Source organism: Colwellia sp. MB3u-45 (assembly GCF_014077005.1).
Lineage (GTDB): Bacteria > Pseudomonadota > Gammaproteobacteria > Enterobacterales > Alteromonadaceae > Cognaticolwellia.
In genome coordinates this window covers 403701-461371 of the sequence record NZ_JACGVC010000049.1, presented here as the reverse complement: position 1 = coordinate 461371, position 57671 = coordinate 403701, and the positions used below count along the sequence as shown (strand labels likewise).

Sequence of the window (57671 nt, the reverse complement as noted above, 5' to 3'; positions counted from 1 at the left end):
GATGGCGAAGCGGGTGGTATTACCCAGCATATCGGTGCTTACCATGTAGAAACAGGGCACGGAATGATCACATTCCTTGATACTCCTGGTCACGCGGCCTTTACAGCCATGCGTTCACGTGGTGCTAAAGCAACAGATATTATTATTATTGTTGTTGCCGCAGATGATGGTGTAATGCCACAAACAATTGAAGCTATCCAGCATGCTAAAGCATCTGACGCGCCAATTATCATCGCTGTCAACAAAATGGATAAAGAAGGTGTAGATACTGACCGTGTTAAGAGTGAATTATCACAACACGGCGTACTTTCTGAAGAGTGGGGCGGTGACGTTCAGTTCTGTCATGTATCAGCTAAAACTGGTTTAGGTATTGACGAATTACTTGACGCTATATTAGTACAGTCAGAAGTTCTAGAACTTACGGCTGTTGTTGATAAAATGGCTAATGGTGTTGTTGTTGAGTCTAAACTTGATAAAGGCCGTGGCCCAGTGGCTACAGTACTTGTTCAAGAAGGTACATTGAACCAAGGTGATATCGTACTTTGTGGTTTAGAATACGGTCGTGTTCGTGCTATGCGTGATGAAAACGGCAATGCTATTCAATCTGCCGGTCCATCTATTCCAGTAGAAATTATTGGCTTAAGTGGTGTTCCAATCTCAGGTGATGAAGCAACTGTTGTTAAAGATGAGAAGAAAGCGCGTGAAGTTGCTTTATTCCGTCAAGGCAAGTTCCGCGATGTGAAACTTGCTCGTCAACAGAAAGCTAAACTTGAAAATATGTTTGCGAGCATGGCTACTGGTGAAGTTTCTGAAGTTAATGTAGTACTTAAATCTGATGTTCAAGGTTCACTTGAAGCCATTTCAGATTCATTGACTAAGCTTTCTACTGATGAAGTTAAAGTACGCATTATTGGTAGTGGCGTTGGTGCTATTACTGAAACAGACGCAACCTTAGCTTCGGCTTCTAACGCTATTGTGATTGGTTTTAATGTTCGTGCCGATGCAGCAGCGCGTAAAGTCATTGAAATTGAGAAAATTGACTTACGTTACTACAGCGTTATTTACGCCTTAATCGACGAAGTTAAAGCAGCAATGAGCGGTATGCTTGCTCCTGAGTTTAAGCAAGAGATCATTGGTTTAGCACAAGTACGTGATGTATTTAAGTCACCAAAAATTGGCGCAATTGCTGGTTGTATGGTTACTGAAGGTATTATCAAACGTTCAGCACCGATTCGTGTATTGCGTGAAAACATAGTTATTTACGAAGGTGAGTTAGAATCTTTACGTCGCTTTAAAGATGATGTAGCAGAAGTTCGTAACGCTACTGAATGTGGTATCGGTGTTAAGAACTATAATGATGTTCGTGTTGGTGACCAAATCGAAGTATTTGAAACGATTGAGATTAAACGCACACTTTAATCGCGTTTAGTTTTCATGGTTTAGTTAAAATGGGGGCTTAGCCTCCATTTTCATTTGCAAAATATACGTAATACTTAATATTGATGCAGGTATACTGTTATCAATATTAACTCATTACGTTGTAGGAATTATTTATGGCCAGAGAATTTGCTCGTACTGATCGAGTTGCACAAGAAATTCAAAAAGAAATCGCGATGATTATTCAGCGCGAAGTAAAAGATCCACGTTTAGGTATGGTGACGGTAAATGCGGTAGAAATTACCCGTGATTTAGCTTATGCAAAAATATTTGTTACCTTCTTCACTTTGGAAGGTCAAAATGTTGATGTGTCAATCGAGGTATTAAATGAAGCGGCAAGTTACATTCGCACTTTGTTAGCTAAGCGTATTAATGCCCGCATTATGCCAGAGCTACGATTTATTTATGATAGCTCTATGGTTGAAGGTGTTCGCATGGGTAACCTAGTTGATAAAGCGGTTGCTGAAGACGTGAAGAATCACGAAGGTGAAATAGACGAAGCCCCGGCCGCAGAGAGCGAATAAACATGGCGAAGAAAAGAAAAGGCCGTGCTATTAACGGCGTTTTATTACTTGATAAACCCTATGATATGTCGTCTAATAATGCGCTACAGCGAGTTAAACACATTTATTTCGCGCAAAAAGCAGGTCATACCGGCGCTTTAGATCCATTAGCCACTGGTATGTTACCGATATGTTTGGGTGAAGGAACTAAGTTCTCTCAGTTCTTACTTGATACCGATAAAACTTACCAAGTTACTGCTAAATTAGGTGTGCGTACTACCACTAGCGATGCGGATGGTGAGGTTGTTAGTGAAAAGTCTGTTGATGTCAGTGCTGAGCAATTAGCCATAGCATTAGACTCATTTCGCGGTACAACTCAACAGATCCCATCAATGTATTCAGCGTTAAAGTATCAAGGGCAACCTTTATATAAATATGCTCGTGAAGGTATTGAAGTACCTAGAGAGTCACGTGACATTACGGTATTTCGCTTGGATTTATTACGTTTTGAAGGTGATGAAGTTGATTTAGATATTCATGTTTCTAAAGGTACTTACATTCGCACCATTATTGACGATTTAGGCGAGCTTTTGGGCTGTGGTGCTCATGTTGCTCATTTACGTCGCAGTGCTGTGGGTAATTACCCGACAGAAAAAATGGTGACAATCAAAACATTAGAAACCCTGTTAGCACAAGCCGTCGCTGAAGATGTTCCGCCATCGGTGTATTTAGATGACTTATTATTACCGATGACAACCGCTTGTGATGGTATTCCTGCGGTTTTTGTTGATGATATGTCAGCAAACTTTTTACGCCACGGTAACCCTGTACAGTGCTCAAATGCGCCGGCAAATGGTCTAGTACAAGTATTCATTGGCGATGATGTTGATACGGGTGAGTTTATTGGCGTTGGGGAAATTGATGATGATGGTTTAGTTAATCCTAAACGTATCACTGTTGTTGGATAACTTTATACCTTAGGTTTAGGTTGCAATTACAGCCGTTATTGATAGACTGTGCGCTCTTAGAACGTCTTGCTGACTTAGTGTTCGGCTCGACGCGATTTTAAACACTAAAAATTAAGGTAAATATTATGTCTTTAAATGCTGCTGAAAAAGCTGCTATCGTTGCAGAATACGGACAATCTGAAGGTGATACTGGTTCTCCAGAAGTACAAGTTGCTTTGTTAGCTATACAAATCAACCACTTACAAGGTCACTTCAAAGAGCACATCCATGATCACCATTCACGTCGTGGTTTATTACGCATGGTAAGCCAACGTCGTAAATTACTTGATTACTTAAAAGGCAAAAACGTTGAACGTTATACTGTCTTAATCGGTAAATTAGGTATACGTCGTTAAGACGAGCTTTATTATAAAATAAGCAAAAATCATAAAAAGGAGCCTAATGGCTCCTTTTTTTATCCCTTGAATTTACCCACCTCAGTTTGAGAGATATGAAACTGTGTTCTACGTTGTTTTTATAGAGATCAGCATCATAATGTAGCTACTTAACTATTATTGGGCATAAAACCTAAATTTAAGCCTGATAGATAAGTGAGATTGCTCGTACTTTATCGTTATGACCGCTAAGGTTTATGCAAAAATATAATGCCTATGTCGTCTATGACGTTGCTCTAATAAACTGAAAATTATCAGGTATTCTTAGCGTTAAAATCAGAAATTAGCTGTTAAAGTCAGAAGTTAGATATAAGTGAACATACATTTTAGTCATACCCATAGTAATGATTTTTTTGAGTAACAACGAAATTAATAAAGTCAGTATTAGTTAATTTGATATAGATAGCTGCAATGATTAATATGGTAAAAAATAAAAATAAAAATAAAAATAAAAATAAGGCGTCAAAAACGTTGATAATTTTAAAGAGCAGTTTCTACCTATTGCTAATAGCAATAGTTTCCCTTGCCATTTATCTCTATGTAAATAAAGCGCCTGACAGATCTGTTGCAGAACTTAGTCAACGTTGGGCACCTGAACCCTCACAATTTTTAAATATTGCCGGTATGAATATTCATCTCAGAGATGAAGGGCCAACATCTGATCAAGAGCCTATTGTGTTAATCCACGGCACGAGTGCGTCATTGCATACGTGGGACGGTTGGGTTGAGGTCTTAAAAGAGCAACGTAGAGTTATTCGTTTTGACTTACCCGCTTTTGGTTTGACGGGCCCCGATCCACAAAACAACTATAAAATTGAACATTACGCTGAAGTAGTTATTGCCGTGTTAGATAAATTGCAAATCAATAAGAGTGTCTTAGCTGGTAACTCTTTAGGCGGTTATATTGCTTGGGCAACCGCTGTATTACACCCCGATAGAGTCTCAAAATTGATTCTAGTTGATGCCAGTGGGTATCCTTATGAGTCTACATCCATGCCACTTGCTTTTAAATTGTCAAAAAATCCGGTCACAAGTCTCTTATTAAATAATGTTTTACCAAAATGCTTGGTAGCACGCAGTGTTAAAAATGTTTATGGAAATCCTGATTTGGTCAGCGATAAATTAGTTGAGCGATACTATCAACTATCTCTTCGTGAGGGTAACCGTAGTGCTTTAAAAGCACGTTTTGAGCAAACATTACCCGGGCCGCTAGCAAAAAAAATTCAAACAATAAAACAGCCTACACTTATACTCTGGGGTAAAAAAGATCAGCTAATACCGGTTAAACTTGGCGTGCAATTTGCGCAAGAAATCGCTAATAGTCAATTGATTGTTTTTGAAAAATTAGGCCATGTACCACATGAGGAAGATCCCCAAGCAACAGTGTCGGCAGTGATAAAATTTTTACAGGTTAACTAAGGCCAACTTAGCCTCTTACTGGTAAGTTGATAAAGGGTTGTTGCCTGCATTGTGATTTTAGACACTAGTTTTACTTATAGCTAGCTTATTAGAATAACACTTGAGGCAGTTAGGTTACCGAGCACAACTATGCTCTGTTCTGCCATCCTGATGCGCTCAACTTTTACTATCTTTTAGCATTCTTAGTGTTGTCTTCAAGCCATGCCAGTAACTTTTGCTCAACTTACCCAAATCTGCATCTTGAAGTTGAGCCGATATAACATGCAATACAAATTGTCAGAATAGCGAATATAGGCGAAAATCTTCAGGTTTTACTCTTTTAAACCCATCATTTATGCTTTCAGGCTAGTAAAAACATAGGTGTTAAGTATAATGTGCGTGCAAATTTCGTATTTGTAAAAAACTAATCAATCAAACTGTATAATTTTTTGTTCAGCTTAGTGCGTAACTTATCGGTAACGCCTTAATACTTAATGATTAACTAAGTGAATAAATAATTGTACAGATTGATTAAAATCAAAAATATCTAAGGAACTAACTAAATGTTTAATCCAGTTACTAAAACATTTGAGTTCGGTCAACATACCGTAACTCTAGAAACGGGCGTTATCGCTCGTCAAGCCACTTGTGCCGTTATGGCTAGCATGGACGATACCTCAGTATTAGTCTCTGTTGTTGGTAAAAAAGAAGCAAAACCAGGACAAGACTTTTTCCCATTAACGGTTAACTATCAAGAGCGTACTTATGCTGCTGGTAAAATCCCAGGTGGTTTCTTTAAACGTGAAGGCCGTCCTTCAGAAGAAGAAACATTAATCTGTCGTTTAATCGATCGTCCAATTCGTCCACTATTCCCTGCAGGGTTTACTAACGAAGTTCAAGTCGTCATCACTGTAGTTTCTGCTAACCCAGAAATTTCTCCTGATATTATTGCTTTATTAGGTACTTCTGCTGCATTAGCCATTTCAGGTATGCCTTTTAGCGGTCCTGTTGGTGCAGCGCGCGTTGGTTATACTGACGGAAAATACATTCTTAACCCATTACAATCTGAATTAGAAGCTTCTCAGTTGAACTTAGTTGTTTCTGGTACAGACTCTGCCGTATTAATGGTTGAGTCAGAAGCTGACGTGCTTTCTGAAGAAGTTATGCTTGGCGCTGTTATGTTTGGTCATGAGCAAATGCAAACAGCTATCACGGCTATTAAAGAAATGGCTGCAGAAGTTAACAATCCTAAATGGGATTGGGTTGCACCGGTTAAGAACGCTGATGTTATTGCTAAAATTACAGAGCTTTCTGAAAGCCAAGTAAACGAAGCTTATCAAATCACTGAAAAAGCAGTTCGTTACGAAAAAATTAAAGAAATTCGCAATGGTGTTATCGAAACATTATTAGCGGCTGATCCTGCGCTTGACGTGCAAGAAGCCAAAGATTTATTTCACGACTTAGAGAAAACAGTCGTTCGTGGTCGTATTACAAAAGGCATGCCTCGTATCGATGGTCGTGATCCTGAAATGATCCGCGCACTAGACGTAATGACTGGCGTATTACCACGTACTCATGGCTCTGCTGTGTTTACTCGTGGTGAAACTCAAGCCTTAGTTGTTGCTACTTTAGGTACACAACGTGATGCACAACGTCTTGACACTATTATGGGTGAGAAAACTGATAGCTTCATGCTACATTATAACTTCCCTCCATACTGTGTTGGTGAAACGGGTTTTGTTGGTTCTCCTAAGCGTCGTGAAATCGGCCATGGTCGTCTTGCAAAACGCGGTATGTTGGCTGTTATGCCTTCTGCTGAAGAATTCCCGTATTCAGTTCGCGTAGTGTCTGAAATTACTGAGTCAAATGGTTCATCTTCAATGGCTTCTGTTTGTGGTACTTCATTAGCACTTATGGATGCTGGTGTACCAATCAAAGCTTCAGTTGCTGGTATTGCTATGGGCCTAGTTAAAGAAGGCGATGACTTTGTTGTACTTTCTGACATTTTAGGTGATGAAGATCACTTAGGCGATATGGACTTTAAAGTAGCGGGTACTACCGGTGGTATTACTGCACTTCAAATGGACATTAAAATTGAAGGTATTACGCAAGAAATCATGCAACTTGCTTTAAACCAAGCAAAAGCAGCGCGTAATCACATCTTAGCTGTTATGGATGAAGCTATTGGCGGACATCGTGATGATATCTCTCAATTTGCTCCACGTATTCATACCATGAAAGTTCCTCAAGATAAAATTCGTGACATTATCGGTAAAGGTGGCGCAACTATTCGTCAGTTAACTGAAGAAACCGGCACGACCATTGAAATTGAAGACGATGGTACAGTTAGAATTGCGGCGACTGATGGCGAGCAAGCTAAAGATGCTATTGCACGTATTACTGCATTAACTGCTGAAATTGAAGTGGGTACTATTTACACAGGTAAAGTTGTACGTATCGTTGATTTTGGTGCGTTTGTTAACGTATTGCCAGGTAAAGATGGTTTAGTACATATTTCTCAAATCTCTGAAGAACGTGTTAACGCTGTTAGCGACGTATTGACAGAAGGCCAAGACGTAACGGTTAAAGTATTAGAAGTTGACCGTCAAGGTCGCGTACGTTTAAGCATGAAAGAAGCAATGGAAAAACCTGTTGTAGCGCCTACAACTGACGCAGCAGAATAATTATTTTGTTATAAATCAAGTGTATCAGGTGCGTTTGTAAAACCTACCTGACATCTTGTACACAAAAAGGGAGCTTAATTGCTCCCTTTTTTATATACTCAATAGTATAAATACTTACTAGGATACTGCTTTTCGTGCGCTTACTTTCTAAAACTCAACTTTCTCAAGCTTTATTTTCTAAAGTGTTACTTATTTCAGGTTTATTGCTCACTCAAGGTTGCTTATCAACAACCCCTGAGCAATCAGTTATTGGCGACTTGATTATTGCTGAACCCATTGCCATTAGTTATAAAAATGAAATAGCGCTGGCACGATTAACACAAGTGTTACAACGCGCTGAAATCAGCGATGGCCAAAGAGCAGAATTGTTTTATCAGCGCGGGGTTGAATACGACAAGGTGGGTTTACGTGCTTTAGCTCGCTTTGATTTTAACCAAGCGCTTAATCTAAAACCTGATATGTCAGACGCCTACAATTTCTTAGGTATTCATTTTACTCAGTTACGAGAGTTTAATCAGGCATACGATGCCTTTGATTCCGCGATAGAATTGGCTCCCGATCATGAATATGCTTATTTAAATCGTGGCATTGCGCTATATTATGGTGGCCGGCCAAATCTAGCTGCAGATGACTTTAAGGTATTTAGACAATACCAGCAGAACGATCCTTATCGCCTGTTGTGGCAATATTTGGCGGACGTAGAATTAGATCAGCAAAAAGCCAATCAAGACTTAGTAGTGTATGCGCAACAGATAGATGAAAGGGTGTGGGCAAAAAATGTTATTAAACTTTACTTAGGCGAAATGAGCCAAGGTACTTTTATTGATCGGATGGCAGAAGATGTTACTTCAAATGAAGCACTGACAGAGCGCTTATGTGAAGCCTATTTTTATTTAGGTAAGTATAGTCAACTGCAAGGTGATGTTAATGCCGCTATTAACTTTTTTAAACTGGCGCTCAGTACCAACGTATATGAATTTGTTGAGCACAGGTATGCCAAACTTGAATTAGATTTAATGCGCGAAACAGCACTAGAAAGTAGTGAACCTTAATCTGCATTTACAGACAAAATGTGATAATAATTAAAAAAATTCTAATAAGCTTAGTTGTCTTTACATCGCTAAGTTTATTTTTTTTCATCACTGATTATCGTGAAAAAATTGCTAACGCCGAGATCACCCGTCAACAACTATCGATATTAGAAACCTTAGACCTATTTATTAATACCGATGAACGATTAGTTCAGCTGTTAGCAAAAGGTAATAATAAGGCATGGCTACACCTAGCAAAACTCCATGGCGACTCCAACGCCCTTACGGCTTATCAATTAGCTGAATATTATCGTCGCGATAAGCAAATAACATCAGCTGAACTATGGTATCGAGTAGCGATACGTCAGCAGCATGTTGAGGCGCGAATAGCCTTGGCAAATATTTATTTTAAGCAACAACAATATGCTGACATTAAACCATTATTATTACCTATTGTGGGCAATGACAATGCGCTAGCCATGTTATATAAAATAGCCTTATATCAAGGTGATCTAGCCTTTATTGCAGCGCATAAAAACAGGTTAGCGCAAGGTGGAAATATTGGCTTGTACAATGAGCTTGAACAATTTTCTGTATTTAGTGAAAGCCAAGATCAAACGAAGAGTGAAGAAAAACTCGAGTACAATACAGAACAAAATACAGAACAAAATACAGAACATAATATAAAAAAAAATATAAAACAAAATTCAGCTTGCTCGGTAGATGTACAACTGTTTGCCACAAGCTTAAAAGGTTTACGACATGGCCAACAGTTAATGTCAGCCTTTGGGCAGCACAAGTTGGCAAAATATATTTGTTTGCGAACACCTAAATATATTCCTGCCGAAGCCATTAATTGCCTGCATGGCGTTAGTGAAAATATAAGCTGTAATACCAGCGTTTGGACCACACGCAATGACATTAATACTCGTTATCTTGGTGTTATTGTTGAGCAAGGTGGTGCTAATGTCGATCATGGTATTATGTACATAGACCAGGATGACAACCTTGATGTTTTAATTCATGAGCTTAGTCATTTCATTGGCTTTGTTGATGAATATCCGCTGCCAAAACAACATCAAAAGTGTCAGCAAGTTCAGCAAAGCCCCTTTGCACATAATTTGGTTGTTTTACCTGATTTTTATCAAGGGCAGCGTGAAAAGTTGCGAGCAAGCATACTGTCTCAGGTGCCATGGCGAAATTTAATTAAACACTCAACACCAATATTGTCGAAGTATAAGCAAGGCTGGACGTTAGCCACACCAGTAACATATCAAAACGAAATAGGGCTGTTTACCACAGCTTCTTGTAATAAACAGCGTAAAACGCAAGCGTTTAAACCCTTAGCCTCGCGTACAAAGCTGGAGTATTTTGAATTGTATTTTCCAGAAATATATTTAAATATTATTGAGTTAGCACCCAAGCTTTTTTTAATGCCAAATTATCATTTTAATCTGAAGCGAGATTTAGCTCATTAAGAGAATCATGCCAAGGTGGTAGGTATAGTAAAGGCTAAGTAATTTGATTAATTAACAATTAACAATTAACAATTAACACTTAGCAACTTAACAACTTAAAATACAGCCAACTTAAACATTATCCTTATTGGCTATATGGTTATGTTTTTCGTTTCATTAGTTAACTTGATGTCAGCTAATATGTTCTTTAAGTACATTAATCTTAGATTCCTTTAGTGAATTGAACTTATTTACTTTTTTTAAATGTGCTGCCGAATTTAGGTATTCCTGCTGTAATGCAGTTTTTATTCTTACTTTAGCTATCGGCCACATGGTGTTGTTGTTAAATACTGATAGTTCTTCCTCTATTAACGCTTTACTATTTTTGGTGGAGCTAACTTTTTTCCTTCTCAGAAACCATGAAAATAATGCCATAGTATTTATCCCTCCAATTACTCACTTAAGGTATAGCGTAAATTATTTCTTTTTGCTGAACGATATTTAATATTTTATCTATATGAAGATTTTATCGCGCTTATAAAGATTTTAACCAACAAGTTAAGATATAATTGTGGCAACTTAATGAAATTACTATTACATTTTTATGGAAAAATTTTCTTTTACTTCCTTTCGTCAAAAATTTCCTATTCTTGCCGGCAAAGTTAATGGCAAACCGTTAATTTATTTTGACAATGCGGCCACAACTCAGAAACCAAACTGTGTTATTGACAGCCATAAAAATTATTATCAATCGAATAATGCCAATGTGCATCGCTCTTCTCATGCCTTAAGCGCCAGAGCCACTGTGGCTTATGAAAGCGTTAGAGAAAAAGCACAGAAATTTATTAATGCTAAAACCAGCAAAGAAATTATCTGGACCAAAGGTTGTACTGAAAGTATTAATTTAGTTGCGCAGAGTTGGGGACGAACAAGATTACAACCCAATGACGAAATTGTTTTAAGCTATAGCGAGCATCACGCTAATATTGTGCCTTGGCAAATTGTTGCAAAGCAAACGGGTGCTAAAATTAAAGTATTGCCACTAATGCAAACCGGTGAAATAGATGTTGCTCAATTAGAGGGGATTATTGGCGAACGCACCAAAATTGTTTGTTTTGGTCATATCTCTAATGTTGTTGGCCGAATTAATCCAATTGAAGAGATCATTCGTGTAGCGAATAAGTACCAAGCATTAACTTTAGTTGATGGCGCTCAGGCAATTGCTCATTTAAGTGTTGATGTCAGGGCATTAGGCTGCGACTTTTATGTTTTTTCTGCTCATAAAATGTATGGCCCAACGGGTGTTGGTGTGCTGTACGGGAAGCGGGAATTATTAGAGGAAATGCCACCATATCAAGCCGGTGGCGAAATGATCAAAGCGGTGAGCTTTGAGCAAACAACATTTAATGAATTACCGTATAAGTTTGAGGCCGGTACCCCTAATATTGCTGGTGTTGTAGCCTTAGGTGCGGCGATTAGTTTTATTGAAAAACAAGGGCATAGCGGGATATTTGCCTACGAAAGACAATTAACACAATATTGCTTTGAGCAGTTATCAAGCGTACAAGGGTTAAACTTTATTGTTGATGAAGTGCCTGATATTCCGGTATTTTCATTTACTCTTGCAGGGCAACATAATCATGATGTTGCTACTGCGCTAGACAGCGTAGGGATTGCGGTTCGCTCGGGGCATCATTGTGCTATGCCTTTAATGCAATATCTCAATATTGATGGCTGCATCCGCTTATCTTTGTCGGCATATAATAGCTTTCAAGAGATAGACTTTACGGTGCAGCAATTACGAAGCTTGAGTGAGCCAATATCGAATGTTAGTGATGATTTAAGTGCTTCAAAACCTGATGACATTATTAGCGTTGATGCGCTTGCCAACAGTAATTTAGCCGTTGATGACATATTAGCTATGTTCGCTAAAGCAAAAAGTTGGGACAGTAAACATCGTGAAATTATGATGTTGGGTAAAAAGCAATTACGCTTACCTGATGAAGATAAAACCGAGCTGTCATTAATTTCTGGCTGTGAAAGTCAGGCATGGTTGTTGTGTTATCAAGAGGCAGATAATTCGTTTCGCTTTAAAGGTGATAGTGACGCCAAAGTTATCAGGGGTCTATTTGCCATTATATTGGCCGCGGTTGATAACAAAACGGCAGCACAAATAAGCGTTTTTGATATGGACAGTTATTTCGCTAAGTTAGGCTTATTACAACACTTAAGCCCTTCACGTGGTAATGGACTTCGGGCTATTGTGCAGAAAATACAGCACTCGATAGCCCAATAACAGTAACCTGTTAGCCTTTATGTCGAATATATAAAGGCTAACTAAGCGCCTTTTTCAAATATTTATCCATTGCCTTAGCAACCGCAAAAAAAGCAAAACAAGCGGTAACGTGAGTTGCTGCGCCAAAGCCACCACTACAATCTAAACGCATTGATCCATCGCCTGACTGCTTAGCATGGCAAACATTACCTTCGGAGTCTGGGTAACGTAGTTGTTCAGTGGAAAATATCGCATCAATTGAAAACTTTCGTTTCACATTCCGTGAAAAATTGTACTCTCTGCGCAGTTGGTTACGTACTTTCGCTAGCAGCGGATCTTGAAATGTTTGGCTTAAATCGGCAATGGCAATTTTACTGGGATCAATTTGACCACCAGCACCACCAATGGTAATAATCGGTAATTTATTTCGTTTACAATGAGCAATAATCGCCGTTTTAACATTAACAGAGTCGATAGCATCGATAACGTAATCAAACGAATTTGACAGTAAATCACCGACATTTTCCAACGTTACGAAGTCTTCTATGGTGCTAACCAAGCACTCAGGATTAATTTGCTTTATTCTATCGCGCATAACGTCAACTTTACTTAAGCCTACGGTATCGGTTAAGGCATGAATTTGGCGATTAATATTGGTGACGCATAAATCATCTAGGTCAATTAATGTGATCTGCCCAATGCCATTACGGGCTAAGGCTTCTGCGACCCATGAGCCAACACCGCCGATGCCGATCACACAAAAGTGTGCCTGCTGTAGCGCTGCACTTTGACTGTTACCATATAACCTGGCAATCCCACCGAACCTTAATTGATAATCTGACATTATTTAGCTACTCGCTTGAAAATTCGCTGCGCATTATAGCAGTACCTTTCAGTAAAGCTACGAGCGCAGGTAATATAGTGCTCAGTAAAGACATCATTTTAGTTTTTTTAGCTGCAATTTTTACCCTATTGCTCTATTTAGTATTTATTAGCCTTATAATGAATATTTATGGTATTGATAGAAAAATAGCCCTATCTTGATGATAAATAATCAGAGGTGTTGGTTTTTTAACCATAAATCAAGCTTGATTTAGTCAGAGTGTAAAAAATTGTGATAAATATAGCTGTAAATGTAGTTGAATATGTCATTTTTTAGCTAATTTAGACTCATTTTTATAAAATAATTTACTTAATTAACGCTGATATTTATCGAAATATCACTCTACTACTTTTTAATCGCGATAAAATGAGGTTATTTTTGACATCTTCATGGCTAAAAACAACAAATATTCAAGCTGTATTAGTCATATGCTGATTTTTTTTAATGATGGTTTAGCCACATTATTGGCTTTTGCATAGGATAGTTAAAGCGGTTTAACTAAGTGTTCTATCAGGTGCTCATTAGCCATTTACCAAGTCTCTGAGTTAGATGCCATTAAAAATTAGGCGATTAATTAAGTTTTTTTTGGCCACTGTAATATGAATATAGCCTTAATTTTTAGCCATTTTATAAGCGCTGTTCGTGCTATAGCTAAATAATACCTATAACAATACTGTTAAGCCGCAGGCAGTTTGACGATAAACTGTGTTTGCTGTTCATTGATAATAGTAAATGATATTTCACCATGCTGTACTTCAGTCATTAGTTTAGCTGAATAGGTGCCCAATCCTGTGCCAGTACTATGGTTTGAGCTGGTGTACTTCTCAAATAACGATGAGCGTAAGTGCTTAGCAATAATCCCGTGGTTGGTGAGTTTAAAGCATATATCATTATTATCATGGGTTAATGCTATCGTTATCGCGTGATTTACAGGTGAGGCCTCTACTGCATTTTTGATCAAATTATTGAAAATTGACAAACAAAGTAATGGCTCAACCATAATGGCATATTCACTATCAAAGCCATTTAATACAAAGTGGACTTTTTTATCATGGCTAGTACTGGATATCGCATTGATGGCATCGTCAATTAACAAGTTTAAGTTGGTTGCCTGCGGCATTAGTGTATAAATACCTTGCTCAATTTTGTAGACATTGAGTGAGTTATTAACCATGTTTACAACATTATTTACTGCGCGATTAATTGATTTTGCTGCTTTTTTATCAGCTAATCGATATGTTTCAAATAAAATATTGTTCAAAGGCGCTTTTAAATCATGATGAGTTATTTTCTCAATATCTTCACGTAACTTGGCATTTTCTTTAAGAGTAGCTACTTGCGCAGACAGATCTAGCTTTTGCTGCTGTAAGCGGATATGTATAGCAACACGAGCACGCAGCAAATCACCATTTAATGGTTTGGTAATATAATCAACAGCACCTAAATCAAAACCATATTTTATATCTTCAACGAGTGCTTTAGCGCTGAGGAATATTACCGGGATACTGGCGCTTGCCTCATTGTCTTTAAGGCTTTTACAAACTTGATAGCCATCCATTTTTGGCATCATAATATCAAGTAAAATCAATCTGATATTATACTTATTATTGGCCACTATTTTCAGTGCATGTTCACCTGATTTTGCTGCCATTACGCGGTAAAGATCACGCAAGTTTCCGGCTGCTACATCAATGTTACTGCTTTCATCGTCAACGACAAGGATAGTTGGCTTTTGTGCTAGTAACACAGGTGCTGTGTTACTAGCAGGCTTTGATAACACACCACTATCATTATCATCTTCTTGATAAGTTTGAGCAGTAAATATAGCGTTTTGTGTTAAGGCAAATAATGCTTCGATCACATATTGTTTTCTAAAGGGGGGAAATAGAGAGATGCTATTTGTTAATGTGCATTTTACATTTTGGGCTTTGTTTAACTTTATTGCTGAATTTTTTTCGTCAATTTGATGCAAGAGTACCATTAAAGGCAGCTGTTTTATCTTTGATGCTTTTGCTAATTCGTCACGAAAATTTAAGCTGTTTTTATTGGTTAAATTATCTGCACAAATCAACAAACTTATAGCTGAAAATTGCGCATATTCTATTGCGTCTTCAGCATTTTCGATACAAGCAATGGCATTTTTACTAATACCACAGGAGAGTAATATTTTAGCAAGAGCTTCGCGTACTAAGCGACTTTCATCGACGATTAAAATATGGTCAAGCACAAATATGATACCGTTTAAATTATAAAAAATTGCTGTAACAATATAGTGTTTGAAACAACAATGTACAGAACTTTGTCTACCTAATATATTAGGCTATTAGTTGAGCAATAACTTATTTCAGGACTGAACAAAATTATAAATCGAAAAAGGCAACCAAGAGGTTGCCTTTTTTATCTAAGGTAAAGGGTTAGCTAATGAGATTTAGCCTTTATTATCTTTCACTTAGAGGAATAAATGTACGGTTGATTTCGCCAGTATATTTTTGACGAGGACGACCAATTTTTTGTCCAGGTTGACCTAGCATTTCATCCCAATGAGCAATCCAACCAACGTTACGTGACATGGCAAAGATTACCGTGAACATATTCGTTGGAATACCAATAGCTTTTAGAATGATGCCTGAATAAAAATCAACATTTGGGTATAATTTTTTCTCAATGAAATAAGGGTCTTCAAGCGCTACTTTTTCTAACGCCATTGCTACGTCAAGCAACGGATCTTGAATACCTAATTCTTTTAATACTTCGTGACAAGTGTCACGCATTACCGTAGCACGAGGATCGAAGTTTTTATAAACACGATGACCAAAGCCCATTAAACGGAAAGGGTCAGATTTATCTTTTGCTTTAGCAACATATTCGTCAACACGGTCTAAAGAACCAATTTCTGTAAGCATAGTCAAACATGCTTCATTTGCGCCGCCGTGTGCAGGGCCCCACAATGATGCAACACCCGCAGCAATACAGGCATATGGATTAGCACCAGAAGAACCAGCTAAGCGCACAGTAGACGTTGAGGCATTTTGCTCATGGTCAGCGTGTAACGTAAAAATTCTGTCCATCGCACGCGCAACTGTTGGGCTAACAACATAGGGTTCTGCTGGAACAGAGAACATCATATGCAAAAAGTTTTCTGCATAATTTAAATCGTTACGTGGGTAAACGAATGGTTGTCCAATACTATATTTGTATGCCATTGCCGCAATAGTGGGCATTTTGGCAATTAAGCGATGTGCGCTACGCATACGTTGATCAGGTGCGTGGATATCTAAGTCACTATGATAAAACGAAGATAGCGCGCCAACCACACCACATAGCATCGCCATAGGATGCGCATCAGGGAGAAAACCATGAAAAAAGTGTACTAATTTTTCATGTACCATGGTGTGATTATTGATAATGCTTTTAAATTCATCGTATTGCGTTCTATTTGGCGCTTCGCCGTGCAATAAAATATAACAAACTTCTAAGTAATCTGCTTGCTTAGCAAGATTATCTATCGCATAACCGCGGTGTTGTAAGATACCTTTATCACCGTCAATGAAAGTGATCGCAGACTCACAAGACGCTGTTGCCATAAAGCCTGGGTCATAGGTAAAGTAGCCTGCAGCACCTAGAGTACGGATGTCTATTACATCGTTACCCGCACTACCTTTATGAATTGGCAATTCTGCAATTACATTACCGTCGATACTAAGAGAGGCTTTTGAATCAGCCATATGTTTCGTCCCCATTATAATAAATTGCTTATCTTGAAAATTGTTAAAACGTTAAAATTAAGCGCTTAGACAATTTTTGTTAATATAAAACTAACACCATTCTACTTCAGATCACCCCCTATAAGTCAATTCGTTTGTTGAACACTTAGACTAAAGTCAGATGCGCAAATAAATATTTGTAAACTAAGGTTAGCCATTAGTCGCAAGCCTTGAAAATAGGCGCTAATTTGTCGGCAAGAGAATTGTAATTAATGGATTTCACCTATATAATCGGGCCGATCTAAATTCTTTTTTTTGCATTCAATTATTAAGTGTAGAAATATAATTTGAATCGAAAGGGGGTTATCTAACCGAGTAAATTAGTTAGGTAGCGTAAAAAACAAATAAGTTGAATGCTCCAAGAGCTCCTTAGGCGACAATCGTGAAAAAACAACGTCCTGTAAACTTAGATTTGTCAACAATTAAAATGCATGCAGCAGCTAATGCTTCTATATTACACCGAGTATCAGGTGTAATCATGGTGTTTGCTATTGGTATTTTATTGTGGACGCTTTCTTTATCCCTATCTTCTGCTGAAGGTTTCAGCCAAATAGAGGCACTACTTAGTGGTGTATTCTTCAAAATAATTATCCTTGGTACGCTTTCTGCTCTTATCTATCATCTACTTGGCGGTATTCGTCATTTAATTATGGATTTAGGTTATTTTGAAGAGTTAGCTTCGGGTAATGCTACAGCAAAATTTGTTATCGCACTTTGGTTAGTGCTTACTGTAGTGGTAGGAGTTAAATTATGGTAAACAATGCAGCAACAGTAGGCCGTAGTGGCGTACATGACTATGTACTTGTTCGTGCAAGTGCAATAATTTTAGCATTTTATACTTTATATCTTGTCGGTTTTTTCGTTATAACCCCAGATGTAACTTTTGAAATCTGGCAGTCATTTTTTAGTGGTTTTGGCACTAAAATATTTACAATCTTAGCACTTATTGCGTTACTAGTGCATGCGTGGATTGGTGTCTGGCAAGTACTTTCCGATTACATTAAACCAGCGCTTTTACGTGGTGGTTTGCAATTTTTCTTTTCTGTTCTGTTGCTAGTATATCTTGTAGCAGGCTTATTAACTGTGTGGGGTGTGTAAGTGAACGTTCCAATTCGTGAATTCGACGCCATTGTTATTGGCGCAGGTGGTGCAGGTATGCGCGCTGCCTTAGCAATATCGGAATCAGGCAAATCTTGTGCTTTGATTTCAAAAGTATTTCCTACTCGTTCTCATACGGTATCAGCGCAAGGCGGTATTACCGTAGCCTTGGGTAATGCTCATGAAGATCATTGGGAACAACATATGTACGATACGGTTAAAGGTTCTGATTATATCGGTGACCAAGACGCTATCGAATATATGTGTAAAACGGGTCCAGAATCCATTATCGAATTAGAGAAAATGGGCTTACCTTTTTCTCGTACCGAAGAAGGTAAAATTTACCAACGTCCATTCGGTGGTCAATCTAAAAACTTTGGTGGCGAACAGGCCGCACGTACAGCAGCAGCAGCTGACCGTACCGGTCATGCATTGTTACATTGCTTGTATCAACAAAATGTTAAAAACAAAACTAACGTCTACTCAGAATGGTACGCTTTAGATTTAGTTAAAAATAGTGACGGTGCCATTGTTGGTAGTACGGCTATTTGCATTGAAACAGGTGAAATAGTTTACTTTAAAGCCCGTGCAACAGTACTTGCTACTGGTGGTGCTGGTCGTATTTATGCATCAACCACTAATGCCCATATCAACACTGGTGACGGCGTTGGCATGGCGGTTCGTGCAGGCATACAAATGCAAGACATGGAAATGTGGCAGTTCCATCCAACAGGTATTGCTGGTGCAGGTACGCTAGTAACTGAAGGTTGTCGTGGCGAAGGTGGTTACCTGCTTAACAAAGACGGTGAACGTTTCATGGAACGTTACGCGCCAAATGCTAAAGATTTAGCAGGACGCGATGTTGTAGCTCGATCTATGATGACAGAAATCCGTGAAGGTCGTGGTTTTGACGGTCCTATGGGTCCACATCTTAAGCTTAAACTTGATCATTTAGGTCGTGAAACGTTAGAAAAACGTTTGCCAGGTGTTTGTGATTTATCTAAAACATTCGCTCATGTTGATCCAGCGGTAGAGCCTATTCCAGTTATACCAACATGTCATTACCAAATGGGTGGTATACCTTGTAATGTCAATGGTCAAGCAATTAACTTCAACCCAGAAACGGGTAAAGAGACGATTGTAGAAGGCTTATTTGCTGTTGGTGAAATTGCTTGTGTATCAGTTCATGGTGCAAACCGTTTAGGCGGTAACTCTTTACTTGATTTAGTAGTATTTGGTCGTTCTGCAGGTAATTTCTTAGGGACTTACCTAAATGATACCCAAGCAGGTACAGATGCATCTGAGTCTGACTTAGAGGCTTCATTAGCGCGTACAAATCGTTGGGAGTCATCTACTAAAGGTGAAAGTCCATTCCAGATCCGTAAAGATCTACAAAAGTGCATGCAATATAACTTCTCAGTGTTTCGTGAAGGCGATGCCATGGCTGAAGGTATGAAAGAATTAACAGAAATTCGTGAACGTATTCAACATGCCAGCCTTGATGACAAGTCTTCAGAATTTAACACTGCGCGTATCGAGTGTTTAGAATTAGACAACTTGATGGAAACTGCTTTTTGTACGGCAAAAGCTTCGAATTTCCGTACTGAATCACGCGGTGCGCATGCGCGTGCAGATTTTTCTGTTCGTGATGATGAAAATTGGTTATGCCATAGTATTTATACGCCAGAGACACAATCTATGTCTAAGCGTCAAGTAAATATGGCACCGGTCCACCGTGAAGCTTTCCCTCCGAAAGCAAGAACTTACTAAGGAGAACTATCGATGAAACAAATTTTTTCGATATACCGTTACAACCCTGATGTTGATAACAAGCCTTACATGAAAGACTATGAGCTGGAAATTCCAGAAGGCTCAGACATGATGGTACTTGACGCTATCACGTTATTAAAAGAAAAAGATCCATCATTATCATTTCGTCGATCATGTCGTGAAGGTGTTTGTGGCTCTGATGGTATGAATATTAATGGTAAAAATGGTTTGGCTTGTATAACACCTTTATCTGCTGTTCCAGCAAAGAAGATTGTTTTACGCCCATTACCTGGTTTACCGGTGATACGTGATTTAGTTATTGATATGACCCAGTTCTATAATCAATATGAAAAAATCAGACCTTACCTTATTAATGATGGTAAAGCGCCACCTGCACGTGAGCACTTGCAATCTATTGAAGAACGTGAAAAATTAGACGGGCTTTATGAATGTATTTTATGCGCGTGTTGCTCATCATCTTGTCCTTCTTTCTGGTGGAATCCTGATAAATTTATCGGTCCAGCGGGTTTATTACATGCTTATCGTTTTCTTATCGATAGCCGTGATACCGCGACAGAAGAACGTTTAGATGATCTACAAGATGCCTACAGTGTATTTCGCTGCCACGGTATCATGAATTGTGTTGACGTTTGTCCGAAAGGATTAAACCCAACCAAAGCTATTGGCCATATTAAGTCAATGTTGCTAACCAGAGCGGTTTAATTTAATCATCCGAGTGCTTTCTAGCGAATGTGCTCGGATATTTTATTTTAACCATATGTTTTGATTGCTTTTATCCCATAAAGGAACAGGCAATGCCCGAAGGTGCTATGAAGGCTTGGATAGAGTCTTCCCATTTAAGTGGTGCAAACGCTGCTTATATTGAAGAATTATACGAATCTTATCTTAATAACTCACAATCTGTTACTGCAGAGTGGCGAGGTATTTTCCAACAACTTCCTAAAATTGAAGGTGCTGACGTTGAATATCGGCATTCTGAAATCCGCGATGAATTTAAAGAGCTGGCCCAGCAAACACAAAAAACCGTGGTTGTTTCAGGTGGCAGTGACGCTAAGCAAGTAAAAGTTTTACAGCTGATCAATGCTTTTCGTTTTCGCGGACATCAAAATGCTAACCTTGACCCTTTAGGGTTATGGAAACGTGATAAAGTACGTGACCTGCAATTATCTCACCATGATCTATCAGAAAATGATTTTGATCGTGAGTTTAAAATTGGTTCTTTGGCGACTGGCCATGACTCAATGAAACTTGGTGACTTATATAAAACCCTTAAAACGACTTATTGTGGCTCTATTGGTGCAGAATATATGCACATTAACTCCACTGATGAGAAGCGTTGGTTACAACAACGTTTGGAATCAGTGCAGTCACAAGCTGTACTTAGCGTTGAAGAGAAAGAAGAAATATTTAAGGGATTAGTTGCGGCTGATGGACTTGAAAAGTACTTAGGGGCAAAATTCCCAGGTGCAAAACGCTTCTCTCTTGAAGGTGCTGATGCGCTAGTCCCCATGTTGAAACAACTCATCACTCGTGCCGGTACACAAGGCGCTAAAGAAGTCGTCATGGGTATGGCCCACCGTGGTCGCTTAAATGTGTTAGTTAATGTGATGGGTAAGAACCCATCTAAGCTATTTGACGAGTTTGCCGGTAAGCATGACGAAATATTATCTTCTGGTGATGTTAAATATCACCAAGGTTACTCGTCTGACTTTGTTACTCCAGGTGGCAATGTTCATTTAGCACTGGCCTTTAATCCATCGCATCTTGAAATTGTTAACCCTGTGGTTATCGGTTCTGTGCGTGCACGATTAGACCGTCGTGATTGCAATGAGGGTGATTTAGTATTACCTATCACCATTCATGGTGACTCGGCAATTGCTGGCCAAGGTGTCGTGCAAGAAACCTTTAATATGTCGCAAGCAAGGGCATTTAAAGTTGGCGGTACTATTCGTATCGTGGTGAATAACCAAGTAGGCTTTACGACATCAAGTTCAGAAGATACCCGCAGTGGTGAATACTGTACTGAAGTGGCAAAAATGGTTTCAGCACCGATTCTTCACGTTAATGGTGATGACCCTGAAGCGGTGATCTTAGCAACACAAATCGCCCTTGATTATCGTAATGAATTTAAACGTGATGTGGTAATCGATCTAGTTTGTTACCGCCGTCATGGTCATAACGAAGCTGATGAGCCTAGTGCCACTCAGCCAGTTATGTACAAAAAAATTAAAAAGCATGCGACTCCCCGTCAACTTTACGCTGATAAGCTTAATGCTGAAAACTCGCTTAACAAAGCGAGAACTGATGAGTTAACCGCTTATTATCGTAAATTGCTTGATGAAGGCCAATGTACTGTAGAACAGTGGCGTCCGATGACAGAACACTCTGTTGATTGGTCACCTTATATTGGTCATAACTGGGATGACGACTACGATAAAGAAATTTCGCTTGAGAAGTTAAAAGAGCTTGCGAATAAAATTTCGACTATTCCTGACGGTTTTCCAGTACACAACCGCGTAAATAAAATTTACGATGATCGTGTGAAAATGGCCAGTGGTGAAAAATTACTAGATTGGGGCATGGCAGAAAACTTAGCATATGCCTCAATTGTTGATTTAGGCAAGCGTGTTCGTTTGACTGGTCAAGACTCAGGTCGTGGTACGTTTTTCCATCGTCATGCCGTTTTACATAATCAAGACGATGCTAGTTGTCATCTACCATTGCAACACATTAGAGAAGGTCAAGGCCCATTTAATGTCAATGACTCAGTATTATCAGAAGTATCAGTACTAGCATTTGAATATGGTTATACTACAGCAGAGCCAAGTGGCTTAACCCTTTGGGAAGCACAATTTGGTGATTTCGCTAACTGTGCACAAGTGGTATTTGATCAATTTATCAGTTCAGGTGAACAAAAGTGGGGCCGTTTATGTGGCTTAACTATGTTGTTACCTCATGGCTATGAAGGTCAAGGCCCAGAGCATTCATCTGCACGTTTAGAACGCTTTTTACAACTGTGTGCTGATCACAACATGCAAGTGTGTGTACCTACAACACCTGCACAAGTGTTTAATATGTTACGACGCCAAGTGGTTCGCCCTATGCGTCGTCCATTGGTGGTTATGTCACCTAAATCATTATTGCGTCACCCGATGGCCGTTTCTTCATTAGAAGAGCTTTCTACCGGTGTTTTCCATAATGTTATTGGTGAAGTTGATGAGCTTGATGCTGACAGTGTTGAACGCGTAGTGTTCTGTAGTGGTAAAGTTTACTACGAACTACTGGATCAACGCCGTAAGAATGAGCAAACTAATGTTGCCATCATTCGTGTCGAACAATTATACCCGTTCCCAGAAGATGAGCTAAAAGTTGAAATTGCAAAATATCAGCACGTTAAGCAATTCGTTTGGTGTCAGGAAGAACCGCAAAATCAGGGTGCTTGGTACTGTTCACAGCATCACTTTAGAGCGGCTATCCCTGAGAAAGGCTATTTGACATATGCAGGTCGTAATGCCTCTGCAGCACCAGCTGTAGGTTATATGTCAGTACATGTAAAAGAACAACAGGCGCTAGTTTATGACGCGCTTAATGTGGAATAGACCCTCTTTTTTATAAAGAGATTAATTAAGAGTGTGTAAGGAATTATATAAATGACAACCGAAATCAAGGTTCCCGTTTTACCTGAATCAGTTGCAGATGCAACAATAGCGACTTGGCATGTACAAGTAGGCGATAAAGTAACTCGCGATCAAGTATTAGTAGATATCGAAACTGACAAGGTGGTACTTGAAGTACCAGCAACATCAGATGGCGTTATTACTGAAATATCTCAAGCTGAAGGTGCTACGGTTTTAGGCGAGCAAGTTATTGCTATTTTGTCTGAAGGTAAAGCATCTGAAAGTAAGAGCGAAGAAGCCACAGCCACCGCAAGTGCTCCTAAAGCATCAGACAGTGCAGTTAAAGTGATTGATATCGTTGTGCCGGTATTGCCAGAATCAGTTGCTGATGCAACTGTAGCTTCTTGGCATGTTGCTGAAGGCGATACAGTTACTGTTGACCAAAATTTAGTTGATATTGAAACTGATAAAGTCGTTTTAGAAGTTGTTGCACAAGAAAATGGTGTTATTGGTAAAATAATCCATGTTGAAGGTGATACCGTCTTAGGCAGTCAAAAACTTGGTGAGCTTAATGCCGGTGCAACAGCAAGTTCAGCGCCAGTTGCTTCAGCTGAAGAAGCTATTGGTTCTGACGAACTCGCTAGCCCATCAGTACGTCGTTTAATGACCGAGAAAGGTCTAACGGCTAGTAATGTTACTGGCACAGGTAAAGGCGGTCGTATTTCTAAAGAAGACGTAGAATCAGCTGCCCTTGCAGCTAAAAGTGCGCCAAAAGCAGCACCAGCTAAAGCAGCGGCGCCAGCGCCAACTGCACCAGCTTCTGCCGCATTAGGTGAGCGCACACAAAAACGTGTACCTATGACACGTTTGCGTAAAACAATCGCGACACGTTTACTCGAAGCGAAAAATTCTACGGCTATGTTAACCACGTTTAACGAAGTTAACATGAAGCCAATTATGGATCTTCGTACGCAATATAAAGACGTGTTCGAGAAAACGCATGATACCCGTTTAGGTTTTATGTCGTTCTACGTTAAAGCGGTCACTGAAGCACTTAAGCGCTACCCAGCAATTAATGCCTCAATTGATGGTGATGATATTGTTTATCATAACTTTTTTGATATATCGATTGCCGTATCTACGCCACGTGGCTTAGTTACACCGGTATTACGTGATGCAGATCAACTCAGCATGGCGGGCATCGAGAACGGTATTCGCGCCTTAGCAATTAAAGGCCGTGACGGAAAATTAACCATGGACGAAATGCAAGGTGGTAATTTTACTATCACTAATGGCGGCGTTTTTGGTTCATTAATTTCAACACCTATACTTAACTTGCCACAAGCGGCAATTTTAGGTATGCACAAAATCCAAGACCGCCCAATGGCTGTTGACGGAAAAGTTGAAATTTTACCTATGATGTACCTAGCACTTTCTTATGACCATCGTTTAGTCGATGGTAAAGAATCAGTAGGTTTCTTAGTAACAATTAAAGAGCTGTTGGAAGACCCAACACGCTTGTTGCTAAACATATAGTAAGTAGTAATAATAAAATCTATTGTTCGATCTAGACTATAGTATTAGGCTCTAAGGACTATGTTCTTTAGAGCTTTTGTACTATACTCTTTCGACTTTTTTCGATGGTAGTAATTTAATGATTATTGCCATTTTCATCTACAGATAAATGGATAAAACACCATGAATTTGCATGAATATCAAGCGAAACAATTATTCGCTGAATATGGTTTACCAGTTTCTGAAGGGTTCGCTTGCGATACTCCTCAGGAAGCGGCAGAAGCGGCTGATAAAATCGGCGGCACAATGTGGGTTGTTAAAACTCAAGTACACGCCGGTGGCCGTGGTAAAGCTGGCGGTGTTAAGCTAGTTAAAACAAAACAAGAAATCAAAGATTTCGCCCAAAACTGGTTAGGTAAGAACTTAGTTACTTACCAAACTGACGCAAACGGTCAGCCAGTAGCTAAAATTTTAGTAGAAAGCTGTACAGATATTGCTAACGAATTATACCTTGGTGCTGTTGTTGACCGCGCAAGTCGTAGAGTAGTATTCATGGCCTCTACTGAAGGCGGTGTTGATATCGAGAAGATTGCTGAAGAGACTCCTGAGTTAATTCATCAAGCTGAAATCGATCCACTTGTTGGCGCTCAACCGTACCAAGCACGTGAATTAGGCTTCAAGTTAGGTTTAAACCCAACGCAAATGAAGCAATTTGTTAAGATCTTTTTAGGTCTTGCAAAAATGTTTGAAGATTTCGATTTTGCCTTATTAGAAATCAACCCGTTAGTTATTACTGACGAAGGTAATCTTCACTGTTTAGATGGTAAAATTGGTATCGATGGTAATGCTTTATACCGTCAACCTAAAATGCGCGCGTTCCACGATCCATCTCAAGAAGATGAACGTGAAGCTCATGCAGCACGCTTTGAATTAAACTACGTAGCCTTAGACGGTAACGTTGGTTGTATGGTTAACGGTGCAGGCCTAGCAATGGGTACTATGGATATCGTTAACTTACACGGCGGCAAGCCAGCTAACTTCCTAGATGTTGGCGGCGGGGCGACTAAAGAACGTGTTTCTGAAGCATTCAAAATCATTCTTTCTGACGACAACGTTAAAGCTGTTTTAGTTAACATCTTTGGTGGCATCGTTCGTTGTGACATGATCGCTGAAGGTATTATTGGCGCGGTTAAAGAAGTAGGCGTTAAAGTACCTGTTGTAGTACGTTTAGAAGGTACTAATGCTGAACTAGGTCGTGAAGTTCTTAAAAACTCTGGCTTAGATATCATTGCTGCTGAGTCATTAACTGATGCAGCGACTAAAGTTGTAGCAGCTGCGGAGGGCAAATAATGTCTGTCTTAATTAACAAAGATACTAAAGTAATCTGTCAAGGTTTCACTGGTGGTCAAGGTACATTCCATTCAGAACAAGCACTTGAGTACGGTACACAAATGGTTGGTGGCGTAAGCCCAGGTAAAGGCGGTCAAACGCATTTAGGCCTACCAGTATTCAATACAGTACGTGAAGCAGTAGAAGCAACTGGCGCAACAGCAACAGTTATCTACGTTCCAGCTCCGTTTTGTAAAGATGCAATTTTAGAAGCTATTGATGCAGGCATCGAGCTTATCGTTACTATCACTGAAGGTATTCCAACTTTAGATATGGTTGACGTTAAAGCTAAGCTTGATCAATCTGGCGTTCGTATGATCGGTCCTAACTGTCCAGGTGTTATCACTCCAGGCGAAACTAAGATTGGTATCATGCCAGGTCACATCCATTTACCAGGTAAAGTTGGTATTGTTTCACGTTCTGGTACATTAACGTACGAAGCCGTTAAACAAACAACTGATGCTGGTTTTGGCCAATCTACTTGTGTAGGTATTGGTGGCGACCCTATCCCAGGCACTAACTTCATCGACGTATTGGAAATGTTCCAAAACGATCCACAAACTGAAGCAATCGTAATGATTGGTGAAATTGGCGGAACTGCTGAAGAAGAAGCTGCGGAATATATCAAAGCTCATGTTACTAAACCTGTAGTATCTTACATTGCTGGTGTTACTGCACCAGAAGGTAAGCGTATGGGTCACGCTGGCGCGATTATCGCTGGTGGTAAAGGTACAGCTGATGAGAAATTTGCAGCACTAGAAGCGGCCGGTGTTAAAACTGTACGTTCTTTAGCTGAAATTGGCTCAGCACTTAAAGAGAAAACAGGTTGGTAAGCGATTCGCTTACAGCTTGTAAATCTTGATAAAAACCCGCTTCTAGCGGGTTTTTTGTTTATTATCATTATAAATCACATTGCCGAAGTGATCGTGCTTAACGTGCTTTATACATATATGAGATAATGAATTATTATTTTTTATTACAGATATAACTCTATCAACAAATTCTGGAGGAGAAGCATAGCCAAATATAATACTTTTAAATGCCTCAAAAGGTATTTCTTTTAAGCAGATTCCTGGATATTTACTGTGGAGCTGATGATCAATATCGCTATTACTCGCTTTATTTAAATCTATAATTATTCGTTTTTCCTTTTCTTGAAACCATAATTCATTCTTTGACAACGCTAATCTTTTAAATAAATCTGTCATTTCAGTACTTGATAACTTTTCAATATTATAGTTTTTTCGTTTTATGCCATTAATTAACTGTATTCCATTATAGTAAGTGTATGTAGCTCTATTATTCTTTAAATATGATACAGTCTGTGGAACATTCTTTAGGAAGAATGGATGATTTTCATCAAACTCTACTGCTACTCCTGTTCCTTCACTGGCATACATAACCCACATATGTTCATTCAAATCATCTGTTGATAGGGAAAAAACCCCCAGATTAGCGCTCATTATATTGATAATTTTTTCGTTGAACTGCTCTGTATTTTTTATCCAAGTACTTTCATCCATTTCGGCTAAGGGAAGACCATTTAAACCTTTCCACGTAGCAGGGTCATATCTCATATCTGGATTTATACCTAAGTAGATTTTTAAATCTTCTATATTTGGTGTTTTTGAATTAGAATTCCAATTGTCTTTTTTTAATTTTGAAATTGCATATTCACTGTCAGAAGGTGATATTTCGTTAAAATAGGGATATAACTTAAATTCACTTCCTTTATCATTCAATTGGTTAGGCTGGGTAAATCTAAATAATCCATTTTTTAAAAAGTCAGTACGTACTGAATATGTATTAAGTTCTTTATTGAAAACTTTTCCAAAATATTTTACTAACACAAATTTATTTCCCTATATTTTTTACAATATTATAAGCGTGTTTACTTTTATTGTCGCGGTGGTGACGAGAACTTATCAGGCCACCGATAATAACTGTCTCATATTTAGCTTAGTAAACTAGGGATTTGATGGCTACTGATTTTAAATTTATGGTTTGGAGTTTACCTACCGGTTTGGCGTCGGAGTGCCTACGACACCCAGAAAAGAGAAGGGAGACTAGCGCCGCTCATGCTTCTTTGGCTATGGACTCCCTCGGCGCTGCTGCATTAAACGTGTTTCCTCCATGCTGTCCAATATTCTCTACGTACCCGCGCTGATGGCACGTCCGTGTGCCAATATTCCGGCGTTTAATAAAGCAGACTTAGTGTCTGGTTTATCTGTGGTGTTTCTTTTTAATCTTTCAGCCAATACAGTACTTTTTATAAAATACCGCTAGTGCAACAAGCTCCTGATCCCATCTCAGCTGCGGAAACTGAATTTAGATAAGTGCTATGTTGATCGGAGCTATGGATGGCGCAGACTGCTGTGTGAAGGGACGATTTTCGGCAGGAATGAATATTGCGCCGCTTATGTTTAAAGAAAAGTGAGTTGGAGTGTTTGCTGAGTCGGGCGCCATGGGGAGTCCAAAGGCCGAGTTTAATATGAGCAGCGTGTAACGCCCCTCTGGGTGTTGTCGGCACCGCGACGCCAAGCAGACAAAAGAGCTCCAAGCGGATAAGTACTAATATAAAATAAACAATAAATACTGTTGATTTTACAACTAGGTTACATTGGTTTCCCTGATCTCGTTACAACCATTAAATAGATTTCATTTACTTTTGTTTATTTCTATTCTATTTATTTAAAACATTGCCGTTTATAATGCCGCATTAATTTTATAGCTTTGAAGAGTAATATGAACTTCCCAAAAGATGAAACCGGTAAAGTATTGTTTGAAATGCAAAAAGCGGGTATCGATTTAACCGTAATGCATACTATTGTTTTTTTTCACTTATTTGAAACACAAGAACAAGCAGAGGCTATGGCAGCTCATCTTGCTGAAATAGCACCTGATATTATTTGTGATGTTCACATTAATGAAGATCCAAAAGCATGGGATTTAGATTGTGCAATAAAAGTGATCCCTCTTTATGATGTAATTATTGCTCAAGAAGCTCAGTTTGAACAAATAGTAACTCAGTTTAATGGTTATACGGATGGCTGGGGAATTGAAGCTTAAATTGCTCATGTTTTAGCTGATAACTTATCAAGCCAAACTTATCAGGTCACCGATAATAACTTTGTCATATGTAGGTTAGCAAACTAGGGACTAGGTGGTTCTTGGTTTTAATTAATGCTTTGGAATTTTTTTTAATTGTTTGGCGTTGGGGTGCCGACTAGACCCAGAAAAGAGCAGGGAGGCTAACGCCGCTCATACTTCTTTAGCTCTCGACACCCTCGGCGCTGCTGCATTAAACGTGTTTCCTCCGTAATGGCCAATACTTCCTTGACGTACTAGCACTGAACGCACTGCGCTCCTTGCCATCCATAGCAACGCGCTTTACCGTTCATCCTGAAGATAATCTATGCATTACAGCACTTTCACGGGCATCCATGCCTGTGAAACGTGAATATTGGTCATCATTTCGGCGTTTAATGAAGCACACTTGGCGTCTAATTTATCGTTCGTAATTATCTTTTCACTTATTTAAATTAATGGAAATCAATGGGGTCAAGGTTGCTTGAGTTTTTTGTGTAATGTCTTTAAGCTTTATTCACTCTCACTAAGTGTTGCCACATTGGGCAATGCAAAGAAAATTCTGTGTTTATTCCCGCTTTAACGCCAAAAATATATTAAAAATCAATCTGTTATGTTGCTAAATAAACCATGGTATCGGTGTTTAGCAGGTGATATATGATATGTGAAATAATTACCACACTGAAGCCGGTGCGAGAGCCATAATGAAATTAAGTAATTCCCAGCGCTTAGCATGTATAACTTCTTCCATATTAAATTGCGCAGAATCGCCTTTATCAACTGCTCCTATCATGCTTGTTCAGCTTGCAGGGAAGGTTTCTAATTTGCCATAGTAATCATAAACAACACAAGCAGCATAAGGCGCATCAGGGTCAATGACATGATTATCAAGTTTTTCATTACGCAGCGTTTCACTGTGTGGTGATCAAAAGCGAGATGAATGCTACCTAACAAGATATATAGATGTATTATTTTCAGGACTGGCTTATCACCATAATTTTATTCACAGTCTTAATCGAGCTGGCTACATTGCGTGTTTTTTGTCTGTTTTGAGAGTAAAAGCAATTTACCTGTAGTTAGTAACTGCTTACAAAGAAAAATTAAATGTGCTAAGTAGCTTAGTGTTAAATACTCAAAGTTAGGACATAATCAAGGTACTATATTGTTGTTTTCATGATTATCTGTAATGCCTGTTAATTAAGTTTTCTAAGACTTATTGAGTTGAAGTAGCTCAATGAAAAATTTAAATTTAAGCTAATATAGCTTACGAAAACCGGGCTATTTACACGGATATTAAATGTACTATAAGGCTTAATTTAGATTAGTTTTTCCTGTGTAATTGGTCTATTATACTTTTAACAAATTAGAGTTTTAATCAGTTTATTGGCAATCTATAGGAAAATAATAATGAAAAAACTATTCAAGGTAATGCCCCTAATTTTAGTCCCTTTTTTGAGTGTTATATCGCTATCTTCGCTCTCAGCTGACTTACCAGTACATGGCCCTACTACTTTTGCTACCTATGATAGTAATGGTGACGGGGTCATTAGTGAGCAAGAGTTTGACCAAGTCAGAAGTGAGCGTATGGCAACGAAAAAATCTGGCAAAGGTCACAGCATGGAACCAGGACGCAGAAAAGCCGATGGTATGAGTAAAGGCAGAAATATGGCTAGCTTCACCAAATTCGATTTAAATGGTGATGGTGTTATCTTAAAACAGGAATTCTCTGATGCCAGAGCTGCAAGAAAAAAAGCGGGTGTCAAACAAGGCTATCCTATGCGCAATCTCGCTAATGCCCCTAGCTTTGAAGATATTGACAGCGATGGTAACGGAAAAATATTGTCGGAAGAGTTTGCTCAGTATCATGTTAATCAACGAAAAAATATGATGAAAAAGTAAATGCTGACTCTAGGGTGGGGTTTATAACCTCGTTGAATTTTTAATGATATGGGCTCAATAATTTAGCTAAGTTAGCAGTGCAATAAAAATAAATTTTATTGCACTTTACTAGTACAAATAACGAAATAAGTAACGGCTAGTTATTTTTATGTTGTGCCTGATAAACGCTTCTAAAAGCCAGTACCTTGGGGGTATTTATTTCTTTCTTTCTTTAGCATAACTTAATAGGTATTCAACACACAGAAGGCTTCATTATTAATTTGTATTTTTAATTAAAAATAACAGTTTCACTCCTACTCTTACTTTGGCCACTGCTCCAGTCTCAATTATTACACTGGATTCTGGGACTTCAACAGCGCTAACGTCATTATTGTTACAACCTATTTGAAGAACTGAAGCGGTTAAAACGATTGAACCCAAGATTTTTCCAGCGGTAAGTTTTCATGTCTCTTCCCTGTATTAGACCGTGTCAAACTAACTAATTTATCTGACAATACAGTGCAGAGAAATATCATACTAGACCAAAAGTATGGCAATTTAGCAAAATTTTTTTGGTGAACAGGTGACAAGTATTAGTCATGTCATAACTGCATTGATTAAAAGTTGCTTTAAAGCTTTAGACCTAAATAGATAATAAAATGACTAGTAGCACTGGGCCATACTTAAGTGCAAGCTGCTAAGCTTTTGTTGCTATCAAATAAAACCAACCAAGTTAACCTATAGAGTTAACCAAATTGTCATATTTCATTCAAATAACTGTCATATAAATTGATTAGTTTAGAGGAAACAATCAATAGGAGTATTTGTGATGCAATCTAAAGAATGGCAAGAAGAAAACCTTAATGATATCGATGCTTACTTCGATAATCAGAAGAAAAAAAATAGTAAACAGGCTAAGCGTAAGTGGCAAGAAATAGAGGCTTTTAAGGAAAAACAAAGAATGCAGCGAGAAATGGCATCTTATGATGATTATGTAACACATTAATATGGAATGTATTAATACTCAGCTATATTATGTTGGAGCGCAAATGATTGACATTTTTTTGTCGTAGTTTGCGTTCTTTAATTTAATTTGTACTGATCATGGTATCCAAACCAGCGATTATAGACATTTCTCCATAATTTAGGTGATGGTTCTGGTCAAACCAAATGGCATTGCGCTATAATCCGTTTTTTGTCATTAACCGTGTATTACTTCATGAAGTTTCCCGGACGCCGTCAACATCGACATTATTTTCCTGTCGACCATAAAAACCCATTAACAAACCAAGTAAATCCTAGCGCTCAAGCGGCTCAAAACTATATTGTTGGTATAGATCAGGTTTTAGTGGATATTGAAGCTAAAGTTGATCAAGCATTTTTGAATGAATTTGATTTAAAACTTGGTATGTCACAGGTTATCTCAGACGAAGTTACTCAGCGCCTTTATCAACGTTTGAAAGATGAATCGCTGATCAATTACGAATTTGCCGGCGGCACTATTGGCAATACTATGCATAATTACTCTGTGCTAGCGGATGACCGTTCAGTTTTACTGGGTGTTATGTCCAAAAACATACATGTTGGTGACTATGCTTACCGGTTTATAAGTAACACCTCTTCACGTGTTGATCTTAACTATCTTCAGCCTGTCGACGGCCCTATTGGTCGTTGTTTTACCTTAATTGATGATCACGGTGAGCGCACTTTTGGTATTAATGCCGGCTTAATCAATCGTCTACATCCTGATTCTATTGACGAGTCATTAATTGCCGGAGCTTCAGCACTGGTTATTAGCTCTTATTTGATGCGCACACAAGCTGGCGACACCATGACCGAAGCAGCAATTAAAGCGGTAAAATGTGCAAATGCTGCTGGCGTACCTGTGGTGCTGACCTTAGGTACTAAATTTTTAATTGAAGAAGAACCTGATTTTTGGCGTGATTTTGTCCAAAAGCATGTCAACATACTGACCATGAACGAAGAAGAAGCATTAGCCATAACGGGTATTGAAGAACCACTACTCGCTGCGAATAAATGCTTGGATTGGGTTGATATGGTTATTTGCACCGCTGGTAAACACGGCTTATATATGGCGGGCTATGTTGATGAAACCTTTAAACGAGAAAGTGAATACCCATTATTATCGGGCGAGATAGATGAGTTTAATCGTTATGAATATTCTCGTCCCATGTTATTGAAAGATTGCCATCAACCAATGCGAATATATACCCATTCTGCCCCTTATATGGGTGGCCCTGAAAGTATAAAAAATACCAATGGTGCTGGAGATGCTGCGCTTGCGGCTATATTACATGACTTAAGTGCTAATGTTTATCATAAAAATACGGTGGCAAACTCAAGTAAGCATGAGCAATTAGCCTTAACTTACTCGTCGTTATCGCAAATGAGTAAATACGCCAACAGAGTCAGTTATGAGGTATTGGTACAACATTCTCCGCGTTTGTCGCGTGGTTTACCGGAGCGAGAAGACAGCTTAGACCAAGCCTATTGGTCGCAGTAGTTAACGGTAAACCTGCGGATAAAATCCAGTAGCGTTTGCTATTGTTATGGTGGCAACTATTTAATTAGCTAAATTAAAACTACAATAACGACGCTTTTCTAACTGATGAAAGCACATGGTACATACTATTTAATTACTTTAATGAGACATTACTTTTTTGCATGACTACTCTAACAACACATAAATCATCACAACGACGCTTACTGATTGCACTGGCTATTACCAGTGTATTTATGTTGCTGCAGCTTGTTGGCGCCGCCTATGCAAATTCTTTGGCGGTATATGCAGATGCAGGGCACTTGTTTGTGCATAATAGTTCACTATTTATCGCCTTAATAGCTTCAACCTTAGCGATAAAATTTGGTCGAACGTTTAGTGATGGTTATCGTCGTTTAGAGCTTTCAGGTGGTTTGATCAACGGTACCTTATATTTACTGATCAGTTGTTGGATTTTACTGCAAGGGGCCGAGCGATTATTTGGCCACGAGCATCATGATGAACATGAAATAAACACCTTTGTTATGTCGGCGGTTGCCTCGTTAGGCTTTCTATTTCACGGCGCGTCAGCTTATGTCTTATATAAAGGCCGTAAAGATAGTGTTAACGTTTATGCGGTATTTTTACATACCTTTTTTGATCTACTATCTACCATAGTCACATTCGTCACCAGCATTGTCATTCATGTTACGGGTTGGACAATTGTCGATTCGTTGTCGAGCATACTTATTTCTGTATTTGTACTTTATACCGGCTCTAAACTACTTTATAAATGCATTAAAGGTTTATTTTTTAATGGCGTTCGCTTACCGGCATTGAAGAAAATTGAAACGGCCCTGCAAGGTTTAGAGCATATAGACAATGTGCACAATTTAATTGTTAAAAGTGACAACGGCCAAGTAGTGGTGGGTGCTCATATCGTACTAAAACACCAATGTACTTTAGAAAAGCATGATGAAGTATGCCGCTTTCAAATCGAGCGCGTGCTAAAAGAACAATTCGATGTTAATACCAGCGTACTGCAAATTGAAGCGAGTGGTTGTAAGCACAGTTAATCAGCTTTGATGTTAGCACTAAAAAAATCAGACTTAAGATACGATTGCTTATAAGAAATTTTTTCAAAACCACTCAGTGATACAATTAAGTAGTTGGCCATTAGGTTATTATAATGTCCTTTATGACATGATTGATTTTTGTGGTCTTTTGAAACAGAGTTAGCTTATGACCGCCGTAAACGCTATATTGTAAATAGCTTTGATTTCATTTGGACTTTTTATGTTAGAAATTCACGGTCGCTGGAAAATAAAGGTTACTGATAAAGTACTTATGCAGTGGTTTGCAGATTCATGGAATGAAGAAGCAATTATTGCTTACGTAAAAGAGTTTAAAGCAGCAGCTGCACCCTTGATGGGTAGTGATTGGGCAATAATTTCTATTTTTGAGCAGTGGGAATTAGGTGTACCAGAAATAGAACAACATGTGGTTGAGCATTGTGAATGGTTTAAAGCACAGGGTTGTATTAAAGATTGCCATGTTTACCGACCTAGTTCAGTTAAAGAAATGCAATTAGAAAAAATGATACCACACACAGAGCAGGGCTATGAGCGTGCTGTCTTTGACAATTTAAATGATGCCATTAATTGGCTTGACTCCGAAGGTTTTTCTTTAAATCAAGATCAATTTTTATATGACATCATTAAATAAGAAACTTAGTTAAATCAATTATTTATATGAATAAAGTACTTAGTTCAAATAACCATTAAATAAACTACCTGATGTTATGTATTTCAAAATAAAAAGTAGAGGACAATATCAAATTCAGTTAATGGATATCACCTATATAGGTGATTGTTAGTTAAGCTTAATAAATAAAGCACTAACGTCCAGTAAGATAAATATAACTTGGTAGTGAAATATTTATGAATAATCTGTTAATAAATTATAAGAAACTGTCGAAGAATTATAATAGGTAATTTTTTAACGTACCGGCTTAGTAGAACCTAAGCCTTTTTTAATGGTTTAGTCTCTTAAGTTTAGCTTCTTAATAAAGCGTCTAAGCTATCAACAACTTCACTCCAGTCAGAATCAAGCACAATAGCTTCTTGTAAAAATTGCGCTTGGCCATTGCTCCAAAAATCAGCATCAGCAAGTGCCTGATTTACTGGGATACCACGGTTAGACGCAATAAAACGTTCTATTTCCTCATCACTATTCTTAAGACCCAATTGAGCGAACAAACTTGTCATATTGTGTTTTGAAAGATCCATAAAATACTCCCTTATTAAGTGCTTAAGTATAGTAACTATAGAAGAACTTACTCTATATTATCAATAGTTTTAATCTATCAAAGTGTTAACTGATGTTGATGGTGATAGCGTTTTGGCCTTGGTGTTAATACTACTGTTACTAATACTTGACCCTAATAAAGATAATAGGCAATAGCCAGTAAAGAAATAAAAGCCTGGTCCTAATGCGGACAATGTTTCACTGCTGACAATAAAATCTAACTTAAAACCAAATACCGCGAATTGTTGTTGTGTTGCGGTTTCAGCGTGATTAGTTGATAGTACCGCAAGAAAAATGGCGACAACAAAAACGTCAGCCATTGACCATTTGCCAATTTGGCTAATAAACTTATAAACGGTAATCTCTAATCTAGAGTTTTTATTTGCGTAAGCAATACTAAGTAAAATAAATTTCAATACCGGTATTGAAATAGAAAAAGCAAAAATTAATAACGCCACTAACAGGCGATCATCTTGCCAAAGTTCTTGTATGGTTTGCAACAATGACAAGTTTTTATCAATGATTGTATTAGTAATTTTTGCACCACTCACATTAGCTGTCATGGCCATATTGAGAGAAAACATTGGCAATAATATACCCGGAATAAATAATGCGATGGCAATAAGGTTAAAGAAAAAACCTAAATGTTTTTTAATCATCATGTTATAAAATTTTCCAAAATGAAGTCGAGCAGGTATATAATCTTATTAGCATCTCTAGCAAGCATCACGGGTGATCTAGAACTATTTTTTAACTTGAACTTCGGTCAGTTTATCAACAGTTGCTGAGCATGATTGCAGAAAAACATCCATAAAATAGCCGACTTCAGGCATTTGCTGTTTAATGGTGTCTAGCTTCAATTCTAAGCGTTCTTTTACATGGTCAAACTCATGGTTTTGATGATTTAATTCATCAAGCGCTTTAATATAAGCTACTAAAATATCAGCCGCTTTGACAATTTTTTTGTATTGTTCATCCACGTTATCTTGCACAATTATATCGGCAAACATTGCTTGAAACTCTTCAGGTAAAGACTGAAGACATTGTTTTTCAGCTATATATTCAATTTTTTTAAACTCTCGAGCAATCTCAGGATTAGCATATTTTGTTGGGCTAACAATATCACCAAAACGGGTTTCACTGGCTTCATGATAAAGTGCAACAGTAGCCACTTTATCCGCATTAATGTTGCCCGAAAATTTTTGATTTCTAATCACTGCCAGCAAATGGGCGACAATAGCCACTTGGTGAGAATGCTCAGCAACATTTTCTGGTTTAACACAAAACATCAATGACCAACGTTTAATCAGTGGCATTCTGAACATCCAGGCAAGAAAAGTACTTTGCATTATATAACCTTATTCACTGGTTGACTGACGGTAAGTACGGAAAAATTTGGCTAGTTTTTCCAATGCAGGTTTTAATTCGTCCACATGCGGTAGAAACACTAAGCGAAAGTAATTGTCTTGCTTAATATTAAAGGCGCGACCGTGTACCAAGAGTATTTTCTCTTGCTTGAGTAAGTCTAAAACCATTTTTTCATCATCATGGATGTTAAATTTTTCTTGGTCTACTTTAACAAACAAATATAAAGCGCCCATAGCTGGGTTACATGACAAACCATCAATTTCATTGATCATTTTATGTGCAAGGTTGCGCTGTTTTAATAAACGGCCATCATTTTTAATTAGTTCATTAATGCTTTGATAGCCACCGAGTGCGGTTTGAATCGCATGTTGGGCAGGCACATTGGCACACAAGCGCATTGAAGAGAGAATATCTAAGCCTTTTAAATAATCTTCGGCATGAATTTTAGGGCCAGTAATCACCATCCAACCGGCACGAAAGCCAGCGATACGATAGTTTTTAGACAAACCACCCATAGTAATGATTAAAACATCGTTTGCTAATCTTGCGGTTGGAATATGTTGTGCTTGGTCATAAAGAATCTTATCGTATATTTCATCACTGAATATGATCAAGTTATGTTCACGCGCAAGTGTGATAATACCCTGAAGCACTTCTTCGCTATAAACTGCACCCGTAGGATTATTAGGGTTGATCAAAACAAGAGCTTTGGTTTTTGACGATATTTTGCTGGCGATATCCTCCAGATCTGGAAACCACTGGTTTTCTTCATCACAACGATAATGCACAGGTTTGCCGCCAGACAGAGCAACAGCTGCAGTCCATAATGGGTAATCAGGTGCTGGAATGAGCACTTCATCACCATTATCTAACAAGCCTTGCATCGCCATAACAATGAGTTCGCTGACGCCGTTACCGATATAAATATCGTCAACACTGACATCTAAAATGCCTTGTTGTTGAAAATACTGCATTATTGCTACTCGTGCAGGGTAGATACCTTTTGACTCACAGTAACCCTGGGCTGTTGGCAGGTTACGAATAACATCTTTTAAAATATCATCAGGGGCTTCAAAGCCAAAGGGAGCAGGGTTGCCAATATTAAGTTTTAAAATTTTATAGCCTTCATCTTCTAAACGTTTGGCTTCTGCGGCAACTTGTCCACGAATTTCGTAGTAGACGTTTTTTAATTTTGAAGATTTGGTGATAGTTTTCATAATGGCAGTCTTATAAATGATAAAAGTGAATTAACGTTATCGTCATCGTTAAAAGAAAATTAAGCTAAGCATAAAGCTAGAGTCATTGTGTGAGCGTATTTCATAATAATTTCATTCAGTTATTACCCACTTTTGCTAGTTAAAAATAGCTTAAGGTACTGCTCACATATATGTGAGTGGTTAGGTGTTGTCTGGCACTAAAAACCTGTGTCCTACCCCAATAGCTCGTGATGGGTTAACCGAGCGCCGTACCTTAATTTATTTCCTTGCACACAACAAGTTCACAAACTTAATGCCAGTGGTATTTCATTAATTTGCTTACGTCCATTGTTGCTAATATTGCTTAACTTTGAAACAGTTACTTGCAACTTTTTTATAATAAATCGCTAATAACTATATCATCTTGTTATTATGATTGATTGTTCAACCATTTATTCAACTTGGTATAATAAGTTTTACTCAGGAGAATTAGCCAATAGGTTGACCGAGTGCTTTATTGGGATGGGATAGCTGCCATTGTTTGTGGCATAGTATGTAACATAATGAGATAAAAAATGAGATAAAAAAACGGCTGTGCACAAACTGCAAAGCCGTTATTATATTTAGCTTGGTTTGACCTTTAGGACCAAACTTGCAAAGAGCCGTGATTAGGCAAACAATGACATAACATCGCTTATTGCCAACAGAGACTTATCACCAGTAATACGATTTTTTACTTCAATTTCTTGGTTGTCGAGATTACGCTCACCAATAATAAGCAATAATGGTGTGCCAATTAATTCATGATCGGCAAACATAACGCCAGGGCGCTCTTTGCGATCATCAAATATAACTTCTATACCAGCGGTTTGTAATTGTTGGTATAAGGCTTCAGCAGTTTCTTTAACACGAGCTGATTTTGCCATGTTCATTGGTACAATGGCAACTTGATAAGGTGCAATCGCTGCCGGCCATTTAATACCATATTTATCGTGGTTTTGTTCAATGGCAGCGGCAACAATGCGTGAAACGCCAATACCGTAACAGCCCATAGTCAAAATTTGGTTTTTACCATTTTCCGTTAATACGCCACAGTTCATTGTTTGAGCGTACTTTTCACCCAGTTGGAAAATATGACCTACTTCAATACCACGTTTAATAACAATGCTACCTTGACCACAAGGGCTAGGGTCACCCGCTACTACACTACGTAAGTCGGCAACGCTGTAGTTCTGTGCGTCACGCTCCCAGTTTACGCCGGTTAAATGCATGTCATTTGTATTTGCGCCACAAACAAAGTCAGCTAAATGCGCTGCACTTCGGTCAACAATAACCTCAATACTTAAACCAACCGGACCAATTGAGCCCGCATTGCAACCAGCGGAGGCTAAAATTTGTTCGTCAGTAGCAAAAGTTAATGGCGAGGCGATTTGTGCTAAATTTTCAGCTTTAACTTCATTTAACTGATGATCGCCGCGCAAGACTAAAGCAACAATAGGGGCTTTATTTTCTTTTGTCGCTACACCAGCAATCAATAATGTTTTAACCGTATGGCTGGCATCAACAGATAAGCACTTGGCAAGATCTTCTATTGTACGCACGTCAGGGGTTGAAACCTTTGCTAAACTTTGTGTTGCTGCAGGTCGTTCACCCGTTGGCGCTAGCGCTTCTGCTTTTTCAACATTAGCAGCGAAATCGCTAACATCACTAAAGGCGATGTCATCTTCGCCTGAGTCGGCTAAAACGTGAAATTCATGCGACGCTTCACCACCAATAGAGCCAGTATCAGCAATAACTGGGCGGTAATCTAGGCCTAAACGGTCGAAAATACGACAATAGGCATCAAACATCGCCTGATATGTTTTCTTCAAACACTCTTCGCCTAAATGAAAAGAGTAAGCATCTTTCATTAAAAATTCACGGCCACGCATTACGCCAAAACGAGGACGAATTTCATCACGGAATTTTGTTTGAATTTGAAACAAGTTTAATGGCAGTTGTTTATAACTACTAATTTCGTTACTAACCAGCTTAGTGATCACTTCTTCATGCGTTGGGCCTAAAACAAAAGCACGATTATGGCGGTCATTTAAACGTAATAATTCTGGGCCGTAATCTTCCCAGCGTCCCGACTCTTCCCATAAGTCAGCCGGCTGAACCATAGGCATTAGTACTTCTAATGCGCCAGCTCGTTCCATTTCTTCACGCACAATGTTTTCAACTTTACGAAGTACCTTTAAGCCTGTCGGCAACCAAGTATATAAACCTGATGCGACATTACGCACTAAACCAGCACGTAACATTAATTGATGACTGATAACTTCAGCACTAGCAGGGGTTTCTTTCAAAGTTGAAAGTAAATATTGGCTTGTACGCATTGAGAAAAAATTCCATTAATAAACAAGTATAAAATATGACGCTTATTCTAGCAGGGCAGTTTCAGCCACAAAAGGTTTAAATCGCGCCAATAGATAAAATTTGCCTATAAATGAAGATTAATAGTAGTTAATACTCTTAAGTACTTGTTGGTTTTCGCCCATACCGCCAATGGTCAGTAATTTTCCGTTGAGTTCTAACAGGCCACGATGGTCCATAGTGGCGGTTTTGCTATAGGTAACTTGCCATTTATCTGTGTCGAGATTATAGCGCCAGACTTCATTGCTTGGCTTTGATGGTTCGCCGTTATAACCTATGCCGTTGTAATTATAAGGATTATTACTACCACCAATAAAAACAATTTCTTTTGTGTTCGATGTGATATTTATCGTGCCTTTTGCCGCCATACGGTATCGTGACTGCCCCGTTGGGTGTTTGACTTTAAACCACGAAATTTCACTTGGACTTTGCGGGTTTATTTCCCCGCGATAGCAGGCGCTTTGTGCTGCATAGCTTCGACGTTTATTAAAGTGAACATCAATGCCAACACCATCGCAAACCAGTATTTTATTATCAATAATACCACCGGCTTGGCCAAATACCGCTTTACCTGGAAAGGGTGATGCCTGCTGCCATTGGTTGGTTTTTGTATCATACAATTGCACTAAATTAACGTTACCGTCATTATGCCAACCACTGATTAAGTAGATATAACGGCTTTGATAAGGCAGCGCAATACTGTCATCAACGGGTACGGGCATAGGGGTTAATGCTTGATAGTGATCTTCTAAAACATGATAAGCATAAACGTCAGGCACCGACACTTCACTATGATTTTTAGCAAGGGTATAACCACCAAAAACATAAGCTACCTCATTAATGGCCGTAGCAACACTTGCTAAGCGACCAATCAAGCCATTGACTGTTTCTTGTATTGGTACAGCAGATTTCTCACGCCATTGATTTTTAGTCACATTATAAACAAAGCTGCGATTATGAACATCTTGGTAGCCTTTGCCGTTTGCTAGTCCGGAAAACGAAATAATGTAGTCTTTATTATTAATTTTCACTTGCGCAACGGCATTATTACTAACGGCTTGGGGTAGTTGGCTGTGCTCACTGGCTTTGGCTATTACTTGAAAAATCACAGTAGGTAGAGCAAAAAACAAGGTTAACAAGGTAAAAGGTCGTACTTTTGGCATGGGTGACTCATGGAATTAATTTAAGCGATTTAATCAGTAATCCTACCATGGAATATAATGAGCAGAATAATTCCTAATAAATCAAGCAGTTAAATAATTTTCAATTACTTAACTGCTTGATTTTTATATGCTGAGTAACTCATTAATTGATATTTTTTTATCAAATGTGACTTAGAGTACCAGTGTTAGTTTGTTGTAAATAGGTGAGGTCATAATTTGTAATTTTTTTGTCATTAAATTGTAATTAAAGGTTTTAAAAGTGTTAATTCTGATGTTAGTATCGCTAGCGAGTTCAATATAAATCATCAGTTTCATGCTGATTTATATTAATATTTTTTAGTCCTTCATCTAAATACACTAATAAATTTGAAGGTTAGTTTTTTAAACCTAAGAGAGAACTATGAGAGAATTTACAAAAATAAAAAAAGCTATTTCACTAGCTATTTTTGGTAGCATAATTACCATGCCTGCTGTAGCTTTTGAAGAGCAAGAGCAAGCAGTGAGTGAAGTAGAGCGTATTGCGGTTACAGGTTCACGTATTGCTCGTTCAGAGCTTTCCCAACCAACGCCAATTATCGTACTTGACGCTAAAGATATCGCTAAGTTTGGTTCACCAGACTTAGGTAGTATTTTAAGTGAATTGCCAGCTATTGGTTCAACAGACACTTTAATCGGTAACAATAATAGTAATGCAGCTGCAGGAACAAGCTCTGCAGATTTACGTCGTCTGGGGTCAGCTAGAACATTAGTTTTAATCGATGGTAAACGTCATGTAGCTGGTACTCCTGGAGAATCGACGGTTGATTTATCAACAATTCCTGCGGCGCTTATTCAACGAGTTGAAATTATCACGGGTGGCGCTTCTGCTATTTACGGCTCAGATGCTGTTTCGGGTGTAATTAACGTTATATTGAAAAAAGATTTTGAAGGTTTTTCGGCAAACTTAACCGGAACAAAATCTACTGAAGGTGTGAATGACAGAAATCACACTTTCAATATTTTAGCGGGTACAGACTTTGCTGATGGTAAAGGTAACTTAACATTCTTTACTGGTATTGAGCGTGTTGGTGAGGTGATGTCTGCAGATATTCGCCAATTTGAAGGTTGGGGTACAGTAATAAACCCAGATGACGGCGGCGAAGATGACGGTATTCCTGATAAACTTAGAAGACGTAACGTATCATCAGAAATGATCCATGCAAATGGTGTTATTAACCCTTTTGGCGGTGCTGCGGGACGTTTTGTTTTCGACAATGCAGGTTCCCCTATAGTTCAAACAGATCGTGAATTTAGTAACAGCTTTGCATTTGGTAACTTTCCTGATGGTTGTCAGTACTGTTTCAATGGTGAAGATTACGAAAACTATTCACCAGGTGTTAAGAAGATTAACGTAGGTTCAACATTAAGATTTGATCTTACCGATAATATTTCTTTTAACAGTGATTTTAAATACGTTCGTTCTGATGTAGTACAACAATTTCAGCCTTCATTTAGATTTGGTAGCATTGCTATTGATGTAGAAGAGAATGCCTTTCTAGATGCGGGTTTGCGTCAAACATTATTAGACGCGGGTCAAACTAATGTAGGTATGGCGAAGTTTTTTGATGAGCTTGGTAACCGCTCTGCAGCTAACCGCCGTGACTTATTTAGATATACAGCAGGTTTTGAAGGGCAGTTTTCAGTTAGTAACACTGCCATGGATTGGGAATTATATTACGTTAACGGTGAAACAACTAACGTACGTAAAATACTTAATGACTTAATACCGGATAACTTTGTTGCAGCTGTTGACTCAGTAATCGATCCTGATACTGGCCTAGCAGCTTGTCGTAGCCAAGTAGCTAGTGCTCAAGGTGATGATTACCAAGATCCAGCCTCTGTAAATGGTAATAATTGTGTTGCTTACAACCCATTTGGTCAAAGTGCTTCACAAGAAGCTCGTGACTATGTATCTGCAGATGTAACGAGATCGGATATTATCAAACAAGAATTTGTTGGTGGTGTAATCTCGTTTGATTCAGCAGAATTTATAAAATTACAAGGTGGTGGTATCGGTTTTGCTGCGGGCTTTGAATACCGAGAAGAATCTTCAGAGTCAGTTACTGATGAATTCACTCAGCGCGGTTTTTTAACGAGTGCTGCTTCACCAGACTCATACGGTGAATACGATGTAAGTGAATTTTTTGTTGAAGTAAGTTTACCTCTACTTGCTGGTATGAAATTCGCACATGAACTCACTGTAGATGCAGCGTTTCGTACCGCTGACTATTCTCATGCTGGTAAAGCAGAAGCATGGAAAGTTGGTTTAATGTATGCACCATTCGAAGATTTACGTATTCGCGGTACAATTGGTGAAGCGGTACGTGCTCCAAATATCGCAGAAGCATTTGATCCAGTTTCTCCTGGTTTTGCGCGTGTAAGCGATCCATGTGATGCTGATAATATTTCAGATGATCCAGATCGCGCAGGAAACTGTGCTGCTTTAGGTGTTCCTGCTGATTTCCAAGCAAACGATAATGTATCGGTAGATCTACTTTCAGGCGGTAACCCTGATTTACAATCGGAAGACTCAGAGTCTATGACTGCTGGTTTTGTTTGGACTCCTTCGTTTGTTGAGGACTTCTCTGTTACAGTTGATTATTATGATATTGAAATCACTGATGCCATTACATTCGTTGCAGCACAAAATGTTGCTGATAACTGTGTAGATGCGACCGGCAGCCCAGATGCTGGTTTCTGTAGTCAAATTGATCGTAACCCAACAACAAATGACATTGAACTTGTTCGTTCTGGTTATTTAAATGCTGCGGCGTTAAACACTAAAGGTGTTGAAGCTGTATTTAGATACACTACAGATCTAGGCGCTTTTGAGCTTCCTGGTGAGTTAAAAACCACCCTAATGGTGAGTAAGTTACTAGAGTTGGAACAATTTGAATTCCAAGACCGCCCAGACGAAATAAACGTTGAAGATGGTGAAGTAGGTGATCCAGGACTTCAACTGCGCTTTGGTTTAGATTATGAAATTGATGATTTAGTTGTAAGCTGGTCAACTCGTTTTATCGAGCGTAGTTTTACGTTAGATATTTCTCCTACTGGCGATACAGCAGAAGATACATCTCCTGCGTACATTGGCTCTATAACGACACATGACGTATCATTTAATTACCTAGTAAATGATAACGTATCAGTAAGTGCCGGTATTCGAAACCTAACAGACAAATTAGCGCCAGGCTATACAGCAAACGCTATTTATGACTTAGTTGGTCGTAGAGCATTTGCCGGTGTTAACGTAAGATTCTAATAACTGACTAATAACTGACTAATAACTGACTAATAAATTGGCACATAGCCAATTTATTATAAAAGCAATAATACTTAGGTATTATTGCTTTTTTTTGAGTAATTTAACTCAGGTTATCAAAAAAATTTAGCTTGTTTAAAGGTAATCAATGCATTCAGTTGTTTAATACAGTTCGGCTTGCTAAATTTTTGGCGACCAACAGATATAAAATTAAGTTATAGCGTTTTGCGCTAAGTACTTGAATGAGTAAAGCCGTTTATAGGCACAATATTACCTGTAGGATGGAATTTATGTAGTCAACTTTATGTAGTCAATTTAACAGACTAGGTTCAGTTTACACGCTTACTTGCGACAATCGCATACTAAGCGAAATTAAAAAGAAATTGGTTTACGCTTTGAGCGAGGCTTGTCAGTGACTTGAACACTTTGTGCTTTGTCATTATTACTGGATTTTTTCTTTTTAGCTTTTTTAAACGCGTTCTGTTTAGTTAAGGTCGCCTCTGCTTGTTTTTTTGTTGTTAGGGGTAATTCGTCTTTACCTAGTTTAACCACATTAACCTGAATAATTTCACTGTTAAATTCTATAATATCAGCGTGATAAACTTTTTTGCGCTTTTGAAATTCTACTTCGTTATTCAATAGCACATATCCCTCACTGATCACTATTTTAGCTTCACCGCCACCACTGACCATATTCGCTATTTTTAATAATTTGCAAAGTTCAATAGGTTGTATAGAAACATCAATAAGTGGAAAGTTTGAAGGCATGTAAAGTCTATTCTTGTAGTTAACGAAAAAACTGATTATATCTTAGTTGTTTTGTGATGTCGTTGTCGTATTAGCGAGAACGGCAAGTAAAGTTAATAACTAGAGTCTCGTCAATTATCAATGCCTAGATAATAGGATAAAACCTCATTAGTAACCATTATTTCGCCAGCATTAACCACAGCGGCAATAAATGCATTAATGGTTAAATTAAAGTATTATTGCATTTATTAATGTAAACAAGCGGGCTGTTGTCCGCTTTTTTGATGCCTAAATTCTGTAAGACATTAAAATATTAGGTTTTTTCATTTTAAACGATATTTTCATTTGATAAGTTTGGTGGTTAATTTTTGTCAAAGCATTAATTGTAACGCTTTATAACTTATGAATAACGAGATTTGAACGAATAAAAACCAATCATAAAAACACTTAATATAAAAAATTCAATATAAAAAATTCAATATAAAAATAGTAACAAGCTATATAAATAACTCTGAGGAAGAGAACCCACCCATGTATGTAAAAAATTCGCAAACCTTTAAAAAATCTGTTTTATGTTTAGCACTCAGTTCCGCATTATCTGTAACCACCTATAGTTACGCTGAAGCAGTTGCCGGAAAACTTGCTGTTGAAGGCATTGAACGCATTCAAGTTACGGCCTCACGTCGTGCATCGACTGTGCAAGAGGCTCCTTTAAATATCACCGCACTTGATAGTGATGTGATGAAAGATCAAAACATTACACAATTATCAGATGTTGCTCGTTGGGTACCAGGTTTAAGTGTTGCTGATCAAGGGGGTCGTACGGGCTCTCCGATTGTTGTCCGCGGTTTAAATACTAACTCATCAGGCCCTGGCTCTGATGGTGGCACTGTGGCCACTTACATTGGTGAAATTCCCCTAGTCGTTGACATGAAACTCATTGATGTTGAACGAGTTGAAATATTAATTGGTCCACAAGGGACCTTATATGGTGCAGGCACTTTAGGTGGCGCTATTCGCTATTTACCGAATAAACCTGTGCTTGATGTAACCTCGGGTTCGCTCTATGGTGACATTTTCACTTTATCTGAAAGTGATGATACCGGTGGTGAAGCAGGTTTTGTTTTTAACACGCCATTAATTCAAGATGAATTAGCCGTGCGTTTTGCCTTTAATTATTTAAATGAACCTGGCTATATTGATTACAATTATGTGGTGCGCGAGGGAGGTGTTTCATTACCTGATCCAGATTGGTCAGATGCTGATGCAGTTAACGCTAACCTAAAACAGGTGAAAGATGCTAACGATGAAAAAACCAGTACAGCTAAAGCGATGATCCGCTGGCAGCCGAATGAAGTTTTTGATGCAACTTTGTCGTATTTTTATCAAAAACAAGACATTGGCGGTCGCTCTATTGTTCATAACAGTAGCTTAAGCGAGACAAATCCTTTAACGACAGTTATAGGAGAATATGACTCAGGTTATCGCTATCAAGAACCAAGAGAAAAAGAAGACACTTTACTGAGTTTAGAAATCACCCTTGATTTAGGTTTTGCTGAACTGACTTCTGCTACCGGTTATTCAGAATTTGAAGCACTGGGGCAACGTGATCAAACCGACTTACTTATCCGTTTAGATTACAGCTATGAAGAATTTCCAGGTTTTTCCACTTTTACTCGAGAAGTGGATGAAGCTGAAAACTTTACCCAAGAAATTCGTTTAGTATCGACAGGAGATTCAGCACTTTCTTGGATTGTAGGTGCTTATTACAACCAATTCGAAAGTTTTGGTGATAGCCGTGAATATGCGCCTGGCTTCGATCAATATGCTGTTGATAACTGGGGTGGCAATCAATTACGTCCTGATTCATTAGAGTATATTTCGGTGGGTAATACTGACATCACTGAATCAGCTTTGTTTGGTGAGTTAACTTATAGCGTAACCGATCAATTAACGCTGATGATTGGTGCTCGTTTTTATGACTATGAAGTTAACTCGTCTTCAGCAGTAGACTTACCTTTGTATAACACCTTATTTGATAATTATGCAGCAAGTGAAATCAATTTAGATCTTGAAAGCACTCCGCCTGCTGATGGTGATGGCAACTTATTGAAAGTTAATGCCAGTTATCAATTTAGTGATGATGTGATGGCTTATGCCACGTTAAGTGAAGGCTTCAGAATTGGTGGCTCTAATGGTGTTGCTGCCTGCCCTGATGACGTCGAAGAATCGGGCTTTCAAAATGTTTGTGCCTTACCCGATGAAGCTCTTTACGAAGCAGATACTACAACTAACTATGAATTAGGTTTTAAGAGTACTTGGTGGAGTAACCAATTACATTTTAATGCCGCGGTATTTATGGTTGAGTGGGACAATGCTCAAGTCGCGGGTGCTACTTTTTATGGTCAGCAACCTATTACCAGCAATGCCGCAGCAGCAGAATCAAAAGGGGTTGAAATATCAACTCGCGCCATGCTGAGTGATAATATTACCGCCTATGCTACTTACGCTTATACCAATGCAGAATTAACCAGTGACGCCCCTTTTCTATTTCAAGTCTTAAGTGAAGATCAGCTTGATGCAGGTGTAGAGCAAAGTTTTTATGATGGTAAAAATGGTGATCGTTTACCCGGCTCACCTGAACAGCAGTTTTCATTAGGCGCAAGCTATTCTACCGAGATTTTTGGTCGCACAGGTTTAGATATCAATTACGGCTTAACTTATCAAAGTGATGTTTACTCTAAGGTCGGTTTACGCGCAGATGGTGAGGCTTTAGCCGGCTATGCGATAAGTAATGTGTCAGCAAAATTAACAGAAGGTTCTTGGTCGGTAACCTTATACGTGGATAATATGTTTGATAAATATGCCTATAGCTCGGTACGTCGTGATCAAGGTGATATTGGCTTAGCAAAGTTTCCTGTGATGAACTCGAACGATGCGAGTCTTCAGCGTAACTATGGACATTACTTAATCACTCCACGCAAAGTAGGAGTACGTTTCGAATATTTATTCGATTTGTAATGATTTAAGTATAATTTTTACTTAAATCAAAAGTATAAAAAAACAAAGGCACAGTATCAGTTAAACGTTTAAATGATACTGTGCCTTTTTAGCATTTTTTTCAGCGATTTATCCCCATAACGCCAACGCCGAAGCTTTAAACTGTATAACACAGTTTGTTATGACACCATTACAAGCGATGCAAGCAGTGATTTATTAACAGTGCGCGATGATTAAATGGGTAAAAAAAGTGGCATAAATAAAAACGGGAAATTTTGTGGATATTATTGTGGTTAATGATAATCCAATAGAAAGAATTAATACCCTTGTAGATATTTTTTTGTGATAAAAGCTGGCAAAGTATATCAACAAGTGTGATTTAAAATAACTAAATTTGAGTAGTTGAAGTATGTCTAACACAACAAAAATATTGCATCAGCAGGCGCAACAAGCTTTAAATCAAGGTTTGTATCAACAAGCCCATCAAAAACTAATCGCTATTTTACAACAAGATAAATATTTTTCGGATGCTTATTTTTTGCTAGCCATGATTGCTAGTGCGCATCATAATTTTCTTAAAGCTATTGAGCTAATTGAACAGGCCAACAAGCTTGCTCCTAACAATGCCGAATACTTATCACAACTGGCCAAGCACTATGCACTGGAAAATAATCATGTGCAGGCGGTGTACTTTGCTGAACTTACGGCTCAACTTGCCTCAAAATCATCATTAACGCTAGATACGCTTGGTGTGGCCTATAGTAAAATTGGCTTACACGAAAAAGCGGTGATTTTTTTTCAACAAGCCGTAGCCATTAACGATAAAAATCCTAATTATTTCTTTAATTTAGGCGCAGCACTCAAGTTTGTTGGTGATTTTGACGGCGCTAAAAAAGCCTATGAAAAAACTATCGCAATGGCTCCAAATCATTACAAAGCTCATGCCGCGTTAACGGGTTTAGGCGGCATATCGGCAACATCAAACCATATACCTCTACTTGAACAATTGTTTTCACAAACGCAACATGCAGACGACAGCTTATATATAGGCCATGCTCTTGCCCGAGAATATGAAGCATTGAAAGATTTTGATAAAGCATTTTTCTACTTAGATACGGCAAAAAAATGTAAACTCAAACAATTTAACTACCATTTTGATGAAGATAAAGCGCTGTTTAGCCGTCTTGAAAGTCACTTTAAAAATGTTGATAGTTCAAAGGTTCAAGGTTTCGACACTGATGAGCCAATATTTGTCGTTGGTATGCCAAGATCAGGCACAACGCTGGTTGAACGAATTATTTCACAGCACAGCGAAGTAACAAGTGCAGGTGAATTGCAGCACTTTGGTTTGCTACTTAAAAAAATGGCTAAAACCACCAGTAAGCGTGTGATTGATGCAGAAACAATAGCAGCGACAGAAAATATAAATTTTGCCAAGTTAGGCGAAGATTATATTGAAAGTACACGGGCAATAACCGGTAAAACAGCAAAATTTGTTGATAAAATGCCATTAAATGTACTTTATGTTGGCTTTATTTTAAAAGCATTACCAAAAGCTAAAATTGTCTGCTTAGATAGAAATCCACTGGATACCATTGTTAGTAATTTTCGACAGCTTTTTGCGGTTAATCAATCCTATTATAGTTATTCATATGATTTAGAAAGCACCACAGAATTTTATTTACTATTTAAACAGTTAGCGGCTTTATGGTTAGCACTTTTTCCAGAAAATTTTTATTTTATTAATTATGAGAAGTTGGTTAATGACCCAGTAAATGAAGCCAAGCAGCTGATTGAATTTTGTAATCTTTCTTGGCAAGAGCAATGTGTTGATATTGAGCAAAATTCTGCGCCTGTCGCTACAGCCAGTGCAATGCAAGTTCGTAGTCCAATTAATAATAGTTCAGTGGGTAACTGGAAAAAATATGACGCTTATCTAGATGGCGTAAAAGCGATATTAGCCAGCAGAGAGCAAACTTAGTTTTTTCATCTAGATTGATTTTTAGAAAACTCTGGCGAATTTGTAAAAGAAATTAATAGTATGCATTAGCACTAAAGCTAGAAAATACACATGTTTTTGATCGATCAATCACTTTGTGTCGATAGCTGAATATCAGCCTAAAGTCTTTCTTGAGCCATCTGGCTAACGATGAAGGTGATAATTTAAAAGAGCAGATATGACTTTAATTTCTTATTTATATTAATAATAAGGAAATTAAATAAGCAATAAAGATGGTGGACGATACTGTGCTTGAACTAGTGATTTGGCGCGGATAATAAAGATGTGAAGGTGCTTTTAGTTTTACTTTAAGAGGAATATTAATGGTATGGAAATTTTAACTGGAAATAAAGATGGTGGACGATACTGGGCTTGAACCAGTGACCCCCGCCTTGTAAGGGCGGTGCTCTCCCAACTGAGCTAATCGTCCATTTAAGTTTTACTTCTTTATGGCAAAAGAAGTGGTGGACGATACTGGGCTTGAACCAGTGACCCCCGCCTTGTAAGGGCGGTGCTCTCCCAACTGAGCTAATCGTCCATTTTAGTTTTGCTTCTTTATGGTAAAAGAAGTGGTGGACGATACTGGGCTTGAACCAGTGACCCCCGCCTTGTAAGGGCGGTGCTCTCCCAACTGAGCTAATCGTCCGATATAAATTTACACATACTATTTAAATATAATATTTATACAGTACTAACAGAGAAGATGGTGGACGATACTGATCTGAACCAGTGATTCGGCGCGGGTGATAAAGAGTAGAAGGTGTTGACCTTATTTCTTTCCCAACGCTAAATTGTCTACCTCACTTCTAATGAAGTGGTGGACGATACTGGGCTTGAACCAGTGACCCCCGCCTTGTAAGGGCGGTGCTCTCCCAACTGAGCTAATCGTCCTTCTCTGTGGGGGCGTATTATAGGGAGATCATAAAAGCTGTCAACCAAAACTCAGTAATTATTTATATTTATTTTCACTATTGAGCTTGAATGCTTTAAATTTGGACAGACTGATGGTTTTGTGAACTTTATTTTTATTTGTTGTCTCAGGTCGTCAGGAAATTTAACGCGCTAAAAGGTGTATTTCATGCACTTGCCTGATAAAATGGCGCAACTTTTTTAATAACCTTTGTTTTATTTGCTGACTTACGCAAATAAATATTTCATTGAGACTTTTATGACTTTAACAACTCGATTCGCCCCTAGCCCTACGGGATATTTACATGTTGGTGGTGCTCGTACTGCTTTATATAGTTGGCTCTATGCGCAAAAAAATGGTGGTGACTTTATTCTTAGAATAGAAGACACGGATTTAGAGCGTTCAACACAGGCATCCGTTGACGCCATTATGGACGGCATGAATTGGTTAAACCTACCATGGACTCATGGGCCTTATTTTCAAACTCAACGCTTTGATCGCTACAAAGAAGTGATTGAGCAACTACTCACTTCTGGTAACGCTTATCGTTGTTACAGCACTGCTGAAGAAGTTGATGCTATGCGTGCAGAAGCGAAAGAGAAAGGTGAAATTGAGAAATACAATGGTTTATGGCGTGAACGCACCGATTATCCAACAGATAAGCCTTATGCGATTCGTTTTAAAAATCCATTAGGCGGCGATGTTGTTATTAAAGATATGGTTAAAGGCGATATTACTATTAGTAATGAGCAACTGGATGATTTAATCATTGCTCGCTCAGATGGTACACCCACTTATAACTTAACAGTTGTTGTTGATGACTGGGATATGAAAGTATCACATGTAGTTCGCGGTGATGACCACATCAGCAATACGCCAAAACAAATTAATATCTTAAAAGCATTAGGTGCAACCGTACCTGAATATGCCCATATCCCGATGATATTAGGTGATGACGGTAAACGTTTGTCAAAACGTCATGGCGCTGTAAGTGTAATGCAATATCGTGATGACGGTTTCTTGCCAGAAGCACTATTGAATTATTTAGTGCGTTTAGGCTGGTCACATGGTGATAAAGAAATTTTTTCTCGTGAAGAAATGATTGAGTTATTTGATCTTAAGGACTGTAACCGAGCAGCTTCAGGCTTTAATACTGACAAACTTATCTGGGTTAATCAGCATTACATGAAAACACTCGATCCGGTTTATGTTGCCTCTCATCTTGCGTGGCATATGAAAGAGCAGGGTATCAATGTTGAAAATGGCCCAGCCCTTGAAGAAATTGTAAAAATACAAGCGGACCGAGTAAAAACATTAAAAGAAATGGCACAAATTAGCCGATACTTTTATGAAGATTTTACTGAACTTGATGCGGGTGCGGTGAAAAAACATTTACGCCCGGTAGTAAAAGCACCTCTGTTGTTAGTAAAAGAGAAATTAGCGGCTTTGACTGATTGGTCAGCTGCACCCATTCATGCTGCGATTAACGACACAGCAACAGAGCTTGAAGTAGGCATGGGTAAAGTGGGCATGCCTTTACGTGTTGCTGCCACAGGTGGTGGCAATTCACCCTCATTAGACATTACCTTAGCATTGTTAGATCAGCAAAAAGTTTTGGCTAGAATTGATCAAGCTATTGCCGTGGTTGATGCGCGTATCGCAAATAGTTAATTTATAAAATTAACGTTTTGTGAAAAAAGATAAACAAAAGCCAGCGTAATTGCTGGCTTTTTATGTTCAGGACGATGTTACTGATAACACTTAGTTAAATAGTGATTAAAACTTAGTAGTATCGGTAAACAAGCCCACTTTTAAATCTTTCGCTGTGTAGATAACACGACCATCAACAGAAACCGTACCGTCAGCAATACCCATAAATAATTTACGCTTAATAACGCGTTTTAAGGTAATCTTATAAGTGACTTTTTTCGCTGTTGGCAAAATTTGGCCAGTAAATTTAACTTCACCTACACCCAAAGCTCTACCATGACCTGGACCACCTGACCATGCTAAGAAAAAACCTGTTAATTGCCACATTGCATCTAAGCCAAGACAACCCGGCATAACAGGGTCACCTTTAAAATGACAATCAAAAAACCAAAGATCTGGATTTATGTCTAATTCAGCGATAATTTCGCCTTTGCCATGTTCGCCGCCATCATCATTAATGCTAACAATTCTATCCATCATTAACATATTGTCAGATGGTAACTGGCTGTTGCCAGGGCCAAACATTTCACCAGTACCTGCTTTTACTAGGTCTTCTTTTGAGAACGAATTTTGTTGTTCCATGTCATCACTTACGTTTATTAATAATTTCAAAGACCATACTTTAGCTAACACTTGTACGCTAAACAACTCCGAACAGTTAAATAAATTTATATATGACTTAACAAATTCACAATATTTTGTAAGAATTGGTTATACATAACTACTAAGGTTTTAAACTTTTAATAGGTAAGGTATTGATGAATATAAAAAAGAAAGCATTAACTAATGCGGAAAAACAAAAACGTTATCGTGAACGGCAAAAAGATCGCGGTAAAAAAGAAATGCGCGGTTATCTGACACCAGAAGCACAAAAATGTTACGAACTAATTGCCGAGCAAACAAAATGGAATGACAGTATCATTTTAAGTAATGCAGTGCGTTTGACTTATGCGGCATATAAAAATGGCCAAATTCACTTGTTAAATAACTGGCTAAATAAAAACGAGCTGTAATAATGACTTAAACGACCTTGATTAAGGAAATGAATTAGAGAAAAAGCAAGAATTTATATTGTGTTAGAGACCAATTCGCTATATTCTTTTTATTAATTCTGCTGCTTTTTATAAAGTGATAAATAAGGTAATTCTACGTTGATAAATGTTTTGTTAGTTGATGACCATGAGTTGGTTCGTACTGGAATACGAAAAATCCTAGACGAAGTAAAAGGACTTAAGGTGATTGGTGAAGCTAAAACAGGCGAGGAAGCCGTACAATTTTGTCGTAAAGTCGAGCCTAATGTTGTCCTTATGGACATGAACATGCCAGGCATTGGCGGCTTAGAGGCAACAAAAAAAATTATTCGTTATGCGCCTGATGTAAAAGTTATTGTGTTAACCGTTTATTGCACTGACCCCATTCCGACAAAAGTTATGCAGATTGGCGCGGCAGGCTATTTAACCAAAGGTGCCGGTCCTGATGAAATGATCAATGCGATTCGTGCTGTTCATAGCGGCCAACGTTATATAACACCCGAGATTGCCCAGCAAATGGCGTTAAGCCAATTCAAATCCCCAGATGAAAATCCTTTTAGTAGTTTGTCTGAACGTGAATTGCAAATCATGTTAATGATCACGCGTGGCGAAAAAGTACCTGATATCTCACAACAATTAGTGCTAAGTACTAAAACCATTAATAGCTACCGCTATCGTATGTTTGATAAGCTTAATGTCGGTAATGACGTTGAGCTAACGCATTTGGCTATTCGCCATGGTATGTTAAAAACTGAAGTGCTATAGCATTGTCTGATAAAATTTTATCAAATGATGAAAGCTCATTTGATCATAAAGCCTTCCTAGCGGCCGTTTCTGAACAAGCTGGCGTTTATCGCATGTACAACATAGCCCAAACGGTGATCTATGTTGGTAAAGCGAAGCAACTAAAAAAACGTTTAGCGAGTTATTTTCGCAAAGATGTGGGCAGTAATAAAACTCGCGCACTGGTTAAACAAATTTCTGCTATTGACGTTACCGTAACCCATACGGAAGGCGAAGCGCTGATCCTCGAAAATAATTATATTAAAAAGTATCAACCAAAATATAATATTTTACTGCGCGACGATAAAACCTATCCCTATTTACTGATCACTGACCACAAACATCCAAAATTAGGTTTACACCGTGGCGGTAAAAAAGTTAAAGGTGATTACTTTGGTCCATATCCAACGGTAGGTGCTGTCTGGGAGAGTTTGCGCTTAATGCAAAAGATTTTTCCACTTAGACAGTGTGAAGACAGCTACTATCGGGCCCGAAGTCGGCCATGCTTACAGCACCAATTGGGCCGATGTTCAGCACCTTGTGTAGATAAAATATCGCCAACGGATTATCAAAAGCAAGTGCAGTTAGCCAAATTGTTTCTCAAAGGCAAAAGTTCGATTGTGATTGAGCACCTAGTAGAGAATATGGAAAACGCCAGTAAAACGCTCAATTTTGAACATGCGGCAAAATACCGAGATCAAATTGCGACCTTAAGAAAAGTTCAGCAGCAACAGTTTGTCAGTGGCTCTGCCGCGGAAATGGATGTTATCGGGCTTCATCGTCATAAGTCGCAAGCTTGTATCCACTTATTATTTGTTCGAGAACATAAAATATTAGGCAGTAAAAGTTATTTTCCAACTGTGCCCGTTGATACCAGCGATGCGGAAATAATGGCGGCTTTTATTAGCCAACATTATATTGGTAATGAACTTAACTTAGGGGCTATCCCAAAAGAAATTATTATCCCTGAGGCCATTGATAACCAGCAAGACATCGTTCAGGTCATTAGCGCCCAAGCAGAGCATGAAGTAAAAATATCACACAATGTTCGCACCGAGCGCGCGCAATACCTTAAATTAGCTTGCACTAATGCTGCAACAGCTTTAATGACGAGAAACTCTCATAAAGAATCAATGCAGGCAAGATTTGTCGCATTAAATGAAGTGTTTGAGCTAACCAATGGCATATCACGCATTGAATGTTTTGATATTAGCCATACTATGGGACAACAAACCGTCGCGTCAAATGTGGTGTTTAATCAAGAAGGGCCATTAAAAAGTGATTATCGACGTTACAACGTGTATGGCATTACGCCAGGTGATGACTATGCCGCTATGGCATTTGCTTTAGACAAACGCTATAGCAAAGTCACCAGTGAAGAAAAAATGCCAGACATTATTTTTATCGATGGTGGTAAAGGGCAGTTGGCAAAAGCGGAAGAATTTTTTGCCGGCGTAGATAAAGTAAAAACTCCGTTATTGGTCGGGGTTGCGAAAGGTGAGTCAAGAAAACCTGGGCTAGAAACCTTAATATTAGCTGGTAGTCATCAATTAATATCATTACCTGCTACGTCACCGGCACTGCACCTTGTACAACATATACGAGATGAGTCGCATCGGTTTGCCATCACGGGCCACAGAGCAAAACGACAAAAAGCTAGTAAAAAATCTACATTAGAAGATATTCCAGGAATAGGGGCTAAAAAAAGACAAGCGCTTTTACAATATTTAGGGGGCTTACAAGAAGTATTAAAGGCAGACAGAACCGCGCTAGAAAAAGTGCCGGGTATCAGTAAAGTATTGGCAGAAAATATTTATGACGCCTTGCATGACAATTAACTCACAATCTGTGTAAAATGTCTTTTACTTCGATACAATTTTAATTAGTTAACGATAAGAATATAAGACATATTATGTGGACAATCCCCAACCAAATTACTTTATTTAGAATTGTTTTAATCCCGGTTTTTATCGTGGTGTTTTATTTGCCCGTGTCGTGGAATCATTTTGGTGCCTTTGTTGTTTTTTGGTTT

General features: G+C 38.4%; 44 protein-coding genes, 4 tRNA genes and 1 pseudogene (2 of these 49 cut by a window edge). 31 read left to right on the top strand and 18 right to left on the bottom strand.

The annotated features are described in order from the left end of the window. From infB to H4J41_RS12950, 8 genes are all read left to right on the top strand, one after another. Positions 1 to 1419 carry the 3' portion of a translation initiation factor IF-2 gene (gene infB / locus H4J41_RS12985; RefSeq protein WP_182137683.1) on the top strand. Its footprint begins 1269 nt before the window's first position, so the window shows 1419 of its 2688 coding nt (coding positions 1270-2688); the start codon falls outside the window, past its left edge; its stop codon occupies positions 1417 to 1419. A gap of 134 nt (positions 1420 to 1553) precedes the next feature. Beyond that, on the top strand, positions 1554 to 1961 hold the full coding sequence (rbfA, locus tag H4J41_RS12980; protein WP_182137684.1) for a 30S ribosome-binding factor RbfA: 408 nt from the start codon (positions 1554 to 1556) through the stop codon (positions 1959 to 1961). A gap of 2 nt (positions 1962 to 1963) precedes the next feature. Further along, entirely contained in the window at positions 1964 to 2908 is a 945-nt protein-coding gene (gene truB / locus H4J41_RS12975) for a tRNA pseudouridine(55) synthase TruB (protein ID WP_182137686.1), read from the top strand. Positions 2909 to 3033: 125 nt separating this feature from the next. Then, positions 3034 to 3303 carry a 30S ribosomal protein S15 gene (gene rpsO / locus H4J41_RS12970; protein ID WP_182137687.1) on the top strand — a complete coding sequence of 90 codons (270 nt, stop codon included), beginning with the start codon at positions 3034 to 3036 and terminating at the stop codon, positions 3301 to 3303. A 540-nt stretch (positions 3304 to 3843) separates the two neighbouring features. Beyond that, positions 3844 to 4761, top strand: coding sequence for an alpha/beta fold hydrolase (locus H4J41_RS12965; protein ID WP_259364555.1), 918 nt, complete (start codon positions 3844 to 3846; stop codon positions 4759 to 4761). 542 nt (positions 4762 to 5303) lie between these two features. Further along, a complete protein-coding gene (gene pnp / locus H4J41_RS12960; protein ID WP_182137689.1) occupies positions 5304 to 7424 on the top strand; it encodes a polyribonucleotide nucleotidyltransferase in 2121 nt (706 codons plus the stop codon). Between the two features lie 134 nt (positions 7425 to 7558). Next, positions 7559 to 8476: a lipoprotein NlpI gene (gene nlpI, locus H4J41_RS12955; protein ID WP_182137690.1), complete on the top strand. Its 918-nt coding sequence runs from the start codon at positions 7559 to 7561 to the stop codon at positions 8474 to 8476. Between the two features lie 20 nt (positions 8477 to 8496). Continuing rightward, positions 8497 to 9933, top strand: a complete 1437-nt coding sequence (locus tag H4J41_RS12950) for a lipopolysaccharide assembly protein LapB (RefSeq protein ID WP_182137692.1) — start codon at positions 8497 to 8499, stop codon at positions 9931 to 9933. A gap of 171 nt (positions 9934 to 10104) precedes the next feature. Here H4J41_RS12950 and H4J41_RS12945 read toward each other — a convergent pair whose 3' ends face one another. Further along, positions 10105 to 10347, bottom strand: a complete 243-nt coding sequence (locus H4J41_RS12945; RefSeq protein WP_182137693.1) for a hypothetical protein — start codon at positions 10345 to 10347, stop codon at positions 10105 to 10107. A gap of 169 nt (positions 10348 to 10516) precedes the next feature. On the opposite strand from H4J41_RS12945, the gene H4J41_RS12940 reads away from it, so the two are divergent. Further along, positions 10517 to 12208 (top strand): SufS family cysteine desulfurase, encoded by a 1692-nt coding sequence (locus tag H4J41_RS12940; RefSeq protein ID WP_182137695.1) that lies wholly within the window; start codon positions 10517 to 10519, stop codon positions 12206 to 12208. Between the two features lie 37 nt (positions 12209 to 12245). On the opposite strand, the gene tcdA is transcribed toward H4J41_RS12940, so the two are convergent. From tcdA to H4J41_RS12925, 3 genes are all read right to left on the bottom strand, one after another. After that, positions 12246 to 13031, bottom strand: coding sequence for a tRNA cyclic N6-threonylcarbamoyladenosine(37) synthase TcdA (gene tcdA / locus H4J41_RS12935; RefSeq protein ID WP_182137697.1), 786 nt, complete (start codon positions 13029 to 13031; stop codon positions 12246 to 12248). Between the two features lie 715 nt (positions 13032 to 13746). Continuing rightward, positions 13747 to 15297, bottom strand: coding sequence for a hybrid sensor histidine kinase/response regulator (locus H4J41_RS12930; RefSeq protein ID WP_182137699.1), 1551 nt, complete (start codon positions 15295 to 15297; stop codon positions 13747 to 13749). Positions 15298 to 15508: 211 nt separating this feature from the next. Further along, positions 15509 to 16795 carry a citrate synthase gene (locus H4J41_RS12925; RefSeq protein ID WP_182137700.1) on the bottom strand — a complete coding sequence of 429 codons (1287 nt, stop codon included), beginning with the start codon at positions 16793 to 16795 and terminating at the stop codon, positions 15509 to 15511. A gap of 421 nt (positions 16796 to 17216) precedes the next feature. Here H4J41_RS12925 and sdhC point away from each other — a divergent pair, with 421 nt between their 5' ends. The 8 genes from sdhC to sucD all read left to right on the top strand — a co-directional run bounded on the left by sdhC (position 17217) and on the right by sucD (position 27077). Next, positions 17217 to 17591, top strand: a complete 375-nt coding sequence (gene sdhC, locus H4J41_RS12920; protein ID WP_182137702.1) for a succinate dehydrogenase, cytochrome b556 subunit — start codon at positions 17217 to 17219, stop codon at positions 17589 to 17591. After that, complete coding sequence (gene sdhD, locus H4J41_RS12915) at positions 17585 to 17932, top strand: succinate dehydrogenase, hydrophobic membrane anchor protein (RefSeq protein ID WP_182137703.1); 348 nt, start codon at positions 17585 to 17587, stop codon at positions 17930 to 17932. Before sdhC ends, sdhD begins: the two co-directional genes overlap by 7 nt. After that, positions 17933 to 19702, top strand: coding sequence for a succinate dehydrogenase flavoprotein subunit (sdhA, locus tag H4J41_RS12910; protein ID WP_182137704.1), 1770 nt, complete (start codon positions 17933 to 17935; stop codon positions 19700 to 19702). It abuts the gene before it with no gap. 12 nt (positions 19703 to 19714) lie between these two features. After that, positions 19715 to 20425: a succinate dehydrogenase iron-sulfur subunit gene (locus tag H4J41_RS12905; protein ID WP_182137706.1), complete on the top strand. Its 711-nt coding sequence runs from the start codon at positions 19715 to 19717 to the stop codon at positions 20423 to 20425. A gap of 92 nt (positions 20426 to 20517) precedes the next feature. Then, positions 20518 to 23322: a 2-oxoglutarate dehydrogenase E1 component gene (locus H4J41_RS12900; RefSeq protein ID WP_182137708.1), complete on the top strand. Its 2805-nt coding sequence runs from the start codon at positions 20518 to 20520 to the stop codon at positions 23320 to 23322. 51 nt (positions 23323 to 23373) lie between these two features. Then, positions 23374 to 24876, top strand: coding sequence for a 2-oxoglutarate dehydrogenase complex dihydrolipoyllysine-residue succinyltransferase (gene odhB, locus H4J41_RS12895; protein WP_182137709.1), 1503 nt, complete (start codon positions 23374 to 23376; stop codon positions 24874 to 24876). A 162-nt stretch (positions 24877 to 25038) separates the two neighbouring features. Beyond that, on the top strand, positions 25039 to 26205 hold the full coding sequence (sucC, locus tag H4J41_RS12890) for an ADP-forming succinate--CoA ligase subunit beta (RefSeq protein WP_182137710.1): 1167 nt from the start codon (positions 25039 to 25041) through the stop codon (positions 26203 to 26205). Further along, a complete protein-coding gene (gene sucD / locus H4J41_RS12885; RefSeq protein ID WP_182137711.1) occupies positions 26205 to 27077 on the top strand; it encodes a succinate--CoA ligase subunit alpha in 873 nt (290 codons plus the stop codon). The genes sucC and sucD overlap by 1 nt, the downstream gene beginning before the upstream one ends. Positions 27078 to 27119: 42 nt before the next feature. Here sucD and H4J41_RS17755 read toward each other — a convergent pair whose 3' ends face one another. Next, positions 27120 to 28094, bottom strand: a complete 975-nt coding sequence (locus H4J41_RS17755) for a DUF2971 domain-containing protein (protein ID WP_182137712.1) — start codon at positions 28092 to 28094, stop codon at positions 27120 to 27122. 895 nt (positions 28095 to 28989) lie between these two features. Here H4J41_RS17755 and H4J41_RS12875 point away from each other — a divergent pair. After that, entirely contained in the window at positions 28990 to 29313 is a 324-nt protein-coding gene (locus H4J41_RS12875) for a ribonuclease E inhibitor RraB (protein ID WP_182137713.1), read from the top strand. A 718-nt stretch (positions 29314 to 30031) separates the two neighbouring features. Here the strand turns inward: H4J41_RS12875 and H4J41_RS17630 are convergent. Further along, positions 30032 to 30270: pseudogene (locus tag H4J41_RS17630) on the bottom strand (exopolyphosphatase); the annotation flags it as partial. A 468-nt stretch (positions 30271 to 30738) separates the two neighbouring features. Here H4J41_RS17630 and H4J41_RS12870 point away from each other — a divergent pair. From H4J41_RS12870 to H4J41_RS12850, 5 genes are all read left to right on the top strand, one after another. After that, positions 30739 to 31230, top strand: a complete 492-nt coding sequence (locus tag H4J41_RS12870; RefSeq protein ID WP_182137714.1) for an EF-hand domain-containing protein — start codon at positions 30739 to 30741, stop codon at positions 31228 to 31230. Positions 31231 to 32038: 808 nt separating this feature from the next. Then, entirely contained in the window at positions 32039 to 32215 is a 177-nt protein-coding gene (locus H4J41_RS12865; RefSeq protein WP_182137715.1) for a DUF3545 family protein, read from the top strand. 213 nt (positions 32216 to 32428) lie between these two features. Continuing rightward, entirely contained in the window at positions 32429 to 33733 is a 1305-nt protein-coding gene (locus H4J41_RS12860; protein ID WP_182137716.1) for an inosine/guanosine kinase, read from the top strand. 161 nt (positions 33734 to 33894) lie between these two features. Continuing rightward, positions 33895 to 34785 carry a cation diffusion facilitator family transporter gene (locus H4J41_RS12855; protein WP_182137717.1) on the top strand — a complete coding sequence of 297 codons (891 nt, stop codon included), beginning with the start codon at positions 33895 to 33897 and terminating at the stop codon, positions 34783 to 34785. A gap of 220 nt (positions 34786 to 35005) precedes the next feature. After that, positions 35006 to 35434, top strand: a complete 429-nt coding sequence (locus tag H4J41_RS12850) for a hypothetical protein (RefSeq protein WP_182137719.1) — start codon at positions 35006 to 35008, stop codon at positions 35432 to 35434. A gap of 329 nt (positions 35435 to 35763) precedes the next feature. On the opposite strand, the gene H4J41_RS12845 is transcribed toward H4J41_RS12850, so the two are convergent. The 6 genes from H4J41_RS12845 to H4J41_RS12820 form a co-directional block, all read right to left on the bottom strand. Then, positions 35764 to 35997, bottom strand: a complete 234-nt coding sequence (locus H4J41_RS12845; RefSeq protein ID WP_182137721.1) for a DUF2789 domain-containing protein — start codon at positions 35995 to 35997, stop codon at positions 35764 to 35766. Positions 35998 to 36066: 69 nt separating this feature from the next. Next, a complete protein-coding gene (locus H4J41_RS12840) occupies positions 36067 to 36675 on the bottom strand; it encodes a paraquat-inducible protein A (RefSeq protein ID WP_182137991.1) in 609 nt (202 codons plus the stop codon). Between the two features lie 84 nt (positions 36676 to 36759). Beyond that, on the bottom strand, positions 36760 to 37365 hold the full coding sequence (gene yfbR, locus H4J41_RS12835) for a 5'-deoxynucleotidase (RefSeq protein ID WP_182137723.1): 606 nt from the start codon (positions 37363 to 37365) through the stop codon (positions 36760 to 36762). A 9-nt stretch (positions 37366 to 37374) separates the two neighbouring features. Next, positions 37375 to 38601, bottom strand: a complete 1227-nt coding sequence (locus H4J41_RS12830; RefSeq protein WP_182137724.1) for a pyridoxal phosphate-dependent aminotransferase — start codon at positions 38599 to 38601, stop codon at positions 37375 to 37377. Positions 38602 to 39248: 647 nt separating this feature from the next. Next, a complete protein-coding gene (locus tag H4J41_RS12825; RefSeq protein ID WP_182137726.1) occupies positions 39249 to 40958 on the bottom strand; it encodes a proline--tRNA ligase in 1710 nt (569 codons plus the stop codon). A 117-nt stretch (positions 40959 to 41075) separates the two neighbouring features. Further along, complete coding sequence (locus H4J41_RS12820; protein ID WP_220461009.1) at positions 41076 to 42158, bottom strand: kelch repeat-containing protein; 1083 nt, start codon at positions 42156 to 42158, stop codon at positions 41076 to 41078. Between the two features lie 400 nt (positions 42159 to 42558). On the opposite strand from H4J41_RS12820, the gene H4J41_RS12815 reads away from it, so the two are divergent. Beyond that, positions 42559 to 45459, top strand: coding sequence for a TonB-dependent receptor domain-containing protein (locus H4J41_RS12815; protein ID WP_182137727.1), 2901 nt, complete (start codon positions 42559 to 42561; stop codon positions 45457 to 45459). 372 nt (positions 45460 to 45831) lie between these two features. Here the strand turns inward: H4J41_RS12815 and H4J41_RS12810 are convergent, their stop codons facing one another. Next, a complete protein-coding gene (locus H4J41_RS12810) occupies positions 45832 to 46227 on the bottom strand; it encodes an RNA-binding S4 domain-containing protein (RefSeq protein ID WP_182137729.1) in 396 nt (131 codons plus the stop codon). 510 nt (positions 46228 to 46737) lie between these two features. Here H4J41_RS12810 and H4J41_RS12805 point away from each other — a divergent pair. Both H4J41_RS12805 and H4J41_RS12800 read left to right on the top strand, forming a co-directional pair. Continuing rightward, entirely contained in the window at positions 46738 to 49227 is a 2490-nt protein-coding gene (locus tag H4J41_RS12805; RefSeq protein ID WP_182137730.1) for a TonB-dependent receptor, read from the top strand. 388 nt (positions 49228 to 49615) lie between these two features. Further along, complete coding sequence (locus tag H4J41_RS12800; RefSeq protein ID WP_182137732.1) at positions 49616 to 51187, top strand: sulfotransferase; 1572 nt, start codon at positions 49616 to 49618, stop codon at positions 51185 to 51187. Positions 51188 to 51559: 372 nt separating this feature from the next. On the opposite strand, the gene H4J41_RS12795 is transcribed toward H4J41_RS12800, so the two are convergent. The 4 genes from H4J41_RS12795 to H4J41_RS12780 form a co-directional block, all read right to left on the bottom strand. Continuing rightward, a tRNA-Val gene (locus tag H4J41_RS12795) sits at positions 51560 to 51635 on the bottom strand. 32 nt (positions 51636 to 51667) lie between these two features. Further along, positions 51668 to 51743, bottom strand: a tRNA-Val gene (locus H4J41_RS12790). 32 nt (positions 51744 to 51775) lie between these two features. Further along, positions 51776 to 51851: transfer RNA gene (locus H4J41_RS12785), tRNA-Val, on the bottom strand. 169 nt (positions 51852 to 52020) lie between these two features. Further along, positions 52021 to 52096, bottom strand: a tRNA-Val gene (locus tag H4J41_RS12780). Positions 52097 to 52373: 277 nt separating this feature from the next. Between H4J41_RS12780 and gltX the strand changes: the two genes are divergently transcribed. Then, complete coding sequence (gene gltX / locus H4J41_RS12775; protein WP_182137734.1) at positions 52374 to 53786, top strand: glutamate--tRNA ligase; 1413 nt, start codon at positions 52374 to 52376, stop codon at positions 53784 to 53786. Positions 53787 to 53891: 105 nt separating this feature from the next. Here gltX and fabA read toward each other — a convergent pair whose 3' ends face one another. Then, complete coding sequence (gene fabA, locus H4J41_RS12770; RefSeq protein ID WP_182137993.1) at positions 53892 to 54407, bottom strand: 3-hydroxyacyl-[acyl-carrier-protein] dehydratase FabA; 516 nt, start codon at positions 54405 to 54407, stop codon at positions 53892 to 53894. 176 nt (positions 54408 to 54583) lie between these two features. Between fabA and H4J41_RS12765 the strand changes: the two genes are divergently transcribed. The 4 genes from H4J41_RS12765 to pgsA form a co-directional block, all read left to right on the top strand. Then, positions 54584 to 54838, top strand: coding sequence for a hypothetical protein (locus H4J41_RS12765; RefSeq protein ID WP_182137735.1), 255 nt, complete (start codon positions 54584 to 54586; stop codon positions 54836 to 54838). Positions 54839 to 54976: 138 nt separating this feature from the next. Then, entirely contained in the window at positions 54977 to 55621 is a 645-nt protein-coding gene (gene uvrY / locus H4J41_RS12760; RefSeq protein ID WP_182137736.1) for a UvrY/SirA/GacA family response regulator transcription factor, read from the top strand. Positions 55622 to 55623: 2 nt separating this feature from the next. After that, positions 55624 to 57477 carry an excinuclease ABC subunit UvrC gene (uvrC, locus tag H4J41_RS12755; RefSeq protein WP_259364556.1) on the top strand — a complete coding sequence of 618 codons (1854 nt, stop codon included), beginning with the start codon at positions 55624 to 55626 and terminating at the stop codon, positions 57475 to 57477. Between the two features lie 74 nt (positions 57478 to 57551). Beyond that, positions 57552 to 57671, top strand: the beginning of a protein-coding gene (gene pgsA / locus H4J41_RS12750) for a CDP-diacylglycerol--glycerol-3-phosphate 3-phosphatidyltransferase (protein WP_182137737.1). The gene runs 465 nt beyond the window's last position; only the first 120 of its 585 coding nucleotides appear in the window; the start codon lies at positions 57552 to 57554; its stop codon lies beyond the right edge, outside the window.

Coding starts and splice junctions, on each gene's coding strand:
- rbfA (WP_182137684.1), top strand. CDS start 1,554: ATGGCCAGAGAATTTGCTCGTACTGATCGAGTTGCACAAGAAATTCAA.
- truB (WP_182137686.1), top strand. CDS start 1,964: ATGGCGAAGAAAAGAAAAGGCCGTGCTATTAACGGCGTTTTATTACTT.
- rpsO (WP_182137687.1), top strand. CDS start 3,034: ATGTCTTTAAATGCTGCTGAAAAAGCTGCTATCGTTGCAGAATACGGA.
- pnp (WP_182137689.1), top strand. CDS start 5,304: ATGTTTAATCCAGTTACTAAAACATTTGAGTTCGGTCAACATACCGTA.
- H4J41_RS12945 (WP_182137693.1), bottom strand. CDS start 10,347: ATGGCATTATTTTCATGGTTTCTGAGAAGGAAAAAAGTTAGCTCCACC.
- H4J41_RS12940 (WP_182137695.1), top strand. CDS start 10,517: ATGGAAAAATTTTCTTTTACTTCCTTTCGTCAAAAATTTCCTATTCTT.
- tcdA (WP_182137697.1), bottom strand. CDS start 13,031: ATGTCAGATTATCAATTAAGGTTCGGTGGGATTGCCAGGTTATATGGT.
- H4J41_RS12925 (WP_182137700.1), bottom strand. CDS start 16,795: ATGGCTGATTCAAAAGCCTCTCTTAGTATCGACGGTAATGTAATTGCA.
- sdhD (WP_182137703.1), top strand. CDS start 17,585: ATGGTAAACAATGCAGCAACAGTAGGCCGTAGTGGCGTACATGACTAT.
- H4J41_RS12905 (WP_182137706.1), top strand. CDS start 19,715: ATGAAACAAATTTTTTCGATATACCGTTACAACCCTGATGTTGATAAC.
- H4J41_RS12900 (WP_182137708.1), top strand. CDS start 20,518: ATGCCCGAAGGTGCTATGAAGGCTTGGATAGAGTCTTCCCATTTAAGT.
- odhB (WP_182137709.1), top strand. CDS start 23,374: ATGACAACCGAAATCAAGGTTCCCGTTTTACCTGAATCAGTTGCAGAT.
- sucC (WP_182137710.1), top strand. CDS start 25,039: ATGAATTTGCATGAATATCAAGCGAAACAATTATTCGCTGAATATGGT.
- sucD (WP_182137711.1), top strand. CDS start 26,205: ATGTCTGTCTTAATTAACAAAGATACTAAAGTAATCTGTCAAGGTTTC.
- H4J41_RS12875 (WP_182137713.1), top strand. CDS start 28,990: ATGAACTTCCCAAAAGATGAAACCGGTAAAGTATTGTTTGAAATGCAA.
- H4J41_RS12870 (WP_182137714.1), top strand. CDS start 30,739: ATGAAAAAACTATTCAAGGTAATGCCCCTAATTTTAGTCCCTTTTTTG.
- H4J41_RS12865 (WP_182137715.1), top strand. CDS start 32,039: ATGCAATCTAAAGAATGGCAAGAAGAAAACCTTAATGATATCGATGCT.
- H4J41_RS12860 (WP_182137716.1), top strand. CDS start 32,429: ATGAAGTTTCCCGGACGCCGTCAACATCGACATTATTTTCCTGTCGAC.
- H4J41_RS12855 (WP_182137717.1), top strand. CDS start 33,895: ATGACTACTCTAACAACACATAAATCATCACAACGACGCTTACTGATT.
- H4J41_RS12850 (WP_182137719.1), top strand. CDS start 35,006: ATGTTAGAAATTCACGGTCGCTGGAAAATAAAGGTTACTGATAAAGTA.
- H4J41_RS12845 (WP_182137721.1), bottom strand. CDS start 35,997: ATGGATCTTTCAAAACACAATATGACAAGTTTGTTCGCTCAATTGGGT.
- H4J41_RS12840 (WP_182137991.1), bottom strand. CDS start 36,675: ATGATTAAAAAACATTTAGGTTTTTTCTTTAACCTTATTGCCATCGCA.
- yfbR (WP_182137723.1), bottom strand. CDS start 37,365: ATGCAAAGTACTTTTCTTGCCTGGATGTTCAGAATGCCACTGATTAAA.
- H4J41_RS12830 (WP_182137724.1), bottom strand. CDS start 38,601: ATGAAAACTATCACCAAATCTTCAAAATTAAAAAACGTCTACTACGAA.
- H4J41_RS12825 (WP_182137726.1), bottom strand. CDS start 40,958: ATGCGTACAAGCCAATATTTACTTTCAACTTTGAAAGAAACCCCTGCT.
- H4J41_RS12820 (WP_220461009.1), bottom strand. CDS start 42,158: ATGCCAAAAGTACGACCTTTTACCTTGTTAACCTTGTTTTTTGCTCTA.
- H4J41_RS12815 (WP_182137727.1), top strand. CDS start 42,559: ATGAGAGAATTTACAAAAATAAAAAAAGCTATTTCACTAGCTATTTTT.
- H4J41_RS12810 (WP_182137729.1), bottom strand. CDS start 46,227: ATGCCTTCAAACTTTCCACTTATTGATGTTTCTATACAACCTATTGAA.
- H4J41_RS12805 (WP_182137730.1), top strand. CDS start 46,738: ATGTATGTAAAAAATTCGCAAACCTTTAAAAAATCTGTTTTATGTTTA.
- H4J41_RS12800 (WP_182137732.1), top strand. CDS start 49,616: ATGTCTAACACAACAAAAATATTGCATCAGCAGGCGCAACAAGCTTTA.
- gltX (WP_182137734.1), top strand. CDS start 52,374: ATGACTTTAACAACTCGATTCGCCCCTAGCCCTACGGGATATTTACAT.
- fabA (WP_182137993.1), bottom strand. CDS start 54,407: ATGGAACAACAAAATTCGTTCTCAAAAGAAGACCTAGTAAAAGCAGGT.
- H4J41_RS12765 (WP_182137735.1), top strand. CDS start 54,584: ATGAATATAAAAAAGAAAGCATTAACTAATGCGGAAAAACAAAAACGT.